The sequence below is a fragment of the Megasphaera cerevisiae DSM 20462 genome (assembly GCF_001045675.1).
Taxonomy (GTDB): Bacteria; Bacillota; Negativicutes; order Veillonellales; family Megasphaeraceae; genus Megasphaera; species Megasphaera cerevisiae.
In genome coordinates this window covers 1-57671 of record NZ_LEKT01000005.1, presented here as the reverse complement: position 1 = coordinate 57671, position 57671 = coordinate 1, and the positions used below count along the sequence as shown (strand labels likewise).

Genomic DNA, 57671 nt, shown 5'->3' with positions numbered 1-57671 from the left:
CTGCAGCCGCATTATTGGCAGATATCCATAGCTTTATATCGTTTTAAAGTCCGCCAAAACGATACGACAGGCCGCCAACAAAGCCTTTATAAGAAATATTATGGTCATTCCCGTCCCCATCCGTGCCTGCCTTTGTATTGATGTACCGATAGCCAGCATTAATATCTAAATCCTTTGTCACATTGTAGCCAAGACCGGCTTCCCAAATTGTCGTCTGTTCTGTGCCAACCGCTACTTTTCCATAGACATCGAGTTTGGGAGCAATGGGAGCTTTGGCAATGACGCCAACTTGGGCGATGTTGTTTGTTTTGCTGAATCCGCCGCCAAAATCATTGTCAATGCGGTTATAACCGCCGTAAACAGCGACGTTAGGACGGACTGAATATAACACATTGACTTCCTGCTGATTGCCTTTAGTTGCGTTTCCGTCTCCATAGCTGCTTTTTGTCTGCAAATCGGAATAGTTATACTGAACAGCTACCTTATCAGAGACACCGTAGGTTACCCCACCGGTAAAATTCCATTTAGTATCATCAGAATGATCACTCATGGACGCTTTGGCGTTGAATGCGCCAGCATCAATTTGAACTTCTCCATTCTGAAATTCGGTCTGCGGTGCTGCAAAAGCCGCACCAGCTGCACCAACGGTAAAAATCGTCATAAGACATGCTAATTTCTTTTTCATTGTTACCACCCTTTCTTTTTTGGTATGCCTATAGTATATCATAAAAAACAGAGAGGACAATACACTGATACCAGGTGTGACAGAACTGTGAAGTTTTTGTAATAAACCGAGCTGGAAGCTGGTCATAAATACGCAAGCTTAATAGAGCGCCAGAATGTGTCTGTCATAAAGCAGGCGAGAATATGTGTTTAGTACGAGCATATTATTCAATAGTTATTACACTTAGCTTGCCAATTCGTCTCCAAATAAAAAATACAGCGAACGAAAGATTGATATATTTCAAACTTTCATTCGCCGTATTATTATCTTCGCAGATTATATCGAAATTCAACATAAGTACCACGAATCTTTACCGCCACCAGCAACTCCTGTACGACTAAGATTGCCTGGTTCGGATGAGTACGATGTGGTGGGCCTACTAGGATTCGAACCTAGGACCAACCGGTTATGAGCCGGTGGCTCTACCACTGAGCTATAGGCCCAAAAAGCAGGTAAGGCCTGAGAAACCCTACCTGCCTATTATACGCAAATCTCTTGTATCAGTCAAGGCCTAATTATCAGAGAAAATCTTTAATTTTTTCCCGTTTTCCCCAATTGCGCAGCTTACTCAACGCTTTTCCTTCAATTTGACGAATGCGTTCACGGGTAACGTTAAAATGCTGTCCCACTTCTTCCAACGTACGGGGACGGCCATCTTTTAAACCAAATCGCAAGTAGAGGACCTTTCGTTCTCTGTCAGTCAAACAGGAAAATACATCTTCTATCTGCTCTTTCAGCAGAATAAAAGAAGCCGCATCATCCGGCGCAATGGCTTCCTGATCTTCAATAAAGTCACCTAAATGAGAGTCTTCTTCTTCACCGATTGGGGTTTCCAAAGATACCGGCTCTTGTGCGATTTTCATAATTTCCCGAACTCGTTCGACAGGAATATCCATCTTTTCGGCAATTTCTTCCGGCAGTGGTTCCCGTCCTTTATCCTGCAGCAGCTGGCGGGAAATCCGGATAAGCTTGTTGATTGTTTCAACCATATGCACCGGGATGCGAATGGTACGAGCCTGATCCGCAATAGCGCGGGTAATGGCCTGCCGAATCCACCACGTAGCATACGTGCTAAATTTATATCCTTTAGTGTAGTCAAACTTGTCTACTGCCTTTAAAAGACCTAGATTGCCTTCTTGAATCAGATCCAGAAAGAGCATGCCCCGACCGACGTAACGTTTGGCAATACTGACAACAAGACGCAGATTCGCATCCGTCAGTTTTTTCTTGGCAATCCCCCCCGCCGTAATGTCATCTTCTACCGCATCTTCTGCATTTCCTCGTTCAATGGCTTTCGCCAACGATATTTCTTCATCAGCAGATAACAGCGGCACCCTGCCTATTTCCTTCAAATACATCCGCACAGGATCATCTATATTGATTCCTTCCGGTACACTCAAGTCCACATTACGCAAATCAGGTACTTCTTCGCTTTCTTCTTCATCCAATTCCTCATGATCATTGACATTGTCCTCTTCGCCGATAATATCAATTCCCTTATCAGCAAATACTTCATACATTTTGTCTATCTGATCTGGCGTCAGCTCATCCTCTTCCATGACATTCATAATTTCCGCATACGTCAGACTGCCCTTTTTCTGTCCAGTCTGAAGCAGCTGCTTGATATGCTGCAAAGCCAGTTCCTGACGTTCTTTTTCAGACAGCTGCTTTGCCGGTTCCTTTTTCCTTGACGCCTTGTGTTTCGCCGTACGTTTTGTTATATTTTTTCTTTTATTTTCTTTTGCTACCAATGTATCCCCCAACGTGTCCATCGTTTTTTTCACCATGATGTGCATGCTCCTTTCTGCTCCCTAAGACCATTGCTTCATTTCTTCGTTTATTTTTTTGCATGCTGCCAGCTCTTCAATGACCTGCGGATCATTTTTCCGGCTGTATTCGGCAGCCCGCTTGCTGTGTTCTAAATACTGTTTTTGCAGTTCAGCCAGTCGGAAACGCTTGACATAATCCATCAAAACCGTTTCATCCATTGGGACATCCTGCAAAACCATAATTCTTGCTATTTCTTCGGCCTCCCCGGGAGTTAAATTTTCCTGGATGTCAGCTTTCGTGTACATCCCGTGGTGTGTATACATATCCAATATGACCTGATATATTCTGCGCCGCCTTTCATCCATAAAAAATGCAACATCAATTTTCTGCTGGATACGCCCGCAGGATGCAGGTTTTTCCAAGATAAATCTTAAAATATTTTCTTCTGCTACCGCCATAGACCCACTGCCCCGCGCTGCCGCGTTTTCATGAGAAACAGCGGTGGAAATTACCACCTGCTGCTGTCCTGATTCTGGGTGCTTATCCACATATTTATTGAATTCGCTGCGAACGGCATTCTCATCAATCTGCAGATTCTGTGCCATTTTCTTCAAAAAAGCTTCCAGAACCACACGATTATCTACAGCTGCCAACACGGGCAAAACCGTTGCCGTAACGGATGATTTTCCCTCCAAAGTCGTACTATCATACTGGCTCATGGCTGTCTGCAGCATATAATCCAAAACATGGGGGGCCGCGCTAACGGCCTCGCGAAATTTTTCGGGTCCGGCACTATTAATATATTCATCCGGATCCTTCCCCTGCGGCAGAGACACGACACGAACTTTGAGACCCATACCGCGCACGATTTCCATCGCCCGCAGTGTTGCCTGGCGTCCCGCTCCATCCATATCGTATGCCAAGACTAACTCTTTGGCCTGACGCTGTACAAGCCTGGCCTGTTCCGGCGTAAAGGCAGTTCCCAGTGAGGCCACTACATTGCGGACACCTTTATTATGAGCGGATACGACGTCCATATACCCTTCGACAAGAATTGCCCGGCCTTCCTCGTACATCGCTTTATGAGCCAAATCCATGGCAAATAAAATTCGCCGCTTATTAAATATAGGAGTATCCGGCGAATTCAGGTATTTGGGCTTACTATCATCCAGTACTCGACCGCCAAATCCGATAATCCGACTCCGTCCGTCGCGAATAGGAAACATCACCCGCCCCCGGAAGGCATCATAAAAGCGTCCATTTTTCTCCTTAGCCAGACCCAGTGTAACCAAATCACGGCCGGAGATACCCTTTTTAATAAACGCATCGGTCAGTTTATTCCATTCATTGGGAGCAAACCCAAGTTTAAACTCCCGTATAGTTTCATCTGTAACATACCGGCGGTGAAAATAGTCAAGTCCCGATGCCCCATAACGGGTTTGTACCAGACAATTATGAAAGAAATTTCCAGCCATTTCATTAATTTCATAAAGATGCTGCGTCAAACGCTCCTGCTCTATTTCCCGAGCAGATTTTTCCATCACCGGAAGGACAATATGCGCTCGTTCTGCCAAACGTGCCACTGCATCTGCAAAAGAAATATTTTCCTTCAGCATAATGAATTTAAAGACATCTCCCGATGCATGACAGCCAAAGCAATAAAAAAAGCCTTTATCTGCAGCAACACTAAAGGAAGCGGTTTTTTCATTATGAAAAGGGCAGCAGGCCCAAAAATTGCGTCCCCGCCGTTTTAGAACAACATACTCCGATATGACACTGACAATGTCATTGGCCTGACGCACCTCTTCAATAAATTCATTGGAAAACCTCTTCACGCCCATCACCTGTATTCTAAAATTACTTGACGATTATAATATTCTCTATATACCCTTCAAATTCCTTCTTTTATGGCACAACTGATATAGCAATATGGCCATGATATTCACGTATATATGCTGTACTCTTTCAAATATACATAACGACTTTTATAATAATATATTCAATAGTATCCCGTCAACTACCTTTTATTTTTTCTGTTCTATGACTTTATTGCGGCATATGGCTCTTTGATCAGTCATGGGCTGAAAAACAGCCCACGTAGGCAGAAAAATATATGGATTTATTTGTATCTGTTATGTATAATAAGGTATAGAATAATGATAAAGGATATATAAATGATTCATTTTACAGTTGGATTCATTACTAAACCGACCTCCTTTCTTGGAGCCTTACGTCATTTCGGTGTTTCATCTTCACTGCGCCGCCGCATCAAACATGCCGGGCAGTGTACAATCAACGGCCGGCCGGCATCGACAAGAGATTTTGTTCAGACCGGGGATGTCCTCCGAGTCGAACTTCCTGAAAAAAATTCTTTTACTCCTGAACCGATTGATTTTTCAATTGCTTATGAGGATGACTATCTTTTGGTCATCGACAAACCGGCAGGACTGCTCATGCATCCCACTTCCGGCGCACACGACGGCACACTTGCCAACGGTGTTGCTTACTATTACCAGCAAACGGGACAGCACTGTTCCTATCATCCGATGCACCGACTGGACAGAAATACGTCAGGGTTGTGCATGATCGCTAAAGAACCGCAAATCCAATCTTCTTTTGATAAAAACGATTACGGATACAAGCGATTATATCTCGCCTGCACCGAGGGCCGATTTCCCAGCCCCTCGGTTTCTGTCCATTTTCCTATTGGACGCTGTCCTGACAGTATTATTAAACGTCAGGTTTTGCTGACGGGAAAGGCCGCATGGTCTGATTTTACCTGTCTTGCAGCCGGCGCATCATACAGTCTGGTTCAGGTTTGCCTGCATACAGGCAGAACACATCAAATCCGGGTACACGCCAGTTATTTAGGCTATCCGTTGGTAGGAGATGATTTATACGGAGGCTCACGACTTCTGATGAATCGTCAAGCCTTACATGCGTATTGCGTGCAGTTTATACATCCCATGACTCATCAGTTTATTACGATTAATTCCCATTTACCTGCTGACATGGCAGCTCTTGTCCGGCAGGCCGGATGGAATTATATACTAACTCTATAATTTCAATAATTATTAGGAGGAATGTCAAATGCCATTAATTGGAACTACAGAAATGTTTAAAAAAGCGTATGAAGGAAAATACGCTATCGGCGCTTTCAACATTAACAACATGGAAATTGTTCAGGGCGTAACGGAGGCAGCAGCCGAGCTGAACTCCCCTATTATTCTTCAGGCTTCAGCCGGTGCCAGAAAATACGCCAAACCAGCCTACTTGAAGCATCTTCTGGAAGCTGCCTTGGAAGTACACGATCTTCCCGTTGCGCTGCATCTTGACCATGGCGCAGATTTTGAAACCTGCAAAGATTGCATTGACGATGGCTTTACATCCGTTATGATAGACGGCTCCAAACATTCCTTTGAAGATAATATCGCCCTGACAAAAAAAGTCGTCGAATATGCTCACGCGCACGGCGTTGTCGTAGAAGGTGAATTAGGCCAGCTGGCCGGTATTGAAGACGATGTCAAGGTGGCCGCACACGAAGCCTCCTATACCCGTCCGGAAGAAGTGGAAGAATTTGTTGGCCGTACCGGTGTCGATTCGTTGGCTATCGCTATCGGGACAAGTCATGGTGCTTACAAATTCACGCCAGCACAATGTACCCGCAACAAACAGGGCGTGCTGGTTCCCCCCACACTCCGCTTTGACATTTTAGAAGAAGTTTCCAAACGACTTCCCATGTTCCCGATCGTACTGCACGGCGCCTCTTCCGTTGTTCCCGAATACGTAAAAATTATCAATGCCAACGGCGGTAAATTAGCCGATGCGATTGGTATTCCTGAAGATCAGCTCCGCAAAGCAGCCTCTATGTCCGTATGCAAAATCAATATTGATTCCGATTTGCGGCTTGGCTTGACAGCCGGTGTACGCCAGCATCTGTTCGCTCATCCAGATCATTTTGACCCGCGCCAGTATTTGACGGACGGACGGCAGTGCGTTCATGACATTGTCGCACACAAAATCGAATATGTACTCGGTTCTGCTGGCAAGGCTTAATTTATCTATTGATTTTTCACGTGTCCTATGATAAAATATTTATTAGTGTTCTTGTAATTTAGGGAGGTGAACCAATTGCCGCAAATTAAATCAAATATCAAAACGATGGTCAAAGACGCAGCTCGTCACGAAGCCAATTCCAAAGTAAAATCTTCCGTACATACCGCGATTCGCCGTACAACAGAAGCAATCACAGCCGGTGACGCTGAAGCTGTTAAAAAAGCATTTGATAAAGCCAGCAGTGTAATCGATACTGCCGCTCAAAAGGGCGTTATTCATAAAAATAGTGCTGCTCGCAAAAAATCCCGCTTGGCTGCTAAAGTCAATGCCTTGGAAAAATAATCTAAATGCCGACCAAGCCCCGCTTTTAACGGGGCTTGTTTTCGTATTAAAAAGGAGGCTGTATGCATTTCCCCCAGTTATATCAACTCAGGCATTTTCTTATTCTGTTTGCTCCTCTTCTGCTGACTCAAATAGCACAAGTCGGAACCAGTGTATTCAGCAGTATTTTCAGCGGACAGGCCGGTACCGTCGACTTAGCAGGTGTGGCTGTTGCTGTTAATATCTGGTATCCGGTTTTTGCCGGTGTATGCGGGATTTTTTTTGGAATTTCTCCCATTATTGCCCAGCTGCGCGGCGCCAAAAAAGCAAAACGAATTCCCACGCAGATCATGCAGGGATTGTATATTTCTATATTTTTCACAATTATCACCTTGACGCTCGGCTACGCATTGTTGATTCCTTTTCTAAATATAATGAATCTGGAACCTGCCGTATATGCGATTGCCAAACAATATCTTATTGCGCTGTCCTTCGGCATTCTCCCCATTTTCATGCAGGCTACGATGCGCTATGTTGTGGACGCGCATGGCCTGACTCATATCTCCATGGCAATTCTCATAACGAATCTGATTATTACACTATGCTTATTCCGGCTTTTAGTTTTTGGCGGCTTGGGAATTGCGCCTATGGGCGGAGTTGGCACAGGATATGCGATCATGATTGCTTCATGGGTTTCTTTTTTTATTTTTGTCATTATTCTGCAATGTAAAAAACCGTTTCGATCCTATCATTTATGGACGACTTTTCGGCCTGTCAGCTGGATTCATTGCCTGCACCAGCTGCGGCTGGGCATTCCTATTTTCATTGCTGTATTTTGTGAAACGAGCCTCTTTAGTATCGTCAGTCTTCTTATGTCTGAATTCGGAACACTTTATCTGGCAACCAATCAAGCTGCCATCAGTTATGCGACGTTAATGTACACCTTTCCGTGGAGTGTCAGTCTGGCAGCGACGATCATTGTCGGTTATGAGGTGGGCGCCAAAAATTATATAGCCGCTCGTCAATATGCGATTCTTTGCCAAATAACCGCATTTGCGATTGCAGTCATCACCTTTACGGCGACTTATATCTTTTTGGATCCTATCAGTGCTGTTTTTACCTCGGATGTACATGCACTGGGGGCAATTCGATGTTTTTTATTATATGCGATGGCTTTTACCTTTTTTGATGCGGCGGGTACTCCTGTCCAGGGCGTGCTGCGAGGCTATAAAGATGTCAAAATCATTACCTACGTCGCGTTCATCACCTATTGGCTCATCAGCGTCCCCATGGGTTATGCGCTCGCTCATATGACTTCCTATGGCCCGTATGGATATTGGCTCGGCTTAATCATCAGTCTGGCCATCAACGCAACGGCTCTTAACTACCGTTTATGGAAACACACGGCATTTCATCATGTATAATATAGTATTATAGTATGAATCTATTATGTATAAGGAGTGACTATTATGGTATCAAATCATACCCTGCAAGCTTATGCAAAGGTACTTTTAAAAAAAGGCCTTAACATACAAAAGGGACAAATTCTCGTCGTAAATACACCTGTTGAAGCCAGTGAATTTACTGCCATTTTGACAAAGGAAGCCTATGAGTATGGTGCTTCTCAAGTCGTATTCAACTGGCGCTGTGATACTACTTCCCGGCTCCGATATGAATACGAAACGATTGCGCAATTTGACACACTGCCAGACTGGCGCCGCGATTTCAGTCTCTATTATTACCACAAGGGTGCCGCATTTCTGAGTCTTATTTCGGCTAATCCATATTTAATGAATGGCATTGACACTAAAAAAATCTTTGCCTGGCAAAAAGCACAAAACACAGCTCTTAAGGAATACATAGATGGCATGATGGCCTCAAAAACAACATGGCTGGTCGCAGCTGTCCCCAGTCGCATCTGGGCCCATCTCCTATATCCAAAGCAAACGGAAGAAGAGGCCTATGAATTATTATGGAAACAAATTATTCATTCGTCTCGTGCAGACGGCTCAGATCCTATGGCAGATTGGGATGCTCATCTAAAAACGCTGCTTGTACGCCGCACTTGGATGACAGAACACCATTTCATCAGTCTTCATTATACAAATTCGCTGGGAACTGATTTAACAATCGGCCTTCCTGAAACACATGTCTGGCAGGGCGGTACAGAAGAAACTGCCAACCACATTCTTTTTAACGCCAATATCCCTACAGAGGAAATTTACTCAGCACCACAGGCAAATAACGTAAATGGCATTGTGTACAATACCAAACCACTTGTCTATAACGGGAATATCATTGATAACTTCAATTTGACATTTAAAGACGGCAAAGTAATAGAAGTACACGCCGAAAAGGGTGAAGATATTCTTCAGCAACTTATCACCATCGACGAAGGCGCTTGCCGCCTTGGCGAAGTTGCCCTGATTCCATATCATTCCCCCATTTCATTATCGAATATTCTGTTTTATGAAACGCTTTTTGATGAAAATGCGTCCTGCCATTTAGCTTTAGGTGCGGCCTATCCGACATGCCTTGAAAACGGCGCCGCCCTTTCCAAAAAAGATGCCGCCAAGGCAGGTATCAACGACTCTATGATTCATGTCGACTTCATGGTCGGTTCAAAAGACCTTGCCATTACCGGCACTACCAAGGATGGTATGCCTGTTCCTATATTTACAAAGGGAGATTGGGTGCAATAGAATTCCGGCTAAAGTCCGCAGAGAAGCATCATGCTCAGCGGACTTTTTTTGATAGCATCAAATTTAATAGCTGCGGCTGAAAACATATTTTTCTATGGCATTTTTTTACAAAAGATATACTTATTCTTGTAATACCAGCATATATATTAAATTTATTCAAATTCATTCAAAACAGCATAAAATAGGGCTTTGTGGATAGTGTCAAGCAATGTTCGCAAAAACCATCAACCTCCGAATGGGATTAAGCAGTCTTTGCTAATTGTAGTTGAAGCTCGGTAATAATTTTAGGATTTTCGGAGTTTTGATGGCTTTTTCCTTTTTTTACTTTTGCGAACTTAATTGTACTCTATCTACAAAGATGCGTATTCTTGATATATTTCATATATTTATCTTTTATAAACCAAATATTTTAAGCAAATCATGATAAAAAAGAAATTGGAAATACAGGACTGTCTTTTTTTCTTATAAAGTCAAAAAAAGCTTCATCTGCTAATAATGCGTATTTGCAGATAAAGCTTTTTATATATGACAGCTTTTCATATGATACAAGAATTTTTTTCAATGGTTCTTTTATTTGTTTATTATTTTGCAATCGCAACCACTGCTGCCACTGCTGCCAAGCCTAATGCCCAATTAATCTTTTTATTGGCGTTATCATCCTTTTTTTCGTCACGATCCCTGTGATCCTTGTCCCAATCATGATGTCGGTTCCGATCATCCCGCTGATCCCAATGGTATGGTGCTCTCGGCCCAGCTGCCTGTATAGCTGCGGTTCCACTGAAAGTGGTAAGCATCAATGCCAATACCAATGTCATTTTAAATATGTTTTTTATGCGTTTCATCATGTGTATCACTCCCTTTAGTTGATACATTTAGTATACGGCGCAAAAGTTACAGTTATGTGACAAAACTATATCAATAAAAGCACAGTTACAAATGACTAAAAAAGATTTATGGTATAATGGATCCCTTATATATTCTTTTTACAGAACCTTTCTCATGTAAAGTACGTCTTTCATAGGATTATCATAGTAGGCATCTATTTCCTCAAAACCAAATTGCTTATATAAATAAATAGCACGCTGCATGGGGTACAGCGTATCAAGAACCATTTCAGTATAGCCATCCTGACGTGCTGCCTCAATAATAGCCGCAATCAGTACCTGTCCAGTATGTTCACAACGATATGCAGGCTGAACATACAGCCGTTTCATCTCACACCGTGTATTCGTGTGACGGTGATAAGCCACACATCCGGCAACGTGACCTTCTTCAGTAACGGCCGCCAGCAGTCTTCCTGCCGGCGGAGCATATTTCCGTTCTAAACAAGCCAATTCTTCCGCCAGTCCTTGAAAAGTTAAATCACGCTGGAGAGATTGTGTATATTCAACAATCAAAGCTTTGATTGCATCTAAATGGTTGGTTCCATCTACTATTTTCATCCCATCGCCCCTTTCCGGTACTAAACATTACAAATGTATTGTATCATATCCGGCAGTACGGCGATAGATATACCATACTCCGCCTTTGCCAATCTGCTGCCATTGTCCTGGTATTTCCTCTAAAAAAACTTTTTTTTCTTTTTCATGGATGACAGCAATTACGGATCCTGATACGGGTATTTCCTCGATAGCTAAAAAAGGCATGACATTTTTAGCGTTCCAACTAATATTTCCTGGCAATACTTCGGGAATATCGGCAGCGGGTTTCAATCTTTTAGCAGCATAGCCGGAATAGTACGCCAATGACACGGGATAACGCCCGCCATAGGTAACAACACAGGAAGTATTGTCTGCCGCAGCCCTTACAATCTGCGCCGCATCCCATGCCGAAGCGTCGCGGCAAGCCGGTATGGCGACCAAAAAAGTCAATGCAGTATATCCGGCAATACTGATTCCGGCAATAACTTGGATGATTTTTTTGTGATCTCTAAGATATACTGCAAATCCAATCGCAATAGGAATCATGTAAGGGAATGTATATGTTACATATTTAGTAGCAACACACTGATAAAAAACAAAGACAACAATCACCCATGAAATCAAAAATTGCAGCCTCATATCCAATGCACTCGGTGCACACACGCGTTGGCATATATACCTGCCTTGATGTAATTTATCCCAAATCCGATATTTCTGTACAGCCAGTGGCAGCGTCAATACCCAAGGGAAAAATCCCATAAAAAATATAATAATATAATAGTACCACACATCATACCGGGGATGCTCCGATACAGTCGCACGCAATATATTATGGACACCGATAAACTGACTGACAAAATTCCCGTCATGCATTATATACATGGGAATATACCATAAACCGGTACTGATGGTAAATAAGCATAATCCCGTCAGAAGCTTCATATGCAGTAACGCCTTCATATCACGCCGCCAAATCAAAAACAGCAAAATAATAAGCCCGGGTTGTACCAATCCGACAGGTCCCTTTGTCAGAACAGAAATACCGGCGCAGGCATAGGCAATATAATAAAAATACGTTTTCTTTTCACTATAAGCCAGATAAAAAGAAATAAGAGTCGCTGAAAAAGTAACAAATAATGTCATATCCGTAATAACCGCTTTGGAAATATAAAAGTATTCCAATGAGGTAATCAGTATCAAGGCTGTTACAAAAGCTGTTTTTTTATCATAAATGCGTCCTGTAAAGAAATAGGCCAAAAAGATTCCCGCGACACCAAATAAAGCAGGAAAAAAACGCGCAGCAAATTCGGTCATGCCAAACATGGAAAAAGCCGCGATCAATTCCCAATAAAAGAAAATGGGTTTATCATACCAATAATTTCCAAAAATCCGTGGTGAAATATAATCACCAGCTGCCAGCATTTCCTTGGCAGTAAGCGTATAGTTTGATTCTACCGGATCGGTAATCAAAAGCTGATTATTACCAATAAAACAAATCCATAAAGAGATTGCAAGCAGTATCAAAAGATAGTTGTATTTTTTCCATATATTCATAGATCGCCACCATATTGGGATGCAGTTTCAAGCTGCGAAATATCTAAAAAATATTGATAGGTTCTAGCCAAACCATTTTCAAGCGTCATATACGGATGCCATGACAGCAGCTGATGTGCCTTTTCATTTGATAAAACAGATCGGTAAATATCACCGCTGCGACTTTCCTTATATACGGGAGTCAAGGTCTGCCCAGATATATGACGTAGTATATTCAAAATTTCACAAAGCGTGACTTCCTGACCGGTGCTCAAATTATACACTTCATTGACATGTTTAGTTTGAAGAGCCGCAACAATCCCATTGACAATATCACCAACATAAATATAATCCCGAGACTGTGAACCATCTCCATATATATAAATAGGCAAGTTATTTGCTGTTTTTTTAGCAAATATATTAATTACCCCTCCTTCATCATCAACCTCTGCCCGTTCACCATATACATTGGCAAAACGAAAAATGATATACTCTAAGCCAAAAATTTGATGGTATAATTCAAAATAAGCTTCTGCAGTCATCTTGCTCAGTCCGTAGAAAGATAAAGGCTGCCGTGAATGCAGCTCTTCAAGCGGAAGATCCTGAATCGGCGGATCACCGTAAACCGCAGCCGTAGATGCAAAAATAACGCGTTTGACACCGTATTTTTTAGCACATTCCAAGATGTTGACAGTCCCCATAATATTGGAACCGGCATCTTTCCTCGGATTTTCAATAGATATATCGACGCGGGTTTGCGCTGCTAAATGGATAATGCAGTCAAACGCACCTCTTTCTATTATTTCTGATATAGCCGAGCTTTTGATATCTAACATAACAAACCCTGCTTTTTCAGGAACATTACTGCGAAGGCCATGCCTCAAATCATCGATTACGATAACGGTATGCCCCAAAGATATTAATTTATAAACAAGATGAGAACCAATAAAACCGGCTCCACCAGTAACAGCTATACGCATTTCCACCCTTCTTTCTCTGCCGTGTATGCTTCTGGCAGTACATTATATATGTATCATGTCTGAAATCAGTATACGAACTAAACTTAAACAAAAATTTAACAAACCAGAAAGGATACGTAAAAATCCATAAACTCTCTGTATCTGCACGGATACAGCACAGATCGTATATAAAACCATTCACATACAATAAATAGTCAGCGTTTGCTTCTATCTGGCAAATTCGTCCTGGGCATTGACAATGCCGCCAGAGCGCTGCATGTAACGCTGCTCACTTGGTCTTGCCAAATCATGGAATTAGAAGCAATAACGTACTTGATTTGGAAAAAATATTCCCTCCCCCATCCAAATCAGCTTCTTTATTTCCGGATAGCGTACGAAAACAATTATGATACAATTCAAATAAAAAAAGCTCCTCTTTTGTTACAAATGATAATTAATATTACATTTGTAACAAAAGAGAAGCTTTTTATAAATAATTTATATATAGTACTTCTGTATTTCATGATAGAATATATTTTTTCGATTTTTTAAAATATTTGTTAAAAAATTAAACTAGTACATCAAAAAAAATGCGGGCGTCCGGCCATAACGTTCTACATAGCCGCATGAGAAACAATATATAATGTGTTCAAATTCCCCGTGATGAACCGCACAGGACGCAGCAAAATCGTTTCAAAATCTAAAAACAGGAATACATTATTTTTTTCTCGACGCTATTTGCTCAGTAAAGGCTTCGACCGTAATCGCGGTCGGAGTTGCCGGGCAATGATATTGACAAGCACCGCAGCCGATACAGTCACTGCTATCTACTTGCGGTAACCAGCGGCTTTCTTTAGGTATCAGTTGAATCGCTTTAGTCGGACAATGCCGGGCACATATGCCGCACGCTATTCCCTCCTGAATGATCAGGCAATGGAATGGATAGTATACCGCACGGCCGATTTTAAGATGCTGCTTCTCTGGCAAAGCTATGGGCCGTATCGCGCCGGTCGGGCACACTTGACTGCACAGATTACACGTATACACGCATTCTCCCTCCGAAAAATCGAGATGCGGCTGAAATACCCCAAAACCGTGATAGGAAATAAGCTTTGAAGTAAGCACTTTCCCGGGACAACGTCCAACACAAAGATGGCAGGCTGTACATCGCTGGGCAAAGTGTACAAGTAACATAGCACCTGGCGGCATGACCGCACTGCCTTTAGAAGCAGCAGGAATGATGGCAGCTCCTGCCGGCAGATAGTGCTTGGAAAGAGCAATAGCTGCCGTTCCCAAGGCAACGACGGACAAAATAATCATTTCTCGGCGGCTCATGGCCGGTTCCGCAACATCCACGTGTGATGATACTACCTGATACGAAAAACGTGACGTCCATACTATTGCCTTCTGCGGACAAACAGTCAGACAATTCATACAGTCGACACAGCGGCTCATATCCACAGTTTGCATCTCCATATCAATACAAGAGGCCCGGCAGATTTTTTCACATCGGCCACAGCGAATACATTTGCGGGAATGAAAGATCAGGCGAAATTTACTGAATCGGCTGATAGACCCCAAGATAGTCCCAACAGGACAAATCGTATTGCAATAGAGCCGGCCATATTTCCAGGAAAGAATCCCTATTCCAGCAATATAGGCAGCAGACAGAATAAACGCTGCCGTTCCCTGCCACAAATTTTTATGGGCTGACAGCATATACATGACACCTGATTCTCCAGATCCTGTTGAACTGACTGCCGCTTGCTGCCAAAAAGGCACTAGCATATGGATCACCATTCGTCCGTAAATGCTGTAAGGATCAAGAAGGCTTGTATATCGCAGATATATCTTTTCTTGTCGATAAAAAAACGGACGGCGGATTTTATGACCATGCGCAGCAAGCCAAAGAACACCATCCTGCCATATGCCCAGCGGACAGAGAACAGAACAATACACTCTTCCAAACAGGAGCGTTACTGCAGCGATGCCTATTAGCACTATACCGTTTGCAGCCAATAGTGCCGGAAAAAATTGCATTGTATTTAGTACCGGTGCCGTGATTCCCAAAAAAGAACCGGTTATGACCAGCATCACAATCCCGGCAGTCACACTCCGTGCCAATCTCATTCCCTAATTCCTTCTTTCTATCATTATGAACGCATATTTTCAAACCATTAATCAGTATCGTACTTCAATATTTTTTTTACTAGTATAGACCATATATAATGATAAAGAAAATATACGTTTTATCTTATTATAATCAAATTTTCTTATGAATTCTCAAATAAAAGATACAATGCATATTATTTTACCACGTACATTGACAAATTCAGGTCAAGAACCTGTCATTTTTTTGTCAAACAGACAGTCTCTCTCTACTGCTTGAATACACGCCGGCACATATCTGCATGCATATCAATTTTGCATTTGATACTACTGTAATACTTTGATTCGGCTTAAAGTCAATATCTTTTGGCGATTCTTTCAGAATATTTTATATAAAAAATAATATTCTGCATTTTTATATTTCGTTTAGTGCATCTTTTAATAATTTTTCACTTGCCTTTTAAAGAGGGAATGCTATAATAAGCGAAGAATAGTTAAGTCGATTAACTATTCTTCGCTTATTATAGTTGACAGGGAGTGCTTGTATGTATCCTTTATTTCAGGAACTATCTTTCGCCACACGCCGCATGATCAGTGCCACCAACACCGTCTTGCGGCCTTACGGGATTACCTATTCTCAATGGGTCTTTATCGTGTATCTGTCACATCACCGGCAGACCTCGCTGGCCCCGATTGCCAGCTACTACCAAATTGAAAGACCTGCTGTCACGGCAATCAAAAACATGTTTCTGCAACGTCGCTGGATTCAGGAGAAGACAGGACAAGACCGGCGGGAACGTATTATCTCTCTCACCAAACAGGGAACTGATACCTTTGCTGAAATTAATGTAAAAATTCGTGCTATGGAACATCAATTTCTTGCCTCACTAACTACTAAAGAACAGACAGACCTGCAAAAGCTGTTGTATACACTCAATCAAAAGGAGATCCTCTGATGAATGACAAGCTTTGGACAAAAAATTTTATTATCGATATTCTTATCAATTTTTTATTATACGTTATTTTTTACCAGCTTATGCTGTGGTCCACAAAATTCGCTATCATCACTTGGCACGCTTCCATCAGTAAAGCAGGCTTCCATCAGTAAAGCAGGCTTGGCTTCTGGTATTTTTATCATAGGTGCCTTGTCGGCTCGCGTTATTACCGGACATGTTATTGACGTCATGGGTAGAAAGCGGCTGCTGCTGGCAGGAGCCGGCCTATATCTGGTTATCCTGCCTTTATATTTTACAGTTTCTTCCCTGACCGGATTTTTTTTAATCCGATGCCTGCATGGAGCTGCCTACGGCATCACCGCAACGGCGGCCAGTACCATTATTGGGGTGATTGTCCCGGCACAGCGGCGTGGCGAAGGTATTGGCTATTATGCACTGGGCAATACGCTGGCTTCAGCGATTGGCCCTTTTTTAGGCATCACGTTGTGCAACAGCGGCAATTATTTTTTAAACCTTTATGTCTGCCTGTGTCTTGCGGTGGTCACATTTCTTTTGTCCGTCGCAATCCATGCACCGGAACACACCTGCACATATGCAGAAAAAACCGCATTGAAACAAATCCGCATCGACAGTTTTTTATCCATACGAACCCTTCCTATCTCATTTATATCTTTGCTGTGCGGTATCGGTTATTCCACTGTTCTCAGCTTTATCGGTGCCTACACGGATACCTTGGGACTTCTTATAGCCGGCAGTCTTTTTTTTCTGACCTACGCCGTTACCTCTTGTTTCAGCCGTCCTCTGATTGGGTGTTTTATGGATCATCACGGCGGTGACGTCGTCATGTACCCTACGCTGTTAATCATGGCATTATGTATGACTACGCTGGGACTCGCCTCCACTAATGCCGTCTTTGCGTTTGGCGGTATCCTGCTCGGGCTCAGCTACAGCACGATCTCATCGGCAGGACAAGCACTGGCGATTCATGGAATACCAGAACAGCAAATCGGCCTGGCTACCTCTACATTTTTTATTTTTTTAGATTTAGGAGTCGGAATCGGGCCATATCTTTTAGGTTTCCTGGTTCCGGCTTACGGCTTTTCCAGTGTTTACTTTTCCGCCGCTTTTATTGCCTTCGTCAGTCTTCCGCTCTATTATCTTCTCATTGGGAAAAGCGGCGTCTTTTCTTACAAACAAATGAACGCCGTACGCCATCAAGAACAGAATAAGCATACCACCTGGTCCATTCAAAAATAACTGATATCGCATACATTTGTTATCATAGCCATTATCGTTTTCTATACACGCTTCTTCAGAAGTCCCTCTTTTTAGTAACCAGTATCGAAAACAGGGACGCTATATCATAGATAGAATCGAAATATCCCGTATTCTATTATTGAATTTATTTGACGATATATGTATAGCATTCTATAATAAGAGTGATCTAAAAAAGTGTAGTATATATAGGGGGACAATAATAATGAACATAAAAAAATATGTTGAAGCAGAAGTTCCGCGGCTGATTGAACTGCGACGCCATTTTCATGAATATCCGGAACCATCACAACAGGAATTCAAGACAATGGAATTTATTGAAAATATATTGAAGGAACTGCAAATTCCTAATATCAGAGTACCACGTGGCGGTATTCTGGGAACCATCGACAGCGGCAAGCCGGGATTCACTGTGCTGATGCGTGCGGATATGGATGCCCTGCCAATAAAAGAAGATCCAGTCAATTTATCCAAGCCCAAGATCTGTGTATCCAAAAATGACGGGTATTCTCATGCCTGCGGACACGACGGGCATATGTCCATGCTGCTGACAGAGGGAAAAATTCTGGCTGAACACACGGATGAATGGGAAGGAAAAGTCATTCTTATGTTTGAGGAGGCTGAAGAATTTGGAGAACGTGGCGGCGGTCATTTACTTCAATATTTAGCAGACCACGCAATTCATATTGATGCCTGCTTCAGTACCCACGTACGTTGGGACATTCCTGTCGGTAAACTTGCGATTCTCGACGGGGGAGTCATGTCCGGCGCCTTTTTCTTCCGCACTAAAATCAATGGCAAGGGTGGGCATGGTTCCCGTCCGGATTTATCAGTGAATCCTATTGATGCTTTTCTCGCTTTTTCAACAGCGCTGCAATCTTTCCGCATGCGTGCTGTATCGCCAGATCATTGCCTTACTTATTCCTTTGGCTGTATACAAGCTGGCCATGAACCCAATATTATTCCGTCTGATATGATGTTTGCTGGCTCCTGCCGTTTTTTTAACGATGCAGATGGTCAATTATTCCGTGAAAAATTCCATCAGATATTGAAAAATGAATGTGCCAATTTCGGCTGCACATCAGAAATGATAGAAGAACAATATTTTACAGTAACAACAAATGATATAACTTGTGCGAAATTAGCAAGAGAAGCGGTTTCAGCGTCCCTTGGGCCTGAAGCGTTATACCAAACAGAACCCTGGATGGCTTCCGAAACCTTTGCGCTGACGTTAGCCCGGTATCCCGGTATTTTAGCGTTTACAGGCATTATGGATCCCGAAATAGGCAGCGGCGCCAATCATCATAATGCCAAATTTGATATCGGTGAAAAAGGCCTGACGACCGGTGTAGAAGGCGCTTTAGCTTATGTACTGTCCCTGCTGAAAGAAAAGCCAGATTTTTCTTACTTCCATCCAGCTGATTTGGCAACAATGTTAAAATTCATGTAATATACATATTTAAATCCTGTAATATGTAAAAAATACGTTCTCTTGATAAGGAACAGCTTATAGGCTACGAGCTGTTTATATCAAAAGAGCGTATTTTTTATTATTCATAAAAGACTGCAATCAATCCTTTCAAGTTATTCTGCTCAAGATAGGCGATATTCACATATATCCTCTGCCACCGTAAAGGAAGCTTCTGTAATTTTCTCAATGTCCTCCACTGTTTCACCAGCAATGATTTCCTTTAATACCAGGCCGTCCTTTTCAACATAAAAAACAGCTTGATCGGTAATAATCACTTTTACAACCCCAGTACCTGTTACGGGCAGTGTACAATGTCGTTTTATTTTTGATTCTCCACTTTTGTTAGCATGCTGCAGCAGCGCCACTACCTTAGGCGTTCCCGCAACTAAATCCACAGCCCCTCCGGGGCCAGGTGAATAGCGGCCAGGTGCCAGAGGAAGAGCCCAATTCGCAATATTTCCCTCCTGATCTACCTCCAATGCTCCTAAAAAAGCGGAATCCATATGTCCGCCCCGAATCATAGCAAACGCCACCGTCGAATCAAAAACTGCCGATCCTTTCACCAATGTAATAGGCTGCCCACCCGCATTCGCAACATCCGAATCTTCCTTCCCAACATAAGGAGTTCCTCCAAATGCCAGACATCCATTCTCGGTCTGCAGAATAACTTCTATGCCCGGAGGGATAAAATTAGCAATAGCCGTCGGTATGCCAAAACCCAAATTCACATATTCGCCATCGTGTAATTCCAATGCGGCGCGGCGCGCAATACGTTCTCTGAAATCCATAAGTCCTCCCTCCTTGCATTACGGATTATTTTTTAAAAAGCCAGCATTTTTCCATAGATCACCAATGCGTTCTTGTTGTTCCTTCAAACTATATCCTTGTACTACGGCATCTACAAAAATACCAGGCGTACCTACTCTGTTAGGGTCAATATCACCGGTACGCACAATGTCATTCACTTCTGCTACTGTATAGTCGGCGGCCGTTGCCATCACCGGATTGCTGTTCACCGCAATACCGCGATATTCGATATTTCCCATCTCATCAGCCCGAAACCCTTTGATAAAAGAAATATCAGCCCTAAGAGGTGTTTCTACCAAATATTCTTTTCCATGAACAGATATTTTCTGTTTATTCTCTTCCATTAAGGTGCCTATTCCGGTAGCCGATAAAACTCCACCCAACCCAGCTCCGGCAGCTCTTATTTTTTCAATAAAATTTCCCATGGGATAGTATTCTATTTCAATCTCCCCAGCTTTATATTGCTGAACTGCCTCCGGACACGTACCCGTATGGGACGTAATAAATTTTTTGATTTGCCGTTTTTGAAATAATACCGCCAAATCAAAATTACCAGCAGGATTGGCATTGACAATGGATATGACGGTCAAATTGCCAACTCCTTTTTCAGCAATTTTTTCTATGCATTTCAAAGGAACACCTATACCTAAAAAACCACCAATCATAATGGTTGCCCCATCCTGCACTTTATGCATAGCCTGATCCAATTCAAGTAGTTTATTCATGTACTCTTCACCTCTTCTCATAAATATAGTACATTATAAAAAATAACTCTAAAAAAACGCTTTATAATCATCAAATATCGCAATTTTAAATAATTTCTTTTTAATACATAAATCTAATAAATATTTCGTTTTGTTATAAACAGTATAATAAAATTACTCTTATTTGTAAATAATATACACAAATTCATTCATATCAATTTAATATACACAAACATTTTAATATCTTTTCGTAATAATTATCAAATGTAATTAGAATTTTCATTTATACATATATATACTATGATAAAGACAGTCATATGCCGCTATTTTTGCGCAATGTACCAAGTATGATATCACTTTATTTGTGTAATAAAGTGATATCATACTGCAGTTATAAAATTATCTGTTTTTTGCAAGCATCAGATAAACTGTACATCACATCTGATCAATCATTTTCGTATATACATATTTCGCCCTCCATTTTCGATGAGTTCTTCCAGCTGAAGATGTAATAAAATAGAGCTCATCTGTGGTGCCATTATTTGTGTACGCAGAATAAGCTGATCTATCGAAATGGCAGCATCATCGGGCACCGCCGCTAAAACTGCAGATTCCTCCAAAGTAAGCGAAATTATCTTTTGTTTTATGCATTTTTTCTTTTTCTCCCAGCCATATTCTTCCAAAATATCTTGTACAGACGTCAGAACAATTGCTCCCCTTCGCAGCAACGCATTGGTTCCTCTGCTCATGGGAGAATAGATCGTTCCAGGAACAGCAAAAACATCCCGGCCCTCCTCCAAAGCAAAATCAGCAGTAATGAGCGCACCGCTGCGCAATGCCGCTTCTATAACAACAACACCGGATGAAAGGCCGGCAATAATACGATTCCGGGCAGGGAAATTTTGTGGAACAGGAACCATACCAAAAGCATACTCGCTGAGAACAGCACCGCCATGTTCAACTATATCAGAAAACAGCTTTCGGTTTTCCAATGGATATACCTGATCTAATCCATTTGCCACGACAGCCGTCGTTTTACCATATCCTAAAAGTGCTCCGCAATGGGCACTTGTATCAATCCCACGCGCTCCTCCGCTAACAACAGTAATCATATTTTGGGCCATTTCCTTTGCCAATTCCTGCGCTGCCTTAATTCCATAAGAGGTACTTTTCCTGGCGCCTACAACGGCTATCGACCTATGGATATCCGGCAATTCTCCTTGATAATACAGTACTACAGGCGGATTATAGGTTTCCTTCAAAATATGCGGATACCCTTCATCCCACAAGGAAATAAGCTTAGTATGGTATTTCCCCAAATATCTGAGTTGCTTATCCCAATCATACTGTCTGCGCCAGGAATCTATCTGATCATATACTCGCGCCGGCAGCCGAATTTTTGTTTTTAGTTCTTCACACGGTATATTCCAGACACGGAGGGCAGATCCATATATTTCCATCAACGCCCGGATACTGCGTGACCCCAAATGTGGAATAGAAAGCAAAGCGGCTGCATACAATCGTTCTTCCTGCATAGATTGACGTTTCTCCTGCCTGTCCACGACGATATCACATCCTTTGTAAGGTATTTCGATAACTGACAGCCTCGGCAATATGTGAATCTCTTATTTCTGCCGCTCCCCCTAGATCCGCAATCGTGCGGGATACCTTAATAATGCGGTCATAGCTGCGGGCACTAAGCTTCATTTTATCAAAGACCTGATGAAGAATCTGCTGTGCCTCTTTTGTCATGCCGCAGGTTTCTTTTATCTCTCGATGTCCCATGTACGCATTACAGCTTATTCCATATGATTTCAACCGCTCTTCCTGACATAATCTGGCAGCAATAACGCGTCTGCGAATATCTGCCGATGATTCCTGCGGCATTTCTGTAATTAGTTCATCATATTTAGGCCGCTCTACCTGGACATGCAAATCAATCCGGTCTAAAAGAGGTCCTGAAATTTTCCGGGCATATCGCCTGATTTCGCCGGAAGTGCAAGTACACGGATGATCGGGATCATCCAAATAACCGCACGGACAAGGATTCATAGCAGCAATTAAGACAAACCCTGCGGGATAAGTAAGCGTCGCATTAACTCTGGCAATATTTACAACAAAATCTTCCAGCGGCTGACGCAAAACCTCCAATACAGAACGCGGAAATTCCGGTAATTCATCCAAAAAAAGCACCCCGTTATGGCTCAGTGTCACTTCACCGGGTTTGGGTATCGTTCCACCGCCAATGAGTCCTGCCGTTGAGATAGTGTGATGCGGACTGCGAAAAGGACGCGCTGTCAGCATCGTCTTCTGATGGAACAAGCCGGCAACACTATAAATTTTAGTGACTTCCAGTGCCTCCTGCATATTCATAAGCGGTAGGATCGTCGGTATCCGCTTAGCCAGCATTGTTTTTCCCGATCCCGGAGGGCCAATAAGGAGTACATTATGCCCTCCGGCAGCAGCTATTTCTAAAGCTCGTTTCGCAGTAAACTGCCCTTGCACCTCGGAAAAATCAACAGTATAAACCGGTTCATCCTGAAAGGAACAATCTGACGCTGCCGGCAGCAGCAGCGCCGTTCCCAGCAGATGACCAATAATTTCCTGTAAATACGATACGGCATAAACAGTAATTTCATTGCAAAGCAATGCCTCTGCCGCATTTTCTCTGCTAACAAAAACTGTCTGGAATCCAGCAGAAACACATTGCAAAATCATGGAAAGCACACCTGTTACCGGTCTCACACAGCCATCTAAAGCCAATTCCCCAATAAATAAAATGTGGCTGCACTTTTCGGCAGGAATCTGTCCGCTCGAAACCATGATACCGACAGCAATCGCCGCATCCAGTCCGGCACTGTCTTTTTTCAGATCTGCCGGGGCCAGATTTACCGTAATACGACGCATAGGAAATTCATAGCCGCTGTTCTTCATTGCCGAGCGAACCCGTTCCTTTGATTCCTTAACCGATGTCGCCGCAAGTCCTACAATTTCAAATGCCGGCAACCCATTAGATATATCTGTTTCCACCGTAATGACATTACCGTGCAATCCCAGTGTCGTAGCTCCATATGTACGTGCAAACATAGTCACACTCCTTACTGCAAGATAAATGCATGAATAATATGATTGATCACAAAACCCGTCCGGCAATCCGGCATAACTTCGACCACATCAAACCGGCACGGCATGCTCCACAGACCGTAACGAGCAAGATAGGATTTCGCCATGATTGCTATCTTATGCTGTTTCCGCCGCTCTACTGCTTCAGCAGGACGGCCATATTCTGTAGTTTTCCTCGTTTTGACCTCAACAAAGACAAGCGTATTCCCATCTTGAGCAATCATATCAATTTCTCCAGCAGAGCTGCGATAATTTCTGCATACTATTGTATATCCTTTTTTTCGGCACAAAAAATCAGCCGCCGCATTTTCTCCCAGCATTCCCAGTTCTTTATAATTCATAATGTATGTTACTCCTTCGTCTGATCCATACACGCAATGTATCACAGAAAAATGAGATATACATCAAAATTTGATTAAAATTACATTAAAAAATACCTTACCAAATCTATTTTATATTAGAATTAGATTAAATTTAACGTAATAATACAAACTTTAAACTAAGAATATCCTTTACTGTTCCTTATCTGAAACGGTCTATCACTGTTTAACCTGTTTTACAAAAAAAAATCAGAACACTCTATCATCTGATTCCGACGATAAAGCATTCTGATTTTTTTTATAACTTCATATCCAAATACATATATGCCAGAATAAGCAGCATGACCACGATGGAAATAAGACGTATAAGACGTCCCGTTGCGTTGTTCAGTCTATTGCCGGCAGGTGTCCGGCGCACAATGCGACGACGCGCCGCAGATTTACCCGGCATTTTAACGACCTTGGGATTATCCGCTTCACGGCGGTCCGCATCGGTTAAATTCCCGGCCATGCCATTTCTTTTCCGCCCAAAATATGGGCATGCATATGTAGAACCGTCTGACCCGCCTTCTCGCCTGTATTAAATACGACACGATATCCGTCTTGATCCAATCCCAATATGGCCGCAACTTTTTGAACAGCAAACAACATTTTACCAGCAACATCTGCATCCGCTTCTGTAAGCGCGGCAATACTGGAAATATGTTTTTTTGGTATCACCAAAACATGAACCGGCGTTACTGGGTTGATATCCTTGAATGCATAAAAATTATCATCTTCATAGACCTTCGTGCTGGGAATTTCTCCCTTACTGATCTTGCAGAATAAACAATCTTCCATTTTAAGAATCCTCCTTCACTGTACCAAATAATATATGGTTATCTGTATGTTCCAACCGTACAGTAACTATAGAGCCCCGCTGATCTTCTGTCAAGCCGTCTGCACAAACTCGTTCATAATTTTCAGAAAAGCCTTCGCCTCTCGTACCCTCCTGTGTCTCAATGAGGACTCGTACCGTCTCGCCAATCATGCTATGCAGCAATACATCCTTTTGAAGAGCCGATAACGTATTGATAATTTCAACCCGCTTCTTTTTTTCCTGACTTTCTATCTGCCCCTTCATAGAAGCAGCCGGCGTACCACGGCGCGGTGAATATGGAAAGGCATGAATATGAGAAAATCGCAGTCGTTTTAAGGTATGCATTGTTTCATCAAACAATGTCTCCGTTTCACCGGGAAACCCTAAAATAATATCTGTAGAAACAGTTAATCCAGGAATGACAGTACGCAGCACATCAACAAGAGAAATATAGTCTTCCGTCGTATAATGTCGATTCATCGCCTTTAATATCGTATTGGAACCAGACTGAAGCGGTAAATGCAGATGCGGACAAATGCGATCTGACGAATTCATGATCTGTATCAAGTCCTCATCAACCTCCAGCGATTCAACAGAACCCAAACGAATACGCGGCACCTCTGTTTCCTCCAAAAGACGTCGTAAAATCAAAGACAGCTTTGGTGTATCAGGCAAATCCTTTCCATACGCCCCCAAATGAATCCCCGTCAAAACAATTTCCTTAAATCCGGCCTGAAGAAGGCGGTGCGCCTCCACAATAACCGCATCAGGCTGACGAGACTTTAACCTGCCCCGTGTATACGGAATAATACAGTACGTGCAAAAGTTGCTGCAACCCTCCTGAATTTTTAAATCTGCCCGTGTATGTTCCACCGCCGAGGGATACAAGGGTATTTCTTCAAAAATATCCTCGCTCATGATATCATGAACGACCGTTACAGTCGTCTTGGATTCCTCCTTCAACAGTTTGGACACAATTTCCACAATATGCTTCTTCTCATTCGTGCCAATAACCGCATCTACTCCCTCCATCGCTGCCAGAATCGAAGGAGCCAGCTGGGCGTAACAACCGGTAACAACAACGATGGCAGCTTGATTGCGCTTTTTTGCCCGCCGTATAAGCTGCCGTGATTTTTTTTCACCCATTTGCGTTACCGAACACGTATTAATGACGTATACATCCGCAATATCATCAAAAGCGGCTTCCGTAAAACCTCCGGATAAAAAAAGGCCGCGCATGCTGTCTGTATCATATTGATTGACACGGCATCCCAAAGTAGTAAAAGCGATAGTTGACATTACATAAATCCTCTTTCATACATAATAATGGAAAGTGCCGCCAGCGATGCCGTTTCTGCCCGCAATATACGCGGCCCTAATGACACTGTACGGCACCACGACACGTTTTTTTCCGCATAATCAATCTCTGTATCCCTGGCAAAACCACCTTCAGGACCAATACAGAGAAGCACATCCCCAGTCCGTATTTCACTGCATACCGAAGTCAATGGTGTCGTTTCCTGTTCATACGGAATAACAAATCTCACATGACTATATGCTTCAACAAGAGATGAGAAATCGGTTACTGTCTCTATTCGAGGAACGTCATCGCGACCGCATTGTTTAGCCGCTTCCATAGCCAGACGCTGCCAGCGTTCCTGTCTCCCTTTACGGCGTGCATCATTTAATTTTACTACACAATGTTCCATTTGTACAGGAACAATAGTCCCAACTCCCAACTCCGTCGCTTTTTGGATAACCCAATCAAATTTATCACTTTTCAGAATGCCTGCAGCTAAAATAACGGTCCCGTTCGTATGCTTTTTTTCGGAAATTTTATGAGTCGGCGTCAAAAAAGCAGAGTGGCCAGCCATTCGGGTAATAAGACATTCATAGGTAGCACCGGTGCAATCCGTCACTTGAATCATATCGCCAACAGTATGCCTCAATACTACCAATACATGGTGCGCGTCATCAGCAGATAGTTCAAAAGTCCCGCCAATCGGAAAATCTGTAAATATTTTTCTCATTACAAGCTCCTCATCCGTACAGCATACCAACCGTTCGACAGACACTCTTCCTCCCAGGCAAAACCGCACTGCGCCGCTGCTCCACGTATTTCGTCGATTCGTTCGTCAATAATACCGCTGGCTATAAATACGGCATCCTTGCGCATATACGCCCGAAGATCCGGCATCAATGCCAATACAGCATCAGTCACCAAATTAGCGGCTACAACATCTGCCAGCTCATAGCCGGCGGATATGGCAGTCAGCAAATCACTGTTACACACATGGATCACATCATCCGCCGCATTAAGCTCAGTATTGACTAAAGCTTGTTGCACTGCTTTCTCGTCAAAATCCACTGCAGTAACATGCGCTGCTCCCAATTTTGCGGCAGCAATTGCCAGTATTCCCGTACCTGTGCCAATATCAAATACAATATCTCCCGGTTTTACGGCGCTCTCTAAATACCGGATACACATACTTGTCGTATCATGGAGCCCACTGCCAAAGGCTTGCCCCGGATCAATATTAATAACAAATTCTCCATACGCAGGCACAGCCCTTTCCCACACCGGCGCAACCCAAAAGCGATGGGAGATCTTCTTGGGATGAAAGTATTTCTGCCAGGTATACAGCCAATCTGCATCATCAGTGCTACGCTGATATATTTTCCAGGGTCCTATTGATGAATCCCGCTGTGCCAGCAATTTCATCTGTTTCCGCACGGCCTCCGCAACCTGTTCCTTTTCCGGCGAAAAATATGCCGTAATACGAATCCGGCCTTGCTCATCTGGCTCATCGTGAATAATAGAGCCATTACTGCCGCACTCATATAAAAGAAGGGCCACCAAATCGGTGGCCGTTGTGGAAACAACTAAATCTAATTCATTCCATCTCATGGTATTCTCTCCATATTGCATCATGCAAATCAAATACTATCTTTTAGTTTGCTCCAGAATCCTTCTTTATCTTTATTTTTTTTTTTAGGCTCCCCCACCCAGGTCTCACCACTCTCTGCGGCAAATTCTCTGAGGAGTTCACGTTGTTTTTCTGTCAAACTCTTCGGCGTTGCAACAATTACCTGCACATGCAGATCGCCCCGGCGATTCTTTGAACCTAAAAAGGGAATACCTTGGTTTTTAATACGGAAAACGGTCCCCGTCTGCGTTCCTGCCGGAATTTTCAAATCAATTTTTCCATCCAGCGTATCTACGCGAACGGTAGTCCCCAATGCGGCCTGCGCAAAGGAAATAGTTTCCTGAGACACTACATCATTTCCCTGGCGCTCAAAGTGCGCATCTTTGCGGACAAAAATATAAACATATAAATCACCATGTCCACCGCCGCGTACCCCCGGCTCTCCTTCACCTGCCACACGGAGACGTGCGCCGTCATCGACACCGGCAGGAATTTTGATTTGCATTTTCTTGCGCATCTTGACCGTACCTGTACCGTGACATGTGTGGCATTTATCATGAATGATTTTACCCGTGCCGCCGCAGTGGGAACATGTACGTACGTTGACCATCTGTCCAAACGGCGTATTCTGCACAACTCGCTGCTGCCCGGTGCCATGGCAAACCGGGCAGGTTTCCACCTTGCTTCCCGGTTCAGCACCACTGCCGCCGCAATGGTCACAGGTTTCTTCCTTAGGCACTTCAATTTCCATTTCCGTACCAAATGCAGCCTGTCGGAAAGAGATTTCCACATCAAAGCGCAAATCCGCACCTCGCTGGGGTCCCTGACTGGACTGACGGCTGCCCTGTCCGCCAAAAAACGAGTCGAAAATATCTTCAAAGCCGCCGAAACCACCTTGGCTAAAGCCACCGCCCTGGCCAAAGCCGCCGAAACCGCCCTGACCAAACCCACCGGCTCCTCCAGCACCGTTTTGAAAGGCATCGGGGCCGAATTGGTCATATTGGGCACGTTTTGTCTTATCAGACAAAATACTGTACGCTTCATTAATTTCCTTGAATTTTTCTTCAGCTGCCTTCGGATCATCCAGATTTTTGTCTGGATGATATTTGATGGCAAGTTTACGAAACGCTTTTTTTATTTCAGCATCACTGGCATCTTTAGGAACGCCAAGTACTTCATAATAATCTTTTTTACTCATAGTGGGCAGCCCCTCTTATCCAACTTACTTTTTATCGTCGTCAACTACTTTATAGTCAGCATCAACTACTTTTTCACCCTTCGGTGCATCTTGTGATTCCTGACCTTCCTGCTGCGCCTGCTGAGCACCCGGCTGCTGTGCGTCTGCTTGTTTATACATTTCACTTGTCAGGTCATACAAAGGTTTTGTCAATGCTTCTGAAGCTGCCTTAATTTTATCGGCGTCTTCACCTTTCATGGCTTCCTTCAATTCAGCAATCTTATCTTTGATTTCCGAAACCTTTGATTGATCAGCTTTATCACCTAAATCCTTGATTGTCTTTTCTGCCTGATAAATCAAAGAATCCCCATTATTTTTGACTTCAATGCCTTCCTTGCGTTTCTTATCTTCCGCTTCATGAGCCGCTGCTTCTTTTACCATGCGGTCAATTTCACTCTTATCAAGACCCGATGAAGACGTAATGGTAATTTTCTGTTCTTTACCCGTGCCCTGATCTTTGGCAGAAACATTTACAATGCCATTGGCATCGATATTAAAGGTTACTTCAATGCGAGGGATTCCACGTGGAGCTGCCGGAATGCCTGACAACTCAAAACGGCCTAAAGTCTTATTATCAGCTGCCATTTCACGTTCACCCTGAAGAACATGAACATCAACAGACGGCTGATTATCAACGGCCGTCGAAAACACCTGACTGCCGGAAGTCGGAATCGTAGTATTCCGTTCAATAATTTTAGTGAATACACCGCCCAATGTTTCAATCCCTAAGGATAACGGCGTAACATCGAGAAGCAATACGTCCTTGACATCACCTACAAGGACACCGGCCTGAATAGCAGCGCCAATGGCAACACATTCATCCGGATTGACGCTTTTGCTCGGTTCTTTGCCTAAAATAGATTTGATTGCTTCCTGCACCGCCGGAATACGACTGGAACCGCCGACAAGAATAATCTTGTCAATTTCGTCAATAGTAAATCCGGAATCGGCAATTGCCTTTCTCGTCGGATCCATGGTGGCATGCACCAAATCTTCTGTCAGTTCATTAAATTTAGCACGCGTCAGCGTCAGATCTAAATGCTTTGGACCGGTGGCATCTGCAGTAATGAACGGCAGATTAATATTCGTCGAAAGAACTGTAGACAACTCAATTTTTGCTTTTTCAGCCGCTTCTTTCAAGCGCTGTTCTGCCATTTTATCTACAGAAAGATCAATGCCACTTTGTTTTTTAAATTCAGCAATCATCCAATTCATAACAGCATTATCAAAATCGTCCCCACCAAGCCGTGTATTACCATTCGTCGACTTTACTTCAAAGACACCATCCCCCAATTCCAAGATGGAAACATCAAATGTGCCGCCACCAAGGTCAAACACCAGTATTCTACCGTCGCCGCCCTTATCAAGACCATATGCCAACGCAGCAGCTGTCGGTTCATTTACTATACGCAATACATCTAATCCGGCAATTTTACCGGCATCTTTAGTAGCTTGCCGCTGGCTGTCAGAAAAATATGCAGGAACAGTAATGACAGCCTGTGTTACCTTTTCACCCAAATACCCTTCTGCGTCTTCTTTCAATTTTTGCAGAATCATAGCAGAAATTTCCTGCGGTGTGTATTTTTTGTCTTCAATATTTACCGTATAATTTTCTCCCATGTGCCGCTTAATAGAAGAAATCGTGTTTTCCGGATTGGAAACAGCCTGGCGCTTAGCCAACTGCCCTACCAGCCGTTCTCCCGTCTTAGAGAAACCAACGACGGACGGAGTCAAGCGAGATCCTTCCGCATTCGTGATAACGGTCGGTTCCCCACCTTCCATAACAGCAACGACAGAGTTTGTCGTACCCAAGTCAATACCAATTACTTTAGCCATAATAAAATTCCTCCTCTTATACTACTACGATAATTAACCGTTGAATGCAACTTTAACCATAGCCGGACGCAATGTCTTATCGCCCAGCAGGTAGCCCTCTTGCAATACCTCAACAACGATATCATTTTCATATGTATCGCTGGGCATACGCATGACAGCCTGATGATAAACAGGATCAAAAGGTTTACCGACCGCTGAAATTTTAGTGACCCCTTCTTTTTCAAGAACTGCCATGAGTTGTTTGTAGATCATGGCATATCCGTCAATAAAAGATTGTAAATCCTTAGAAGCCGTATCCTGCGGTGCCTGCAAAGCTCGTTCAAAATTGTCAATAATCGGCAGGATATTTTTTAAAACATCCATTTTAACAATTTCGGATATCTGCATTTTTTCACCGGCTGTTCGTTTTTTATAATTTGCAAAATCAGCCTGAAGACGAAGGTAATGCTGCTTTATATCCGCAGCCGCTGCATCAGCTTCCGGTTTGGCATCCGGTAAAACAGATTCTGTCGTATCTGCTGTTTTGCCATCATCTGCCGTTTCGGCATTATCTGTAAATCCGTTTTCCGCCTGATGTACTACTTCTTCAGTTTCTTCCGTCTTCGTATCCGTTTCTTTTTCCTTATCTGTATTCATGTGTAAATAAACCTCCTACTTCTCATCGTGGTAATGCTCTAAAATATGGGTCACATGCTGTTTCATAAAATCCAGCAAACCGATGATTTTTGCATATTCCATACGCGTAGGTCCCAACACTGCAATTTTACCGAGAACAATATCATTTGATTTAAATGTTGCTTCAATAATGCTGCAATCTTTCATGGGTGAAAGCTGTGCTTCCTCTCCAATACGTACAGTTACATTCTGCTCATTATCATCGTCATGAAATAAATTTACTGCAACATCCTGTTCTTCTAAAAAAGTAAACAAAGTACGTGCTTTATCTACATCCTTAAATTCAGGTTTATTGAGCAATTCCATGGTGCCACCCTTATAGAGCTGCTGCTCCCTGCGAAACGCTTTATGCATAGAGCGAAAGGCCAGTCGATACAACTCCAAATCGTCGACAATACTTTCATGATACTTTTCCAGCATTTCCATGTTAATATTAATCATAGAAACACCAGCCAGATAATACGTAAGCTTCTCTGCAATTACATTCAAATCATCCACATCTACCCCATCTACCTTAGGGTAAATACAGTTTTCAATCTGCCCGGAATCAGTCACGACAATCATAATGGCGCGCCGGTGATCCAACGGCAAAAAACGAATATATTTCAGCTTAGCTGCAAGAGATTGAGATGCCATGACCAACGTCACATTATGCGTAACCTTGGCCAGAATTTTAGCCGTTGACTGAAATATCTGATCGACATCATTCATCTTGTCCTGAAACCAGACTTGAACGAATTTTTTTTCATCATTGGATATTTTTGTCGGCTGCAGCAGGCAATCAACATAAAATCGATATCCTTTTATAGATGGAATGCGTCCTGCCGATGTATGAGGCTGTTCCAAATACCCCATCATTTCCAAATCAAACATCTCATTACGTATTGTTGCGGCACTAACCCCCAAATCATACTTACGGGCTATCGTCCTGGACCCAACAGGCTCAGCAGATATGATATAGTCCTGAATGATAGCCTGCAATATTTTTTGTTTTCTTTCATCCAAATCCATATCTATCACCTCTGCTCATTTGACCTATATTAGCACTCTTTTTATTTGAGTGCTAATAACTATATAAAAGATAGCATGATTATGAGTATTTGTCAATGATTTTAAGCCAAAATCTCGATAATTAGTCAAAAAGTCAAACGGACGTTTAAAAAGACCGCATCACTGTATTCGATGCGGTCTCTCTTTATTGCTATATGGTTGTTAATAAAACTTATTTACCGGTAAAGGCAGGTTTCCGTTTTTCAACAAATGCACTCATACCTTCTTTTTGGTCTGCCGTTGAGAAGCAGAGGCCAAATACTTCGGCTTCATACGCAATCCCTGTAACGACGTCACAATTGATACCGCGATTAATAGCAGCTTTAGAAAGTTGTACAGCGACCGGCGCTTTTTTCGTAATGGTTTTAGCTAATTTCATAACGGCATCCATTAATTCAGACTGCGGAACCACCTTATTAACCAAACCAATGCGAAGTGCTTCCTGAGCATCAATCATGCCGCCAGTATAAATCAATTCTTTTGCATAACCCCGCCCAACAACACGAGTCAGACGTTGTGTGCCGCCGAAGCCAGGGGTAATGCCAAGACCCACTTCCGGCTGACCGAATTTTGCATTTTCTGACGCATAACGAATATCGCATGCGCAGGACAATTCGCAGCCGCCGCCCAAAGCAAAGCCATTGATAGCAGCGATAACAGGCTGCGGAAGATTTTCAATTTCCGTGAAAACATTCTGTCCGACCATGCCCCAAGCGCGGCCTTCTGTCGGATTTTTTGTCGACATTTCCACAATGTCAGCGCCGGCCACAAAGGATTTTTCTCCAGAACCGGTAATAACAACAACCTGAACAGCTGGATCAACAGCAATTTTTTCCACTACGTCTTTCAATTCCGTAACCGTAGCAAGATTCAATGCGTTCAAAGCTTTAGGGCGGTTAATCGTAATCGTTCCGATTCCATCTGATACAGAATAAATAATGTTCTGATAATCCATTTCTAAAACCTCCTGTATAGAATATTTATAGTATAATAGTATAAAAAATAATTGTGATGCATATACCAGGCAGAGACAATGGGCGTGATTTCTCACGCCCCCTGCTTATGAACAGCCTGTATTATTTTGTGTAGTCGTAGAAACCCTTGCCTGTCTTACGGCCAAGATACCCGGCATTTACATATTTCTTAAGGAGCGGGCACGGACGATATTTAGGATCGCCATAGCCTTCATACAGAACTTCCATGACATGGAGAACAATATCGTTGCCGATAAGATCGCACAATGCCAAAGGTCCCATAGGATGATTAAAACCAAGTTTGCAAACATTATCAATATCTTCTTTGGAAGCAACGCCTTCCATCAAAGCGAAGATAGCTTCGTTCAACATCGGAATAACAATGCGGTTGCCTGCAAAGCCTGGGAAATCCTGAACTTTAACCGGAGTTTTACCTAATTCAGTAGCACATTCAGCAACTTTATTGTATGTTTCTTCTGATGTAGCAATGCCATTGATAATTTCAAGCAGTTTCATAACGGGAGCAGGGTTGAAGAAATGCATGCCGATAACTTTGTCCGGACGACCTGTAGCTGCACCAATTGAGGTGATCGGCAGCGAAGATGTGTTAGATGCCAAAATGGTATGAGCCGGGCATTTTTCATCAAGATTTTTGAAAATCTGTGCTTTGATTTTCATATTTTCGATAGCCGCTTCTACAACAAGATCAACGTCTTTCATGTTTTCTGCCGTAATTTCCACAAAACCGGTAACACGAGACATAATAGCATCTTTATCTTCCTGGGCCATTTTGCCCTTAGAGACCAGCTTCGTCAAGCTCTTATCAATCTTAGCTTTACCACCATCAATGAATTCCTGTTTGATATCATTAAGGATAACTTCGCAGCCGTTCTGTGCGAAAACCTGAGCAATACCGGAACCCATAGTACCTGCACCAATTACCATAACTTTTTTACAAAACATGTTTAACTCCTCCTTAATTAGCGTGATTTTTTTCACTTTTGACAAGAAAAAAAAAGTTGCGCACTTTTTAAATAAGATGCTCTGCTTACATTCCTAGTATATCACTTTTCACAAAAAAATCTACTGAAAAAAGGGGATATTTTAAAATATTATCATATATCATATGCGTTTTGTGCTTCCTATATTTAAGTCAAGTGCGTTTTCAGCATAGCTTCATATAAAACTCGCATCGCACATTGTTATTTTATGAACAATTCGCATAAGAGATTATTTTCTTTTTCACAACTTTCCTGCGCTCTCCGCTGCCATATTCAAAGCCTTAAGAAGATAGCGCCGTTTCTCATAATTATCCCGGTACATACCGATAGTATCGCGGTTTGGAAAAAAACGCCCGGCCACAATCAGCTGACGCCGCAGCGCCTGTTCCAAATCAGCAATATCTCCGGTACCATAAGCCGCAACAATGCAATTAGTCGGTACGGCACCACCGGATATTTTTAATACCACGACCTCCGTATTGAGCATATCTGCCTTAATCTGATTCCACAAAGCATCACGGCTACCCCCTTCGGTAATGGTAAGCTGCGTCAAATCAATGCCGGCGCTGCGGTAACGATCCGTAATTTCCATATAATCATAGCCAATTCCCTCAAGAACACACCGCCACATGGCGCCTTGATCGGAATCCAGCGTAAGACCCGTAAAAGTACCGCGTACATGTGGAAATTCCCCATTTCCCCCAGTCAGATACGGAATAAACATAGCCCCGTTACAGCCAGCAGGGCAGCGCACGGCCAACGTATCCAGCGTACTGTAATATGCATCTTCTTCATGCCTGCTGATGTGATCCTTAAACCATCGCAGCGCCAATCCTCCGGTACGGACCATGCCCCAATAAAAATAAGTTCCCGGCAAGGTGCCCGAATTAAATATAAGGCCGCTTCCCGGCACGGAAAGCGCTGGTATAATACCATCGGCCGCGGCACAGAACATCGCGCAGGTACCTGCCACGTCGACGGCCCGTCCTGCTTCCAGAATACCGCTGCCCATCATAGATTCCATAGTATCACCTGCGCCGGCGCATATGGGTATGCCGGCAGGAAATCCTGTTTCTTCCGCATCCTTAGGGCAGAGCGTTCCTATGATATCCCAAGGCTTCACAATACGCGGCATATACGTCAGATCAATTCCCAAAATCTCCAGCTGCTGCGCCGACCATGTTTTTTTCACTACATCGTACCCCAGGCCCCATCCCGACATGGTCCCCCAGTCGATGAATGCATCCTGACCTTTTAACCCTGCCAAATGAAGTAAAATATACGGGCAGTTATGAATAAATTTCACACCTTTATCTCTGAATTCCGCACTATTTTTTACAAACCAGCGGGCAAACATGGCAGGAAACATAATATTAGGTTCGGCATTTCCCGTTTCCCTGGCCCATATATCCAAATGACGCTGTTTTAAAAACGCTACATCATCACCAGTACGGCTGTCCAAATAATTTATGTATGGGGTAACTGCTCTGCCCTCTTTATCAATACCAGCAATTCCACAGATAATACCGTCTCCCATAATAGCTCGAACAGCAGTCAGCGGCAGTCCCTTCTCGTTCATTTGCCGGCTGCACGAAGCCATACAGCGTTTGATCAGCCGGTAGTATTCATCGACCTCCATCTGCACCCAGCCGGGATGCGGATAATACAATGTGGTTTTTGCTGTATCCATAGCAACACATTGCAAGGCTTCATCATATACCGCAACCTTTACACTCTGCGTTCCTGCATCAAATCCCAAATAATATTTTTTTCCCATTTCTGTAATCCTTCCTTTCCGTCATGGGCTAATAAAAAAAAGACCGGATAACCAGTCTTTTGTACATCAGAATTACATGGTACCTAGATACCATGCCTGCTGTCTTTTCCCATCCAGACTATACTGTCGGTTTCGAGATTTCATCGAATCAACTCCCGTAAGAGGTTGCGGACTATAACCGCCGGTCAGGAATATGAAAGGAAACTCCTTTCTCACCATACCTTAAAGACTGAAATTTATATGCTTTTTTTATATTGTTATCATACCACTAATGAATATTTCATGCAAGAGAACAAATGAGGGACTTATATTACTGGCCAGCTTTCATTATTTTTCCCAGCTGATGCACTAATCCTGATGTGGATTGCTCTGGCAGGGGAAATCTTTTCAGCGAAGTTGCATGTTCGACGAAGCACAAATATTCATCTATCTGCTGCTCCATTTCCATCAAGACCTGATAATCCGCATGCTCCAGCAGCGCTAAATCAGACTGCTCATAGCGATTGATAAAAATCTTCAGACGTGAAATATCTTTCTCCTTTTTTTCATAAGAACAAAAAAAACAATATTCTAAGACGGCACTGCATTTCTTGCTCAAATCCGCATGCTGCATTTCCGTATAAAGATTGTTCCGGCGGATAATCTGCATAATCCAGTTATCTAAAACTCCCCGAAAGAAAGCATATAACGCTAAAAGTGCCGCCCTTTCGTAGCGCCGGGCCAGAAAGTTTCCCTTAGGCGTGTCCTTTTCTTTCTGCCGTATGGCTCTTTTTTTGAAAGTACAATAATCGTTCCACAATTCTTCATATATAGAACCTTGCAATATATCCATATCACCGTTAGAAAAAATAGTAACACCTATTTTGGATTTCATTATCTTCTCCTGCTTGTTTATTTATGAAAAAAGACCGTGACGCTAAGAAAAACTCCCGGAATACGGGAGTTTTCTTCATTTCGTACATATATTTTATTTTTCTGCGCTGTCCAGGGGACTGGTGCAGTGCGGGCATCGTGTCGCATCTTCCGCAACCGCTTCTTTGCAATACGGGCAACGTCGCGAAACCGGGGCTTCTTCCGACTTGGGAACTAAAGCATTCATCTGTCTGATAACGATAAAAATCGCAAATGCAATAATTAAAAATTCAATAATAGTATTGATAAATGCACCATATGCAATCACAGGTATTCCCTGCGCCTGCGCTTCCGCCAGCGTCGCAGCACGCTTGGTAGTACTTAATGTTATAAAAAACTCAGAAAAATCAATGCCGCCAAGCAGCACCCCTAACGGCGGCATAATAATATTGGTAACAAGCGAGCTGACAATTTTGCCAAAAGCAGCGCCAATCACGACACCCACGGCCATATCAATAACATTTCCACGCATAGCAAAATTTTTAAATTCTTTCAAAAACTCCATTTATGTTCACCATCCCTTTCCGTAAAACATATAAATCCGCCATAAGTCTATTTTCCTTTTTTTGGACTAAGCTTTAAAAAGTCCGGATTTTTCTCAGCCATGCGATCCAAAATTTTGGCATATCCGCCGCTGCCATACATAAGGCAGCGTTTTATGCGGCTGATTGTAGCAGTGCTGGCTCCGGTTTTTTTTACGATATCCTCATAAATATCACCGGCCTTAAGCATACGGGCTACTTCCAAACGAGCCGCAATCGCCTTCATTTCCTGAATCGTACATATATCTTCAAAAAATTCATAACACTCATTTATATCCTTTAATTCCAAAACGGCTTTAAAAAGCTGATCATGAAGATGGTCTTTTAATTTTTCATTGACACTCATGGTACGGTTCATCTCCCCTGCTTTCATACTTTAGTGTATTAAATGTGCCTTTATTATAAGACAGATTGGGAGGAATGTCGATAGATAACTTATTACATCGCAAATAAATCAATTTGTTCATCTTCCGGCAAATCACCAAGACAACCTTCTTCTGTCATGATATCAACCAATGACTGCGATGCCTTTCCACGGAGCTTCAAATCAGCCTTGGAACTAAATGGGGCCTTGGCGCGGGCTGTCACAATTTGTTCCGCCACGTTTTCTCCCAAGCCATCAATAGCCGTTAAAGGAGGTAATATCTTGCCATCACAAATAGTAAATTGCGCAGCCGCCGAATGCCGTATATCCACGTTCATAAAAGAAAATCCCCGCAGACTCATTTCTACAGCCAGTTCCAGAGATGCATACAAATCTTGTTCAATTTTAGAAGCGCTTTTCCCCTTTGCCTCAATAGCCTTCATAGCCTGCCGCTGTCCTTCCAATCCATGAATCATCGCCGTCAGCTTGAACGCCTTGGCACGAATAGTAAAAAATGCAGCATAATATGCCAGCGGATAATTGATTTTGAACCATGCAATCCGGAACGCCATCATCACATAGGCTACGGCATGGGCACGTGGAAACAGATAGCCAATTTTCTGGCACGAATCAATAAACCATTGCGGAATATGACCGGCCTTCAGCTCTCCTTCATAATCAGTCGTTTTCTGCCCCAGCTTATTGAGTTTATCAATCCCCTTTCCCTTACGAACATTTTCCATTACTTTAAAGCTCGTCTTAGGTTTTATATCATGCTGAATCAGATAGTTCATAATATCATCACGCGTCGAAACGGCTTCCTTCAGCGGTACCGTGCCAGACGTAATAAGATCCTGCGCATTGTTGAGCCACACATCTGTCCCATGTGAAAAGCCGGATATACGCACCAATTCTGAAAAGGTTTTCGGATGCGTGTCAACAAGCATTTTTCGGACAAAAGCCGTTCCAAATTCCGGGATTCCCAAACTGCCCACCTTAGAGCCCAGCTGCTCCGGCGTAATCCCCAACGCCTTCGTAGAGCTGAACAAGCTCATAGTTTCCGGATCATCAAATGAAATTGTTTTGGCACTAACCCCGGTCATGTCCTCCAGCATGCGGATAACTGTTGGATCATCATGCCCTAAAATATCCAGTTTAACCAGCCGTCCTTCGATAGAATGATAATCGAAATGTGTTGTAATAATGCCGCTGTCTCTTTTATTGGCAGGATATTGCACAGGCGTAAAATGGTGGACATCCATATCACGGGGAATAACCATGACACCGCCGGGATGCTGTCCCGTCGTACTTTTAACGCCGGTACAGCCGTTTACCAGACTGTTGATATAGGCATCATTGACATTAATGCCTCTGGCTTCAGCCCATTTCATCACATATCCGTATGCCGTCTTATCCTTGACAGCACCGATCGTGCCGGCCCGGAATACATTGTCCTTGCCAAACAATTCTTCAGTATACTTATGCGCTTTGGGATGATATTCACCGGAGAAATTAAGATCAATATCAGGAACCTTATCCCCATCAAACCCAAGAAAAATTGCAAAAGGTATATTATGTCCGTTTTTCTGCAAAGAAGTTCCGCAATGGGGGCAGCTTTTATCGGGAAGGTCAAATCCACCGCCTACTTCTCCCTTTGTAAAAAACTGACTATACTGGCAGTGCGGGCATACATAATGAGGCGGCAGCGGATTGACCTCGGTAATATCCGACATCGTCGCCACAAACGAGGAGCCGACAGAGCCTCTGGAACCGACAAGATATCCGTCATCATTCGAATGCTTAACCAACTTATGCGCGATATAATAAAGTACACCGAAGCCATGTCCTAAAATAGAAGTCAGCTCTTCCGTCAGCCGGTCCGCAACGATCTGCGGCAGCGGATCACCATAAATCTGATGGGCTTTTTCATAGCACATGTTTTTCAAGGCCTCCGATGAGCCGGCAATCTGCGGGAAATACAGCGTCTCCTTCGGCACCGGCCGTACATGATCAATCCAATCATTGACCTTATTGGGATTGGTAATGACTACTTCCCGAGCCCGTTCCTCACCAAGATATGAAAATTCGGCCAGCATCTCATCCGTCGTGCGAAAATATAAATCCGGCTGATATTGAGCATCCTTAAAGCCCTTGCCGGTCATGAGAATTTCACGATAAATTTTATCCTCCGGATTAAGGAAATGAGCATCACAAGTAGCGACTGTCATTTTACCCAGTTCATCGCCAATTTTCAGAATCGTTCTATTAATATTGCGCAGCCCCTCGTCATCAGCAACGAATCCCTCACGCACAAGAAACTGATTATTCGTAATGGGCTGAATTTCCAGATAATCATAGTAATCCGCTATTTTTTTCAATTCTTCATAAGGGAGTTTTTTCTGGACCATAGACCGAACAAGCTCGCCAGCTTCACAAGCTGATCCCAGAATCAGACCCTCGCGGTATTCATTGAGAACCGAACGGGGAATCCGCGGTCTGCCGCGATAAATATATTTCAAATGGGAAATACTGACCAGCTTATATAAATTACGGATGCCAACCTGATTTTTGGCCAGAATAATAATGTGGTACGATTGGTCTATTTTATCATCAAACAAATAGCCTTCCATGCCGTAAATGACTTTGATGTTGTTCGTCTTATCCGTTGAAATCTCCTGCAGCAGAGGAAAAGACTGCACGACACCATGATCGGTAACGGCAATTGCCGGATGATGCCATTTTTTGACAGTCTTGATGAGCTGCTTGACAGTAATAAGAGCGTCCATATCGCTCATGACGGTATGCAGATGCAATTCCACCCGAGGCGTCGGATTATGGTCTTCTCGTTCGACAGTGTTCCCTTCATCAGCTATAATATCGTTGACATTAAGAACATAATCATTCTGATAATTATCATACTGGACATTGCCGCGAACCCGTACATGAGCCCCCGTCCGCAGCTGCTGCGTCAGATGATCATATTCGTCAGCCGTCATCGTATTTTTACGCCGATATTTGCTGCCGGCAGCCTGACTCGTTACGTCAATAAATTTTTTAGCCGAAATCCCATTTGAAGCATCGGCAAGCTGAAACGTCAAAAGAATACGTTTAGACTTCAGCTCTCTGAATTCGACCTTGACTACCTTGCCCCTGAAAATAACATCATTGCGCTCTTCTCCCTGGACATCATTGATCGATAATACATCGCCGCTAAAGGCCCTGCCCAGCCAGACACGGCTGTTTTCTGAGCCGCCAGCCGGAGCTGATCTGGAGGTACTCCCCAAGGTCTCGCCATTTTCAGCCGACTTGCAGGCCTTGCGATACTCTTCATCATACAGATCGTCATCCTCACTATATATACTTTCATAACAATCTTCATGCGGGATATCATAGCCGTCCATGTCATCTACGGAAATACTGGCGATTTCATGAATCGGATCATCCTCCGGCAGCGCCAGCGGCATATCTCCGCCATGATGAATGGCCGCAACACGGCAGGCTACATCAACCTCTCCCTCAAGGGAAAGCTGACGGCACACGGCATTCTTCAAGCCGTCCATATCGGAAATTTCACAAGCAGACTGCATCTGTACATGCCATTTTTTTCCCATATGAGACGCGCAAATTTCTTCGACAGCTGCATACTGACCATCAGCTATCGGTATCATCAGTTCCTGCTTTGGAACAATATGCCAAACCTTCATAATCTATTCTATCCTTTCAGGAAAATAAAAGACCTATTCCTCCGTACTGTCGGGTACTGCTGCAACGGCCGTCATCATATCATGCGGATCATTGAGCAGCAAATCCTGCGCTTCCAGATCGGAGGTTTGAACCGTCGATTCCGAGCCTGGACCATTCGTCAAAATGATTTCCGTATTCGGATCATAATGGGATACGATCGTATCTGTATAATGATCCCCATCTGTATAACTCACCGTACGGCGAATAGCAATATCATGTCCATCATAACCTTCCTGGTCTACTTTATCTGTCGTCGCCGCATCATCGTGTTTATACACAACTTTGTGGGGCAAGTTTTTCACGCTGAGCGTTTGAAAGGACACTGTACAGGTATCCGCATGATTTCCCAAAATATATGTCGTAATAGAACCGTTGCCAATTGCAGTATAAACGTAAACAGGATGCTGAAAAGGATTCGTAAAGGCAAAATCCAGAGAATCGTCGGCTACGGTAGCATCCATCCCGACAGGAACATATCCGGCCGGCGCAAAATGGGGCGACCGGCTGGCAATGACAAGACCGGCGCGCAGCACCGCATTAAATAACGTAGTACTGACCTGGCAGACGCCGCCCCCCGATGCCGGAACGAGTTTATTATCAAAGTAAGCCGGCGCTTCCTTATATCCTTTATCAGGCGTTCTGGTACCAACGTACTGATTAAAGGAAAAATCCTTCTGTGCCGGCACAAAAGCATGATTGAGACGCTTCTGTGCAATAGCAATATTTTCATTGCGGTTCTGATCCGAATCACTAAAATGAGTCGTATAATAGGACAGTACCGTATCAACGGCCTTCAAATCTTCTTCTTTGACAGCCGCATCCTCTCTTTTCTCTACAGGCACCTCAATGGTTTCCGTCTTCCCCTGCTGCAGTTCATTGAAAATACTTTTTTTTAATGCATCCGCATCAATCACAATACGGTTTTTTTCCTTGTGGATCGTAACAGAAACAGTATCCCCATTGGGTACGGCATACGCATTTTCGGGATCAATATTATACGTATTATATATAGTGCTGACGGCCTTGTCCAACTTGTCTTCATCGACCTGCACAGCCAGTGGGACCTCTTTGCCGAAACGCAGCGTTGCGATGACATCGGCAACCCGCTGTCCCGGAGAACCCGTACGGCCTACCAGATACAATCCATCATCAATACGTTCCCGATCAAGCTTGGCATCTATCTGCGGTAACGCAATAGACGCATCAATATCCTGACTTTGCAACTTGACAGATCGATCTGTCAGTTTTTTTTCCTGTTTATCCAAATAGCGCTGAACATCGTCTGCTGTCAAGTTTTTGATCGGCTGTCCATTCAGCGTCACCATTCCAGCGGCCTTGGATTGTGCCGCAAAAAAGCTGCTGAATCCCATAATGCAAAACGCCGCAATCACACCCAAGACAGTTTTCCAACGGTACCGGCGCACCTTGATACCATGCTTTTCCCGATACCGGCGGCGATATTCGTTCATTCGTTTTTTTCGTGCCTTATTTTCCTCATTCACGTTCAAACCCCGCCCTTATGACTGCAATACAAACAAACCAACGGTCCCATATCAGACACAGAAGCCGTCCCTCTGCGAATGTTGCGCTGCAGCACAAATATATTACTGATAATTTCATGTAACTCTTCTATTGTCCAATATGATACCACTTTCTGCAGGTGATACAGCACATACTTTACGCTGCGGCCCTTATTAATCTGCATCATGATATTCTCACACTGACGCGGTCCGGTACGGCTCCGCTTCAGTTCTTTATAGGCCAGAAGCAGCCGCAGCCGGGACAACATATAACCGGTGTTTTTCAAAAACATGTCGGGACGCGCAAATAGTGCCTCTGCAAGCGGAACAGCCCTGCCGCCGTCGCGACGGAGAAAGTAGTCCATAAATGTAAATAAATTTTTTTCCATTGTCCCCGCAAAAAGATTATCCAAATCACCCACGTCAATGTCCGCACAGTGATTCGGCTGCATAATGCATAACTTTTCAAGCTCTGAAAAAACATATAATAGAGAAATATCACTCCATGTCTGGAACAAGGCCCGTAAATACTGAAATGCCTGTCCAGTGAGCTTTTTTCCCTTTTGCGTCAGAAAATCTTCTACGTAGGGCATGACGTTTTTTTCCGTCACCGGTGCAGCCTGCATCACATCAGCTATAGGCTGCAGCTGCTTGTAAAAAGCGCAGCCCGTATCCATCATGCCTTGCGTATAAAACAAAAGCCCCGTTTCCTCCGATATATTTGCCAGCTTTTCCAAAAACCAAGCTTCTTCAACAGATACTTTACTGCGAGATCGTCCACCTTTTTTTATAGGCAGGAAGGGACATTCATACCAAATTATAATACTGCCGCTGCTGAAGAGACTGGTGCCTTCAAAAGCCTCGACCACAGAAGCGGCCGGTGACTCTTTATCAAAAGTCTGCACCGCTGCTTTACCGCCGGCCCGCTGCTGACAAGCAGCAATAAACTGGTGCCGCGCTTGTTCCATTAAAAAGTTTTCTTTACCGTATATAATCTTAATTGCCTTCATCATATTCTCCCGCCATAGGTTGAAAAAGTCCACTGCCCATTTCGGTATATTCCCGTAATCTGTCCGTCCTGTCCGGGAGAAAAGCAAGTGATATCGTATACATCAGCATTTTCCATCCATTCCGTGTACGCCTCATCCCTGCTGCTGCCGCGATGAATAATCAGTACTGCGGCCCAAACGGGAAAAACCTTTCCTCGGCCATTCAAAGACTGTATTTCCAAGCACGGCCTGACCGGCATTTTTTTCTCCGGCGGTTCACCGTATAAATAATATGGGATGTCACCCGGTACAACCACAGCGGGCTGACTGGCCGCCGACGGATAGCCGCAAGGCTGCGCCAGCTCAAAGGCGGCGGCAATCTGCTTTCCTGTGCGCTCGGGCTCATGTCCCGTGACCGTACATTGCGTCAAGCGGAAAATCCCCTGATATCGCAGTGCCGGAGTAAGCACACAAGCCACTTGTTCAGGGTTGGCCCACTGGCTTTTATTATACCACAAATACACGGATCTATCATTATGAACAACACAGGTTGCTTTATCTTTACCAACATCAAAAATATACACGACAGCCTCTGGTTTATACCACTGCTGCCAAGCCAGGGAAAGAAAAAAAAGAATCCCTGCTGCGGCCAAAAGCCGGCGCCGTATGGCTGAAAAAAACACTGCGCCGATACAAAGATACCAGACCATATTATCTGTCAGAGAAAATGCGCCTGCCCAATAACGGCTGTACGGCAAGGCAGCTATAAAATAATTGCCGTTTACAGCTAATGCCAGCAAGGGCTTGATAATCCACAGCATTCCTTGCGCCAGGGGCAGACAGATGCAGCCTGCAACCGCAGCGGCCAGGCCCAGCAGAATCACCACATCAAGCACCGGACCGACCGTAAGATTGGCAAAAAAAGAATAGACAGGAAATGAAGAAAAATTAGAAAACAATACAGGCAGCAGCAAAAGCTGTGCACTGATACATACAGCCAGCCCGCTGCGAATAAAAGCCGGCAGAAAAGACAGGCGGCGGCATATGCGCCCCTGCAGCAGAACAATACCTGCCGACGCGCCGCAGGACAGGCGAAAACTCAGATCAAATACAATATATGGGCTGTACAATACCATAGCCAGCACTGCCAGCGCCAGAGCATGTATGCCTGTATAATCGCGGCGGGCAACCAAGCTGTATGCGCAAATCAAACCCATAACGGAAGCCCTGACAACAGGTGCCGTAAACGCAGATAAAGCGCCATAAAAAAGAACCACTCCTGCCGACACGATAAAAAGTAAGTTCTTCTTCAGGCCCACCGCCTGACCGATAAGTTGTACAGCTGCCAGCAGCAGTGCAATATGCGATCCCGATACAGATAAAATGTGAATAAGCCCGGTAATACTAAAGCTTTCAATAAGGTCGGGCGGCAATTCCTCATAATGACCGCCAAATAAAAGACTGCTCAGTATATGCGCGCTATCCCGGGAAAGAATCGTTAAAAACCGTTCTGTCATCGTTTCACGCAAGCGGTACAACCAATGCCGCCATCCCTGCGGCTCCCGCAGCAGTCGCAGGGACCGGCGGTCCTCTGTATACGCTTTGATAAACACGCTTTGCTCTTTGTCCCGGTGCCGTGCATCATACATACCGCTATTACGGTAATAGCGGATGGGCTGAACCGTAGCTGTCAAAGATATGTTTGTTTCCGGCTCGTATATAGGCTCTGCCGGTATCGTGATATACATACTGCCTCCGGCCGGACGAAACTTCCGATCCCCAACGTACGAAAATCCCTCCAAAACCATAACATATCTCGTCATTTCGCCTTTTTCCGACATAAAGGAATTGCGCTGCTCCTTGATGACGCCCTGCAGCTGCAGATCAGCTCCAGCCACATAATGAGGCAGCGCCTCATAGGTATCAGCAGCCAGTTGGAGCCGTCCGGCACCGGCAAAGAAAAAAGCAGCGGCCACGGCAATACAAGCTGCCTGGGGATAGCGGCGCAGCATTGCCGCGGCAATACAGCAAAGCATCACCCCGCCACCCCACCAATATATGGGAAACTCCCACACATCAGCTGCCGCAATTCCCAGACAACACGCTCCGGTGACAGCAATCCCCGCATACATCATACCGTCACCTTGTCCTTAATCGTCTTGTATTTAGCGGCGCCGATCCCTTTGACCTGCTGCAGCTCGCCGCAGTCTTTAAACGCTCCGTGCTCATTCCGGTAATCCATGATTCGCTGCGCCATAGCTGGGCCGATGCCGGGAAGCTCCGTCAGTTTTTTCTCGTCCGCCTCGTTGATATTGATCAGTCCGTTGGCCTCGTCACTGCCGGCAGGAATTCCCTCTAAATTATAGGGGATATGAACATGCGTACCGTCGCCCGCTTCTCCCGCATAATTGATAGCCGCGGTGTCGGCATACGGTACAGCTCCCCCGGCAGACTGGACAGCTTCGCCGATGCGCACAGTCCCGGGAAAAGAATACAGGCCCGGTTTGCGCACCGCTCCCGTGACATACACATAAACGGCCCGTTCCTCGGGAGCCTCTGTTACCGGCTCAGCAGCTGCGGTTTCAGACGGATCTGTCCCCAGAATATCCTCATCCCAAAAAATACTCCCTGCCAAACACAGCAGCAAGACAATCAATATCAGTTTTTTCATATATTCCTCCTGTACAACGTATTTTTTACAAAAAATTCGCTTACGAAGGATTTCTTTCCTGCCGGATATGACAAGCTTAAGAAAAATCTCATCTGATTCTCATGCAATTTTAATTTTCGTCTCAGAATTCTAATTTTTCAGACCGTTATAACATATAAAGAGCCATCCAGTTGCTGCTGACCGCAAAATTAATTTAAATCCGCACTTTACACTATTGCTATTGTTTTTTATAATAAATAAAAATATCATAAAAACAAAAAAAGACAGTATACGGATTATACTGTCTGAAAGCTGTGAAAATGGAAAGGACTCATTCTATGACAAACACCCGAAGAACAATTCTAACAAATACATATTATCTATATCTGACAGAATTTTTTTCCGGGATGGCCGTTATGGCTGTGGAATTAGGTGCGGCACGACTATTGGCGCCTTATTTCAGTTCCTCTCAAATTGTCTGGACCATTATTATCGGAACCATCATGATCGCTATGGCCGGCGGCAATTATTGGGGCGGCAGGCAAGCCGACCACAATCCCGATCCGGCTATACTATACCGGAATATCATCATTGCCGCCCTGTGGATCGCAGCCATTCCACTGGTCGGAAAATATATCATTTTAGCGATTACAGGATTGCTGATTCTGGCGGTGGACACTAACTTACTGATTTGTGCCGCCTTTGCAGCCTGTATGATCATTTTTGTATTTCCCCTCTTCCTGCTCGGCACAGTAACGCCCTCTTTGGCAAAATATACGGTCCGCAGCCTGGCAGACAGCGGAAAAATCGTCGGCACGCTGGGGGCCTGCAATACTATCGGCAGCATCATCGGTACCTTTCTGCCGACCTTTGTCACGATTCCTGCCGTCGGTACGGCTGTATCTTTTCTCGTTTTTTCCGGTGTTCTTCTCTGCATCGGCATCATGTATTTTATTGCCGAAAGGAAGCAAAAAATGCTGGTCCGCCTGTCGCTCCTGCTGTTTCTGATCAGCAGCGTTTTAGGACATCGGGACAGCTTCGCCTTTTGGGAAAACAATATTACCTATGAAGGTGAATCCATGTACAACTATCTGCAGGTCCGGGACACGCCGGATCAGACGATTCTTTCTACTAATGTCATGTTCGGTATCCAATCCGTAAAAATGAAGCAATCCGATTTGACCGGCATGTATTACGACTATGCCCTAGCCGGACCGGTCATGAACGATGCTGCCGGAAAAGACCGGCCCAGTATGCTCATTCTTGGCATGGGTGCCGGAACCTATGCCTCGCAGTGCCGGAAATACTTTCCTAAAATGAATATAGAAGGCGTAGAAATTGATCAAAAAATCACCGATCTGGCTCACACCTATTTTGATCTGGATCCCGCTATTCCTGTCACGACTTACGATGGCCGGGCCTATCTGTATGCCAGCCGCAAAAAATATGACATCATCATGGTAGATGCCTATCAGGATATTACCCTTCCCTTTCAAATGAGTTCCCGGGAATTTTTCCGGCTCGTCAAGGAACATTTAAAAGACGGCGGTGTCATGGCCGTCAACATGAATATGCAGACCTATACTCAGGGCAATATCAACGAGTATCTCCAGGATACTATTGCCTCAGAATTTTCCCATGTCTACACCGTTGATGTACCGAACACCTCCAATCGCGAGCTATTTGCCACTGAAAACGGTCATCTGCTCACTCAATTTCCTGCCGCTGCGTCGGCACTGCCTGACCCTGAATTGAGAGCTTTCATGCTGAAAATAGTTCCGCATATGACCGCCTATACGGGAGGAAATCATGTACTCACAGACGATAAGGCTCCTGTAGAACTGCTGGGCATGAAAACAATAGACGCCCTTATCCAAAACGAGATTGGTCCTTATAGAAAACAATTTGAACAGGAAGGCTTCTCAGGACTTTTGAAATGACAGCTCCTTGAAAAGTTCGTTTTACGGCTTTTTATTTAGGCTCCACTTCACTTTCCAGCACCTTGCCGGTAATCGCATCGATTTTGAATTCGTATTTCACATTATCCACAATGCACTTTACCTCATATACTGGATAAAAATGATCCCGCCCGGTACCCGCCTGCGGCTGTACTGCAACGGGTGCGGCTGACTGAGGCTGAGGCAGCACGGCAGGCCGGGCCGGGGGTTCATTATCTCGGTCAGGCATAGTATGACTGCGCCGTATCTCCCGTCGTTCTTTATGTTCTGCATACTCATCATCATCCCATCGGTTTTCCAGCGTAACCTCTCTAAAGTCTACCGCTGATTCATCTTTTCCAATCGCCTGCGCGGTCAAACTTCGAATCTGCGCAGCCTCAAGCAGCTTCATGCTGCGCTGGGCTGCCTGATATTCCACCATACGAGTCTGTGCCTGACGTACCTGGGCGCGCCGTTCCAGCTTTTGCTGATGATGATACCAAGCGCCGCCGCCTGCCGCTATAGCGCAGACCACAAGAACAGCAGCCCCTATTTTCAATCGTTTTGCCGTAAAAATTTGTTTCATCTTATGTTTTACTTGTTCAGTACCCTTGTTATAATCCATATCGATTCCTCCTCAAACATCCATATTGCTGAATACACTTGCAGTATACCGGAGAAAGCTAAATAAATTCTAAACAAGAGCAAAAATGTTTCATAAAATCACTGCCCTTTTACAACCCGGAATATATCAAAAACTTTTTCTCCTATTTAGGAAAAATTTAAAAACTTCCGGTATAATGACTCTGCAATAGATATATTATGCATCTCATTCATAAAATAAATGGAGGAACTGCCGTGCTGAAAATACGGGATATTTCCCTGCGAAAGCGAATTTTATTTACTAATTTTCTGATGGTGTGTATTCCCGTTGTTTTGCTGACTCTGCTGGGAACTGCGATATTTGCCGGCCTGCGCTTTACCGGAACTGCCCGGCAAAGCGAGCTGGCACTGCTCTGGCCGGAAAAGGGGTCCTCCATGTCTGTTTCGTATGCCGTCAGCTCTCTGCGGGCCAAGGCAGAAAAAAAACGACCTCCCAAATTGGCAGACATTCTGGAGGAATGCCTCATTTTGGAAAAACACGGAATCCAAACGGCCATTTGGGTACAGGATCGTCTGTTGTACTTGTCCGATGGAGCCAATGAAAAAGCGGTGCAGGCCGCCGTACGAAAAAAATGTGGAGCCAGCCCGTCTGCTATGGCCTGGGATGAAAACACCTTCGCCTTTACGTATACCTCCGGGCACAACGGCACGGTAATTCTCGCCGCCGGTACAACGCCTTTTACCGTCCCTTATGATGCGGCTGCCGATCATACTTTGAAGGATACGCTGGAATTTATTCTATTTTTTATTCTTGCTGTTTCCATTCTTTTGATTATTTGGCTGGGCGTCTATTTATCCCGACTCCTTTCGCGGCAAATTCTCGGCCCCCTGGCCGATCTGCGCAAGGCCTCGGCAGAAATACGCAGCGGCAACCTTGACTATCCCCTCACCGTACCAGCACAAGACGAGCTTGGCCAAACCTGCCGGGATTTTGACGCTATGCGCCGGGAACTGCAGAACGCCCGGAAAAAGCAGGAAAAGTACGAACAAAACCGCAAGGAACTGATTGCCGGCATATCTCACGATCTGGCAACGCCGCTTACGCTCCTCAAAGGATACGCCAGCGGTATCCGTGAGGGTATTGCCCATACCCCGGAAAAGCAGCGTCATTATATCGACAGGATATACAATACAGCCTGCTCTATGGAGAAGTTGGTGGAAAGCCTCTTTCTATTCTCCAAACTAGATCTAGGGCGTATTCCCTTCACTCCAGAGCTCGTCCCCATATACCGGTACTTTGAAGACTTCGTTCAGGAAACAGCCCCTTCTTTACTGGAACAGGGTCTGGCTCTTACCTTGCTGGGACAGGATCGGGGTACTGTGGTCCGCATTGACAGAGACCAGTTCCGGCGAGTCATTGAAAATCTTCTCATAAACAGTCTGAAATACAAAAACAGCTCCCGGACCGCTGTAGAAATCATACTCCGCGAACACGGAGATACGATCACGATTTCCTGTGTGGATCATGGCGCAGGAACGCCGTCAAAAAGCCTTTCCAAGCTGTTCGATAGCTTTTACCGGGCCGATACGGCCCGTACAGATACTGCCAAGGGCAGCGGTCTGGGTCTGGCCATTGCCAAACAAATCATCGAAACGCTGGGCGGTACTATTGAAGCTGCCGCCACTCCCGGCGGCGGCTTGACGATTCATATGACCCTGCCAGTCATAAAGGAGGGAACACCATGAAACAAATTCTGATTATTGAAGACAACCAGGAAATCACGGAACTGGAGCGAGACTATCTCGAGGCCAACGGTTTTGCCGTAGATATAGCCGGTGACGGCATAGCTGGTCTGCAAAAAGCGCTGACCGGCAATCACGCCTTGATTCTGTTGGACATTATGCTTCCTCGCATGGACGGCTTTCAAGTCTGCCGGGAAATACGATCCCAAAAGGAAGTACCAATCCTCATGGTCTCGGCCAAGCGGGAGGATATCGACAAGATCCGCGGTCTGGGTCTGGGCGCCGACGATTATATCATCAAGCCCTTCAGTCCCAGCGAGCTGGTAGCCCGCGTCAAAGCGCATATCAGCCGGTATGAACGCCTGACAAACCATGATGCGGCAAATACTAAAGACGCGGCAGCGCTGCGCTGCGGCGAGCTTGAAATACAGCTGCAGAAGCATCGCGTATATATATCTGGAAAGGAAGTGACGCTGACCAACAGAGAATTTGGGCTGCTGGTGTTTTTAGCCAAAAATCCCGGCATCGTGTTCAGCCGGGAACGTCTTTTTGACCGTGTCTGGGGACTGGATGCCATCGGCGACACGGCTACTGTCATGGTCCACATTAATAGAATCCGGGAAAAAATAGAACCCGACCCAGCCCGCCCCATATACATCGAAACAGTGTGGGGCGCTGGCTATCGGTTTGCCGAAGCCTAAGGAGATGCAGTTTCATGAGTGAATGGTTTATCTATGCTTTATTATCCGCAGTCTGTGCTGCTTTTGTATCAATTTTCGGAAAAATAGGCCTTGCCAATATAGACAGTACGGCAGCTACTGCCGTCCGGGCAGTCATTATGGCTGTATTTCTCGTCGTCGTCACGTGCGTACATGGTAATATGGAAACGATTTCCACTGTACTCACTTCAAAAAAAGCTCTTCTTTTTATTACGCTGAGCGGTCTTGCCGGCGCCGGATCCTGGCTTTTTTATTTTCTGGCCTTGAAAACGGGCAAGGTATCCCAGGTAGCTCCGATCGATAAATTGAGCGTTGTCTTTGCCGTCGTGCTGGCAGTCATACTATTCGGCGAAAAGGTAAGCCTGCTGCATGGTATCGCGATCTGCCTGATTGCCTTGGGCGGTCTTATGCTGGCCATATTTTGAAATCAGCAGCTCATGCAGCAGATCCGGAAATCCCATCCCCTCCCCAAAAACATATGTATAAGAAAGGCAGTGCTGTCAGGAGTCTATACTCGTGGCAGTACTGCCTTATTTGCTTATGCCTGTGTGTATTATATGAATGTCCATACGGCTGCGCTGAGCCTATTTATTACATAACTATGCGAGAAAAAGCAACTTCTTGTCACACTTAAAATTTGTATGTCATTTGAATTCTTGTATAGTCTCCCAGGGTAAAGTGTTCCGGCCCGTAGAGCGTATCCCGCTGGCCAATACCCTTGGCGCCGAAGGTATAGAAAGCTTCCAGTAAGAAATCTTTGGCCGGGACATAGCCGCCGCCGATGGTAAAGGACTTGATGCCGTCCATATAGCGGTCGGGCACGCCTTCGGTACCATTGCCGCCGAAGAACGATCCATGCTGGAAATACTTGTAGTCGGCAAAGGCATTCCAGCTGCCGGGCTTATCCGTATCCGCTTTGCCGATGTCGACGCGGGCCACCCAGAAGCGCGGCGTGCTGCCGTTACTGCGTCCGGCAATGTCGAAGTCTGACGTGCCCATTTCGTGGTTATAGATGGTATTGCCATTCATGAAGCGTCCGAAGTCCGTGCGATTCTGGCCCCAGTCATAGGAGAAGCGGATGTTGTCGCCGATGCGCCACGTAGCCCCGAGACCAATGACGTTGGCCAGCTGGTCAAAGGAGTCCACATCGTTGTGATCGCCATGGGCGTAGGCGATGGAATGGGTATCGTCTCCGACAGACCGCAGATACCACGCCTGGACGCCGAAGTCGTTGCCGAATTGGTGCTTGACCTGGGCAAAAATGGCTTTGTCGATGGGCGGGATTTGGTCTTGGACTAGGACAGTGCCGAGGACAGGTAATGATTCACCCAGTGCTTCTAATACATGAAGTGGCAGTGAACTACCATCCTCTGGTGCCCAGTTAATAAGTGTTTTTATAATGTCAAATACTCCTGATGACAGTCCCCCCTTTTGAGTTGAAACTCCACGATAGCCGCTTCCCACACCAACACCTTCTGGCTTCCATTGAAACCATTCTTGTAATGCGTTGTCTTTATTCCAAGCCGAGTTGATTGCCTTTTCTTTAGCTTCTTCTTCGCTAATTTGCTTGAAATCAGTGCCAAAGTTTACTTGATCTTCTGAAATAGAAAAATTACCACTATTTTCCCCTTCCAAAATCTGATTTCCTGTATACTGATAATATCCTTTAAAAGTACTTTCTTTCGTAAAATGTTCTTCATTAATAAGGACATCTTGATTCTCTTTTTTCATGAAAGACGGCGATAATTCGTCCCAAGCCTTTACAGCCGCCTGCTCCATTTTATTTTTATCAAATAGATCGTCATAAGAAACTCTATTTCCAGCAAAAGAGGCAAGACCATATGCGGAATCTACCAATGCATACTCTCGTTTCACAATTTCTCCGGCATCATTTTTAGTAATGATTTCCCTCCATGCAAACGTATTAGGATTTACTGAATATGTTTCAGACATAATTTGATCATAGAGAGCAGAATTATCTTTCTTGACAATGGATAAATAGGCATTTAAAACTTTACGCTGTTCTTCCAGACTTGATGCTTGCATCAGCTTTTGATACAAGCCCTGATACCCTTGATTCCATCAGACCAAACATTATACTTAAAAGTGTTTTCAACTCCAGCTATACCAATATCACTATAGTTTGCATCATACCCCAGCCATTCCAATTTGGTCGGTGACCGGTAGAATATCTGCCGCGTCGCATGTGTGTACGCTGAGTCAGCAATACTTGTACTATGACTGAAATCACCATAGCCTATGCGGACCTGATTTTTGCCACTGGTCCAGACCGCCCGGCCGCCGTCGTATTCCTTTCCGAACCAGTAGCCCGTGACACCCATGGGTTCTGTGAGGCGACCGATAGAGAAATCCCATTTCTGAGCGTGCTGGGTCACGTCAACGGTATCCATGCGCTGGTGGTTCAGCCCCTTGGATGTACTCACGTCGTGCATGGTATCCACACCGGTCATGCCGGAGGCACTGCCTAATAGGGTAATATTAGTATTATCACCGATACGGGCGTCAATGCCTGCACGAAGACGCTGTTCAAAGCCATGGTCTGACTTGTCCAGATAGTTCTTATAGGCACTGCCAACACTGGCAATCGCTGTCACCCGAGCTTCCGACGGCTTTTGTTTTCCTGTGAAGGAATTCCAACGGGCCCGGTAATCACCGATAAATTCGACTCCTTCTTCTTTTTCCGTATCGAAGGGCGCCTGAATAAACCAATGGAGATCGCGCAGCTTGTCTCGAACGGCATCTTTAGCTTTAGCTACGGTCTTGGAAGTAATGCCATCATCATGTCCGTCGGCGCCGAATTTCATATTGACGCCAAATTTATAGACTCGTTCCTGAAAAGCCTGATCATCATCGTGATGATTAAATAAGTTATCAATACCAAAATAAACCCTAGAGTCTTCATCTATATTTTTCTGAATAAGAATATTCCATAGTCCAAAGGTCTTTTTTTGTACGTCTGTTTTCCCCCTTCAGCAAACTGAGGTCCCCCAATTCCGCCTTGAATCGGATCCATATGGCTGATCCAGTAATTGCCATTATTGGCAATGGTATTGCTGTCCAACATGTTAATATAGTAATCTCCCCACAAAGAAGCACGCCAGCCGCTTTTTTTATTTTCGTAGTTGATGCCGATATCTACCTTATGCTGCGGTTTATCTAAAAGCTGACGAGGCATATCGGCATCGCTTTTATTGATGGCATGGAGATACGTATAGCCCAGTTTCCCAGACCAGTGCTCATCGAACTGATGGTTCACTTCCATTTCCACTCCGGTAATTTCGGCTTTGCCGATGTTTTTAAAACTGTAGATCATATCCGGCGAAAACATCCATTTCCAATAGTCACTCATACTAGGATTAAAATCCATTAGATACCCGGTAAAATAGGTAGTCATATAGTCTTTAATGCGATTATGGAAAATATTCAAACGAGCTGATGTATTGCCGTTTTCTCCTTCAATTCCAATATCAAAATTGACTGATTTTTCCGGCTTTAGGTCGGGATTTCCGACCCAGTAATACCCCATCTTTCCGATACCTTCTGCAATGGGCATGCCTCCATACATTTCCCAGCTGTAATAGAGTTCACCCATACCCGGTTCCGTGTAGCCCGTACCGACGTTAGCTTTAAAACGACGATCTATTTTACCACCGATATTATGAGTCAATCCTACATTAAAGGTTGCATTGCTACCAAAAAGATCACTATGATCAAGTCGGAAAATAGGTGTTAAAATAGTGTTTTTTCCAACCTGCCATGTATCCTGAATGAAGAAATTTTGTTTTTTTATTGTGGCCTGACCAATGGTCTGCCGATTTGCCCGTTCTTTATATTCTTGTTGAAAAGATTTTCCATTCCATTTGGCCACACCTTTCCAAAGGTCACCGTAATATTTGTACACCATCATCCTAACTGATCCCGCAACATTGGGATTCTGTTCTTTTAATTGATTAGCAAATTGCTGCCACCGTACTTTCGCTTCCGCAGGGGGTCCCAATTTAGTTGCATAGGGTCCATATTTAATATAATCCTCATACGTGTATGCCGGTGCAATAGACTGCCCCTCATTGTTCCTAGCACCATAATATTCATACATTTGATCATACTGGGGAATTCCATTCGTATTTTTATCCAACCGATAGTCATGAATTGTAGATGCGGGCGCGCCGACTCCAGCTACCGTATGTAAATTTTTGTCATAGTCCCATGGATCAATATATCGCGTATGTGTATCGCGAGCATTTTTTAAGCGGCTTCCTTCTCCCGTTTCCTGACTATAACCAAAACCATAGGTTAGTAAATGCTTGTCATTGACCTGTGTATTGGCACTGGTTTTTATATTCCACTGCTTATGCATGAGATCATCAAGATAATTCAATGTATTTTTGCCCTCATATTTCGATTCTCCATAATTTGATGTAAGGGTAATATCATCTTCTGTCATCTTAGCGTAATCTACATCGACCTTCCAATCCGTACTGCCGCCATTATTTCCCGTATAAGACAAGCGGTATGTATTCCGGTCTACGTCCCGTTTAAAGTGCTGCTGCGGTTCCATGCCCGAATCTCAGAGTGCTTCACATACCGTTCCATATCTTCCTTAGTCTTGTCCATGTTGAAGTCGATCTTGTTACGAGCGTCGATATCATAGGTAGCCGACATGCCGATGTTCTTGATATCGCCATAATAGCGGAGGGAATTGCGGACATGTCCATTTTCATTCGTTGCCTCATCGGTACCGGCATTCAGTACCCCGCCAAACCGTTCGACACTGTATATCGGCATGATCTCCCGTTTACTGCCATAGACAGCGGCCCGGACCTTGCCGATCTGGCCGCTGTCAGCCCGGAGGAAGAAGTTCTGATAGGGAAAGATATCGCCGTCCTGCTTGGCTCTACGACCTTCGACGTTCACCTGGAGGCCTGCCGTCTTTGCGGCTTTCTTTGTAATGACGTTGATAACGCCGCCAATGGCATCAGACCCGTATTTGGCCGACGCGGCTCCCTGGATGATTTCGATATGGTCTACATTTTCCGTGCCGAGCCGCTGCAATTCGTCTCCTGCGCCGCTGTATTTGGCGAAGTCCCCCATGACGGGCTGGCCGTCTATCAATATCAGCGTATGCCGCGGTTCTGCCCCGCGGATGGACACGGTGACGCGTCCCATGGCGTCTACTGTCCGCGATACGCCGGTCTCGCTGAAGATGATATCTTCTACGGATTTCGCCTGCTTCTTGGCGATATCCTCCGATGTGATGATCGTCGTCTGCTGACTTTCCAGCTTCGCTTCTTCCTTAGTCTTGTCCGCCTCCACAACAACATCACGTGTTGTTACCCGATG

The 57671-nt window shown here is 44.4% G+C and carries 48 protein-coding genes, 1 tRNA gene, 1 pseudogene and 1 riboswitch; of the genes and pseudogenes, 12 read left to right on the top strand and 38 right to left on the bottom strand.

Going from position 1 to position 57671, the window contains the following annotated elements:
- Positions 1 to 43: 43 nt before the first annotated feature.
- The 4 genes from AB840_RS02625 to dnaG form a co-directional block, all read right to left on the bottom strand.
- The gene (locus AB840_RS02625; RefSeq protein ID WP_053078126.1) at positions 44 to 685 is read right to left on the bottom strand and encodes a porin; all 642 of its coding nucleotides are present in this window, start codon (positions 683 to 685) and stop codon (positions 44 to 46) included.
- A gap of 407 nt (positions 686 to 1092) precedes the next feature.
- Positions 1093 to 1167, bottom strand: a tRNA-Ile gene (locus AB840_RS02620).
- Between the two features lie 75 nt (positions 1168 to 1242).
- Positions 1243 to 2511 (bottom strand): RNA polymerase sigma factor RpoD, encoded by a 1269-nt coding sequence (rpoD, locus tag AB840_RS02615; protein ID WP_048513277.1) that lies wholly within the window; start codon positions 2509 to 2511, stop codon positions 1243 to 1245.
- A gap of 24 nt (positions 2512 to 2535) precedes the next feature.
- Positions 2536 to 4335, bottom strand: coding sequence for a DNA primase (gene dnaG, locus AB840_RS02610; RefSeq protein WP_234984808.1), 1800 nt, complete (start codon positions 4333 to 4335; stop codon positions 2536 to 2538).
- 333 nt (positions 4336 to 4668) lie between these two features.
- Here dnaG and AB840_RS02605 point away from each other — a divergent pair, with 333 nt between their 5' ends.
- The 5 genes from AB840_RS02605 to AB840_RS02585 all read left to right on the top strand — a co-directional run bounded on the left by AB840_RS02605 (position 4669) and on the right by AB840_RS02585 (position 9573).
- Positions 4669 to 5556, top strand: coding sequence for an RluA family pseudouridine synthase (locus AB840_RS02605; protein ID WP_048513276.1), 888 nt, complete (start codon positions 4669 to 4671; stop codon positions 5554 to 5556).
- 28 nt (positions 5557 to 5584) lie between these two features.
- Positions 5585 to 6550 carry a class II fructose-1,6-bisphosphate aldolase gene (fba, locus tag AB840_RS02600; RefSeq protein WP_048513275.1) on the top strand — a complete coding sequence of 322 codons (966 nt, stop codon included), beginning with the start codon at positions 5585 to 5587 and terminating at the stop codon, positions 6548 to 6550.
- 75 nt (positions 6551 to 6625) lie between these two features.
- Positions 6626 to 6892 carry a 30S ribosomal protein S20 gene (gene rpsT, locus AB840_RS02595; protein ID WP_048513274.1) on the top strand — a complete coding sequence of 89 codons (267 nt, stop codon included), beginning with the start codon at positions 6626 to 6628 and terminating at the stop codon, positions 6890 to 6892.
- A gap of 62 nt (positions 6893 to 6954) precedes the next feature.
- Complete coding sequence (locus AB840_RS02590) at positions 6955 to 8295, top strand: MATE family efflux transporter (protein ID WP_048513273.1); 1341 nt, start codon at positions 6955 to 6957, stop codon at positions 8293 to 8295.
- A 45-nt stretch (positions 8296 to 8340) separates the two neighbouring features.
- The gene (locus tag AB840_RS02585) at positions 8341 to 9573 is read left to right on the top strand and encodes an aminopeptidase (RefSeq protein ID WP_048513272.1); all 1233 of its coding nucleotides are present in this window, start codon (positions 8341 to 8343) and stop codon (positions 9571 to 9573) included.
- Between the two features lie 581 nt (positions 9574 to 10154).
- Here AB840_RS02585 and AB840_RS02580 read toward each other — a convergent pair.
- From AB840_RS02580 to AB840_RS02555, 5 genes are all read right to left on the bottom strand, one after another.
- Positions 10155 to 10418 carry a hypothetical protein gene (locus AB840_RS02580; protein ID WP_048513271.1) on the bottom strand — a complete coding sequence of 88 codons (264 nt, stop codon included), beginning with the start codon at positions 10416 to 10418 and terminating at the stop codon, positions 10155 to 10157.
- Between the two features lie 138 nt (positions 10419 to 10556).
- The gene (locus AB840_RS02575) at positions 10557 to 11015 is read right to left on the bottom strand and encodes a GNAT family N-acetyltransferase (protein WP_048513270.1); all 459 of its coding nucleotides are present in this window, start codon (positions 11013 to 11015) and stop codon (positions 10557 to 10559) included.
- A 27-nt stretch (positions 11016 to 11042) separates the two neighbouring features.
- Positions 11043 to 12548 (bottom strand): ArnT family glycosyltransferase, encoded by a 1506-nt coding sequence (locus AB840_RS02570; RefSeq protein ID WP_143742696.1) that lies wholly within the window; start codon positions 12546 to 12548, stop codon positions 11043 to 11045.
- Positions 12545 to 13507 carry an NAD-dependent epimerase/dehydratase family protein gene (locus AB840_RS02565; RefSeq protein ID WP_048513269.1) on the bottom strand — a complete coding sequence of 321 codons (963 nt, stop codon included), beginning with the start codon at positions 13505 to 13507 and terminating at the stop codon, positions 12545 to 12547. The genes AB840_RS02570 and AB840_RS02565 overlap by 4 nt, the downstream gene beginning before the upstream one ends.
- A 696-nt stretch (positions 13508 to 14203) precedes the next feature.
- Positions 14204 to 15616, bottom strand: a complete 1413-nt coding sequence (locus AB840_RS02555; protein WP_048513267.1) for a 4Fe-4S binding protein — start codon at positions 15614 to 15616, stop codon at positions 14204 to 14206.
- Positions 15617 to 16140: 524 nt separating this feature from the next.
- Between AB840_RS02555 and AB840_RS02550 the strand changes: the two genes are divergently transcribed.
- The 3 genes from AB840_RS02550 to AB840_RS02540 all read left to right on the top strand — a co-directional run bounded on the left by AB840_RS02550 (position 16141) and on the right by AB840_RS02540 (position 19276).
- Positions 16141 to 16551, top strand: coding sequence for a MarR family winged helix-turn-helix transcriptional regulator (locus tag AB840_RS02550; RefSeq protein ID WP_048513266.1), 411 nt, complete (start codon positions 16141 to 16143; stop codon positions 16549 to 16551).
- Between the two features lie 3 nt (positions 16552 to 16554).
- Positions 16555 to 17808, top strand: coding sequence for an MFS transporter (locus AB840_RS02545; RefSeq protein WP_072061732.1), 1254 nt, complete (start codon positions 16555 to 16557; stop codon positions 17806 to 17808).
- 223 nt (positions 17809 to 18031) lie between these two features.
- The gene (locus AB840_RS02540) at positions 18032 to 19276 is read left to right on the top strand and encodes a M20 metallopeptidase family protein (protein ID WP_048513264.1); all 1245 of its coding nucleotides are present in this window, start codon (positions 18032 to 18034) and stop codon (positions 19274 to 19276) included.
- A gap of 143 nt (positions 19277 to 19419) precedes the next feature.
- Here the strand turns inward: AB840_RS02540 and AB840_RS02535 are convergent, their stop codons facing one another.
- From AB840_RS02535 to AB840_RS02415, 25 genes are all read right to left on the bottom strand, one after another.
- Positions 19420 to 20085 carry a 3-oxoacid CoA-transferase subunit B gene (locus AB840_RS02535; protein WP_048513263.1) on the bottom strand — a complete coding sequence of 222 codons (666 nt, stop codon included), beginning with the start codon at positions 20083 to 20085 and terminating at the stop codon, positions 19420 to 19422.
- 18 nt (positions 20086 to 20103) lie between these two features.
- Complete coding sequence (locus AB840_RS02530) at positions 20104 to 20829, bottom strand: CoA transferase subunit A (RefSeq protein ID WP_048513262.1); 726 nt, start codon at positions 20827 to 20829, stop codon at positions 20104 to 20106.
- Between the two features lie 428 nt (positions 20830 to 21257).
- Entirely contained in the window at positions 21258 to 22343 is a 1086-nt protein-coding gene (dprA, locus tag AB840_RS02525) for a DNA-processing protein DprA (RefSeq protein WP_048513261.1), read from the bottom strand.
- Between the two features lie 34 nt (positions 22344 to 22377).
- Positions 22378 to 23895: a YifB family Mg chelatase-like AAA ATPase gene (locus AB840_RS02520; RefSeq protein WP_048513260.1), complete on the bottom strand. Its 1518-nt coding sequence runs from the start codon at positions 23893 to 23895 to the stop codon at positions 22378 to 22380.
- An 11-nt stretch (positions 23896 to 23906) separates the two neighbouring features.
- Entirely contained in the window at positions 23907 to 24272 is a 366-nt protein-coding gene (locus AB840_RS02515) for a YraN family protein (RefSeq protein ID WP_048513259.1), read from the bottom strand.
- Between the two features lie 277 nt (positions 24273 to 24549).
- Positions 24550 to 24762 carry a hypothetical protein gene (locus tag AB840_RS02510; protein ID WP_048513258.1) on the bottom strand — a complete coding sequence of 71 codons (213 nt, stop codon included), beginning with the start codon at positions 24760 to 24762 and terminating at the stop codon, positions 24550 to 24552.
- Complete coding sequence (locus AB840_RS02505; RefSeq protein WP_048513257.1) at positions 24747 to 25091, bottom strand: histidine triad nucleotide-binding protein; 345 nt, start codon at positions 25089 to 25091, stop codon at positions 24747 to 24749. The genes AB840_RS02510 and AB840_RS02505 overlap by 16 nt, the downstream gene beginning before the upstream one ends.
- A gap of 1 nt (position 25092) precedes the next feature.
- On the bottom strand, positions 25093 to 26409 hold the full coding sequence (gene mtaB / locus AB840_RS02500; RefSeq protein WP_048513256.1) for a tRNA (N(6)-L-threonylcarbamoyladenosine(37)-C(2))-methylthiotransferase MtaB: 1317 nt from the start codon (positions 26407 to 26409) through the stop codon (positions 25093 to 25095).
- The gene (locus AB840_RS02495) at positions 26409 to 27140 is read right to left on the bottom strand and encodes an RsmE family RNA methyltransferase (protein ID WP_048513255.1); all 732 of its coding nucleotides are present in this window, start codon (positions 27138 to 27140) and stop codon (positions 26409 to 26411) included. The genes mtaB and AB840_RS02495 overlap by 1 nt, the downstream gene beginning before the upstream one ends.
- Positions 27140 to 28018: a 50S ribosomal protein L11 methyltransferase gene (gene prmA, locus AB840_RS02490; protein WP_048513254.1), complete on the bottom strand. Its 879-nt coding sequence runs from the start codon at positions 28016 to 28018 to the stop codon at positions 27140 to 27142. Before prmA ends, AB840_RS02495 begins: the two co-directional genes overlap by 1 nt.
- Positions 28019 to 28047: 29 nt before the next feature.
- Positions 28048 to 29235: a molecular chaperone DnaJ gene (gene dnaJ / locus AB840_RS02485; RefSeq protein ID WP_048513253.1), complete on the bottom strand. Its 1188-nt coding sequence runs from the start codon at positions 29233 to 29235 to the stop codon at positions 28048 to 28050.
- A 24-nt stretch (positions 29236 to 29259) separates the two neighbouring features.
- Positions 29260 to 31110, bottom strand: a complete 1851-nt coding sequence (gene dnaK / locus AB840_RS02480; protein ID WP_048513252.1) for a molecular chaperone DnaK — start codon at positions 31108 to 31110, stop codon at positions 29260 to 29262.
- Between the two features lie 33 nt (positions 31111 to 31143).
- The gene (gene grpE, locus AB840_RS02475; RefSeq protein ID WP_048513251.1) at positions 31144 to 31746 is read right to left on the bottom strand and encodes a nucleotide exchange factor GrpE; all 603 of its coding nucleotides are present in this window, start codon (positions 31744 to 31746) and stop codon (positions 31144 to 31146) included.
- A 15-nt stretch (positions 31747 to 31761) separates the two neighbouring features.
- Positions 31762 to 32796: a heat-inducible transcriptional repressor HrcA gene (gene hrcA / locus AB840_RS02470; protein WP_048513250.1), complete on the bottom strand. Its 1035-nt coding sequence runs from the start codon at positions 32794 to 32796 to the stop codon at positions 31762 to 31764.
- Between the two features lie 211 nt (positions 32797 to 33007).
- Positions 33008 to 33790, bottom strand: coding sequence for a short-chain-enoyl-CoA hydratase (locus tag AB840_RS02465; RefSeq protein ID WP_048513249.1), 783 nt, complete (start codon positions 33788 to 33790; stop codon positions 33008 to 33010).
- Between the two features lie 121 nt (positions 33791 to 33911).
- A complete protein-coding gene (locus tag AB840_RS02460) occupies positions 33912 to 34772 on the bottom strand; it encodes a 3-hydroxybutyryl-CoA dehydrogenase (RefSeq protein ID WP_048513248.1) in 861 nt (286 codons plus the stop codon).
- A gap of 279 nt (positions 34773 to 35051) precedes the next feature.
- On the bottom strand, positions 35052 to 36587 hold the full coding sequence (locus tag AB840_RS02455) for an FGGY-family carbohydrate kinase (RefSeq protein WP_048513247.1): 1536 nt from the start codon (positions 36585 to 36587) through the stop codon (positions 35052 to 35054).
- 97 nt (positions 36588 to 36684) lie between these two features.
- Positions 36685 to 36821, bottom strand: a riboswitch (FMN riboswitch).
- Between the two features lie 76 nt (positions 36822 to 36897).
- Positions 36898 to 37461, bottom strand: coding sequence for a hypothetical protein (locus AB840_RS02450; protein ID WP_048513246.1), 564 nt, complete (start codon positions 37459 to 37461; stop codon positions 36898 to 36900).
- A gap of 93 nt (positions 37462 to 37554) precedes the next feature.
- Entirely contained in the window at positions 37555 to 38004 is a 450-nt protein-coding gene (mscL, locus tag AB840_RS02445; RefSeq protein ID WP_048513245.1) for a large conductance mechanosensitive channel protein MscL, read from the bottom strand.
- Between the two features lie 47 nt (positions 38005 to 38051).
- On the bottom strand, positions 38052 to 38387 hold the full coding sequence (locus AB840_RS02440; RefSeq protein WP_048513244.1) for a YerC/YecD family TrpR-related protein: 336 nt from the start codon (positions 38385 to 38387) through the stop codon (positions 38052 to 38054).
- A gap of 92 nt (positions 38388 to 38479) precedes the next feature.
- Positions 38480 to 42109, bottom strand: coding sequence for a PolC-type DNA polymerase III (locus AB840_RS02435; protein WP_048513243.1), 3630 nt, complete (start codon positions 42107 to 42109; stop codon positions 38480 to 38482).
- Between the two features lie 33 nt (positions 42110 to 42142).
- Positions 42143 to 43651 (bottom strand): VanW family protein, encoded by a 1509-nt coding sequence (locus tag AB840_RS02430; protein WP_234984807.1) that lies wholly within the window; start codon positions 43649 to 43651, stop codon positions 42143 to 42145.
- Between the two features lie 2 nt (positions 43652 to 43653).
- Complete coding sequence (gene holA / locus AB840_RS02425) at positions 43654 to 44682, bottom strand: DNA polymerase III subunit delta (protein ID WP_048513242.1); 1029 nt, start codon at positions 44680 to 44682, stop codon at positions 43654 to 43656.
- Positions 44679 to 46793: a ComEC/Rec2 family competence protein gene (locus tag AB840_RS02420; RefSeq protein WP_072061730.1), complete on the bottom strand. Its 2115-nt coding sequence runs from the start codon at positions 46791 to 46793 to the stop codon at positions 44679 to 44681. Before AB840_RS02420 ends, holA begins: the two co-directional genes overlap by 4 nt.
- Complete coding sequence (locus AB840_RS02415; protein ID WP_053078125.1) at positions 46790 to 47329, bottom strand: helix-hairpin-helix domain-containing protein; 540 nt, start codon at positions 47327 to 47329, stop codon at positions 46790 to 46792. The genes AB840_RS02420 and AB840_RS02415 overlap by 4 nt, the downstream gene beginning before the upstream one ends.
- Before the next feature lie 395 nt (positions 47330 to 47724).
- Here AB840_RS02415 and AB840_RS02410 point away from each other — a divergent pair, with 395 nt between their 5' ends.
- Complete coding sequence (locus AB840_RS02410; protein ID WP_143742695.1) at positions 47725 to 49248, top strand: spermidine synthase; 1524 nt, start codon at positions 47725 to 47727, stop codon at positions 49246 to 49248.
- A gap of 31 nt (positions 49249 to 49279) precedes the next feature.
- Here the strand turns inward: AB840_RS02410 and AB840_RS02405 are convergent, their stop codons facing one another.
- Positions 49280 to 49870 carry a PepSY domain-containing protein gene (locus AB840_RS02405; RefSeq protein ID WP_048513239.1) on the bottom strand — a complete coding sequence of 197 codons (591 nt, stop codon included), beginning with the start codon at positions 49868 to 49870 and terminating at the stop codon, positions 49280 to 49282.
- Positions 49871 to 50103: 233 nt separating this feature from the next.
- Here AB840_RS02405 and AB840_RS02400 point away from each other — a divergent pair, with 233 nt between their 5' ends.
- The 3 genes from AB840_RS02400 to AB840_RS02390 are packed head-to-tail and all read left to right on the top strand — an operon-like array spanning position 50104 to position 52735.
- Entirely contained in the window at positions 50104 to 51594 is a 1491-nt protein-coding gene (locus AB840_RS02400) for a sensor histidine kinase (RefSeq protein WP_234984806.1), read from the top strand.
- Positions 51591 to 52292, top strand: coding sequence for a response regulator transcription factor (locus AB840_RS02395; protein WP_048513238.1), 702 nt, complete (start codon positions 51591 to 51593; stop codon positions 52290 to 52292). Before AB840_RS02400 ends, AB840_RS02395 begins: the two co-directional genes overlap by 4 nt.
- Before the next feature lie 14 nt (positions 52293 to 52306).
- Positions 52307 to 52735 carry an EamA family transporter gene (locus tag AB840_RS02390; RefSeq protein WP_048513237.1) on the top strand — a complete coding sequence of 143 codons (429 nt, stop codon included), beginning with the start codon at positions 52307 to 52309 and terminating at the stop codon, positions 52733 to 52735.
- Between the two features lie 205 nt (positions 52736 to 52940).
- Here the strand turns inward: AB840_RS02390 and AB840_RS18220 are convergent, their stop codons facing one another.
- From AB840_RS18220 to AB840_RS18210, 3 genes and pseudogenes are all read right to left on the bottom strand, one after another.
- Positions 52941 to 54371 carry a hypothetical protein gene (locus tag AB840_RS18220; protein WP_201775871.1) on the bottom strand — a complete coding sequence of 477 codons (1431 nt, stop codon included), beginning with the start codon at positions 54369 to 54371 and terminating at the stop codon, positions 52941 to 52943.
- The gene (locus AB840_RS18455) at positions 54356 to 55135 is read right to left on the bottom strand and encodes a hypothetical protein (RefSeq protein ID WP_072061728.1); all 780 of its coding nucleotides are present in this window, start codon (positions 55133 to 55135) and stop codon (positions 54356 to 54358) included. The genes AB840_RS18220 and AB840_RS18455 overlap by 16 nt, the downstream gene beginning before the upstream one ends.
- Before the next feature lie 218 nt (positions 55136 to 55353).
- Positions 55354 to 57671 (bottom strand): annotated as a pseudogene (locus AB840_RS18210) (TonB-dependent receptor plug domain-containing protein); the annotation flags it as partial.

What these genes read in the sequence shown, in the direction of transcription:
- AB840_RS02625 (WP_053078126.1), bottom strand. Translation starts at nt 685, where the DNA reads ATGAAAAAGAAATTAGCATGTCTTATGACGATTTTTACCGTTGGTGCA.
- rpoD (WP_048513277.1), bottom strand. Translation starts at nt 2,511, where the DNA reads ATGGTGAAAAAAACGATGGACACGTTGGGGGATACATTGGTAGCAAAA.
- dnaG (WP_234984808.1), bottom strand. Translation starts at nt 4,335, where the DNA reads ATGGGCGTGAAGAGGTTTTCCAATGAATTTATTGAAGAGGTGCGTCAG.
- AB840_RS02605 (WP_048513276.1), top strand. Translation starts at nt 4,669, where the DNA reads ATGATTCATTTTACAGTTGGATTCATTACTAAACCGACCTCCTTTCTT.
- fba (WP_048513275.1), top strand. Translation starts at nt 5,585, where the DNA reads ATGCCATTAATTGGAACTACAGAAATGTTTAAAAAAGCGTATGAAGGA.
- AB840_RS02590 (WP_048513273.1), top strand. Translation starts at nt 6,955, where the DNA reads ATGCATTTCCCCCAGTTATATCAACTCAGGCATTTTCTTATTCTGTTT.
- AB840_RS02585 (WP_048513272.1), top strand. Translation starts at nt 8,341, where the DNA reads ATGGTATCAAATCATACCCTGCAAGCTTATGCAAAGGTACTTTTAAAA.
- AB840_RS02580 (WP_048513271.1), bottom strand. Translation starts at nt 10,418, where the DNA reads ATGATGAAACGCATAAAAAACATATTTAAAATGACATTGGTATTGGCA.
- AB840_RS02575 (WP_048513270.1), bottom strand. Translation starts at nt 11,015, where the DNA reads ATGAAAATAGTAGATGGAACCAACCATTTAGATGCAATCAAAGCTTTG.
- AB840_RS02570 (WP_143742696.1), bottom strand. Translation starts at nt 12,548, where the DNA reads ATGAATATATGGAAAAAATACAACTATCTTTTGATACTGCTTGCAATC.
- AB840_RS02565 (WP_048513269.1), bottom strand. Translation starts at nt 13,507, where the DNA reads ATGCGTATAGCTGTTACTGGTGGAGCCGGTTTTATTGGTTCTCATCTT.
- AB840_RS02555 (WP_048513267.1), bottom strand. Translation starts at nt 15,616, where the DNA reads ATGAGATTGGCACGGAGTGTGACTGCCGGGATTGTGATGCTGGTCATA.
- AB840_RS02550 (WP_048513266.1), top strand. Translation starts at nt 16,141, where the DNA reads ATGTATCCTTTATTTCAGGAACTATCTTTCGCCACACGCCGCATGATC.
- AB840_RS02545 (WP_072061732.1), top strand. Translation starts at nt 16,555, where the DNA reads ATGACAAGCTTTGGACAAAAAATTTTATTATCGATATTCTTATCAATT.
- AB840_RS02540 (WP_048513264.1), top strand. Translation starts at nt 18,032, where the DNA reads ATGAACATAAAAAAATATGTTGAAGCAGAAGTTCCGCGGCTGATTGAA.
- AB840_RS02535 (WP_048513263.1), bottom strand. Translation starts at nt 20,085, where the DNA reads ATGGATTTCAGAGAACGTATTGCGCGCCGCGCCGCATTGGAATTACAC.
- AB840_RS02530 (WP_048513262.1), bottom strand. Translation starts at nt 20,829, where the DNA reads ATGAATAAACTACTTGAATTGGATCAGGCTATGCATAAAGTGCAGGAT.
- dprA (WP_048513261.1), bottom strand. Translation starts at nt 22,343, where the DNA reads ATGCAGGAAGAACGATTGTATGCAGCCGCTTTGCTTTCTATTCCACAT.
- AB840_RS02520 (WP_048513260.1), bottom strand. Translation starts at nt 23,895, where the DNA reads ATGTTTGCACGTACATATGGAGCTACGACACTGGGATTGCACGGTAAT.
- AB840_RS02515 (WP_048513259.1), bottom strand. Translation starts at nt 24,272, where the DNA reads ATGAATTATAAAGAACTGGGAATGCTGGGAGAAAATGCGGCGGCTGAT.
- AB840_RS02510 (WP_048513258.1), bottom strand. Translation starts at nt 24,762, where the DNA reads ATGGCCGGGAATTTAACCGATGCGGACCGCCGTGAAGCGGATAATCCC.
- AB840_RS02505 (WP_048513257.1), bottom strand. Translation starts at nt 25,091, where the DNA reads ATGGAAGATTGTTTATTCTGCAAGATCAGTAAGGGAGAAATTCCCAGC.
- mtaB (WP_048513256.1), bottom strand. Translation starts at nt 26,409, where the DNA reads ATGTCAACTATCGCTTTTACTACTTTGGGATGCCGTGTCAATCAATAT.
- AB840_RS02495 (WP_048513255.1), bottom strand. Translation starts at nt 27,140, where the DNA reads ATGAGAAAAATATTTACAGATTTTCCGATTGGCGGGACTTTTGAACTA.
- prmA (WP_048513254.1), bottom strand. Translation starts at nt 28,018, where the DNA reads ATGAGATGGAATGAATTAGATTTAGTTGTTTCCACAACGGCCACCGAT.
- dnaJ (WP_048513253.1), bottom strand. Translation starts at nt 29,235, where the DNA reads ATGAGTAAAAAAGATTATTATGAAGTACTTGGCGTTCCTAAAGATGCC.
- dnaK (WP_048513252.1), bottom strand. Translation starts at nt 31,110, where the DNA reads ATGGCTAAAGTAATTGGTATTGACTTGGGTACGACAAACTCTGTCGTT.
- grpE (WP_048513251.1), bottom strand. Translation starts at nt 31,746, where the DNA reads ATGAATACAGATAAGGAAAAAGAAACGGATACGAAGACGGAAGAAACT.
- hrcA (WP_048513250.1), bottom strand. Translation starts at nt 32,796, where the DNA reads ATGGATTTGGATGAAAGAAAACAAAAAATATTGCAGGCTATCATTCAG.
- AB840_RS02465 (WP_048513249.1), bottom strand. Translation starts at nt 33,790, where the DNA reads ATGGATTATCAGAACATTATTTATTCTGTATCAGATGGAATCGGAACG.
- AB840_RS02460 (WP_048513248.1), bottom strand. Translation starts at nt 34,772, where the DNA reads ATGTTTTGTAAAAAAGTTATGGTAATTGGTGCAGGTACTATGGGTTCC.
- AB840_RS02455 (WP_048513247.1), bottom strand. Translation starts at nt 36,587, where the DNA reads ATGGGAAAAAAATATTATTTGGGATTTGATGCAGGAACGCAGAGTGTA.
- AB840_RS02450 (WP_048513246.1), bottom strand. Translation starts at nt 37,461, where the DNA reads ATGAAATCCAAAATAGGTGTTACTATTTTTTCTAACGGTGATATGGAT.
- mscL (WP_048513245.1), bottom strand. Translation starts at nt 38,004, where the DNA reads ATGGAGTTTTTGAAAGAATTTAAAAATTTTGCTATGCGTGGAAATGTT.
- AB840_RS02440 (WP_048513244.1), bottom strand. Translation starts at nt 38,387, where the DNA reads ATGAGTGTCAATGAAAAATTAAAAGACCATCTTCATGATCAGCTTTTT.
- AB840_RS02435 (WP_048513243.1), bottom strand. Translation starts at nt 42,109, where the DNA reads ATGAAGGTTTGGCATATTGTTCCAAAGCAGGAACTGATGATACCGATA.
- holA (WP_048513242.1), bottom strand. Translation starts at nt 44,682, where the DNA reads ATGATGAAGGCAATTAAGATTATATACGGTAAAGAAAACTTTTTAATG.
- AB840_RS02420 (WP_072061730.1), bottom strand. Translation starts at nt 46,793, where the DNA reads ATGATGTATGCGGGGATTGCTGTCACCGGAGCGTGTTGTCTGGGAATT.
- AB840_RS02415 (WP_053078125.1), bottom strand. Translation starts at nt 47,329, where the DNA reads ATGAAAAAACTGATATTGATTGTCTTGCTGCTGTGTTTGGCAGGGAGT.
- AB840_RS02410 (WP_143742695.1), top strand. Translation starts at nt 47,725, where the DNA reads ATGGCTGTGGAATTAGGTGCGGCACGACTATTGGCGCCTTATTTCAGT.
- AB840_RS02405 (WP_048513239.1), bottom strand. Translation starts at nt 49,870, where the DNA reads ATGGATTATAACAAGGGTACTGAACAAGTAAAACATAAGATGAAACAA.
- AB840_RS02395 (WP_048513238.1), top strand. Translation starts at nt 51,591, where the DNA reads ATGAAACAAATTCTGATTATTGAAGACAACCAGGAAATCACGGAACTG.
- AB840_RS02390 (WP_048513237.1), top strand. Translation starts at nt 52,307, where the DNA reads ATGAGTGAATGGTTTATCTATGCTTTATTATCCGCAGTCTGTGCTGCT.
- AB840_RS18455 (WP_072061728.1), bottom strand. Translation starts at nt 55,135, where the DNA reads ATGAAATTCGGCGCCGACGGACATGATGATGGCATTACTTCCAAGACC.